Annotated in this window: 41 protein-coding genes; 23 read left to right on the top strand and 18 right to left on the bottom strand. The window is 57.5% G+C overall.

Translation table 11 applies throughout. The features are described from left to right. Nucleotides 1-453 precede the first annotated feature (453 nt). Nucleotides 454-1,026: an elongation factor P-like protein YeiP gene (yeiP, locus tag CW267_RS19705; protein WP_002912951.1), complete on the bottom strand. Its 573-nt coding sequence runs from the start codon at nt 1,024-1,026 to the stop codon at nt 454-456. 147 nt (nt 1,027-1,173) lie between these two features. On the opposite strand from yeiP, the gene CW267_RS19710 reads away from it, so the two are divergent. Continuing rightward, the gene (locus tag CW267_RS19710) at nt 1,174-1,428 is read left to right on the top strand and encodes a YkgJ family cysteine cluster protein (protein WP_008804013.1); all 255 of its coding nucleotides are present in this window, start codon (nt 1,174-1,176) and stop codon (nt 1,426-1,428) included. A gap of 2 nt (nt 1,429-1,430) precedes the next feature. Here CW267_RS19710 and CW267_RS19715 read toward each other — a convergent pair whose 3' ends face one another. Further along, on the bottom strand, nt 1,431-2,363 hold the full coding sequence (locus CW267_RS19715) for a LysR family transcriptional regulator (protein WP_008804014.1): 933 nt from the start codon (nt 2,361-2,363) through the stop codon (nt 1,431-1,433). 213 nt (nt 2,364-2,576) lie between these two features. On the opposite strand from CW267_RS19715, the gene CW267_RS19720 reads away from it, so the two are divergent. Next, nucleotides 2,577-2,921 (top strand): DUF3302 domain-containing protein, encoded by a 345-nt coding sequence (locus tag CW267_RS19720; protein ID WP_023297997.1) that lies wholly within the window; start codon nt 2,577-2,579, stop codon nt 2,919-2,921. Nucleotide 2,922: 1 nt separating this feature from the next. Continuing rightward, nucleotides 2,923-4,059: an HlyD family secretion protein gene (locus CW267_RS19725; protein WP_023297996.1), complete on the top strand. Its 1,137-nt coding sequence runs from the start codon at nt 2,923-2,925 to the stop codon at nt 4,057-4,059. Nucleotides 4,060-4,093: 34 nt separating this feature from the next. On the opposite strand, the gene setB is transcribed toward CW267_RS19725, so the two are convergent. Continuing rightward, the gene (setB, locus tag CW267_RS19730; protein ID WP_008804017.1) at nt 4,094-5,275 is read right to left on the bottom strand and encodes a sugar efflux transporter SetB; all 1,182 of its coding nucleotides are present in this window, start codon (nt 5,273-5,275) and stop codon (nt 4,094-4,096) included. Nucleotides 5,276-5,609: 334 nt separating this feature from the next. On the opposite strand from setB, the gene fruB reads away from it, so the two are divergent. Genes fruB through fruA form a run of 3 tightly spaced genes read left to right on the top strand, consistent with a single transcriptional unit; the run spans nt 5,610 to nt 9,390 of the window. Further along, nucleotides 5,610-6,740: a fused PTS fructose transporter subunit IIA/HPr protein gene (gene fruB, locus CW267_RS19740; RefSeq protein WP_008804018.1), complete on the top strand. Its 1,131-nt coding sequence runs from the start codon at nt 5,610-5,612 to the stop codon at nt 6,738-6,740. After that, nucleotides 6,741-7,679, top strand: a complete 939-nt coding sequence (fruK, locus tag CW267_RS19745) for a 1-phosphofructokinase (protein ID WP_004103928.1) — start codon at nt 6,741-6,743, stop codon at nt 7,677-7,679. A 16-nt stretch (nt 7,680-7,695) separates the two neighbouring features. After that, nucleotides 7,696-9,390 carry a PTS fructose transporter subunit IIBC gene (fruA, locus tag CW267_RS19750; RefSeq protein WP_012541027.1) on the top strand — a complete coding sequence of 565 codons (1,695 nt, stop codon included), beginning with the start codon at nt 7,696-7,698 and terminating at the stop codon, nt 9,388-9,390. Nucleotides 9,391-9,442: 52 nt separating this feature from the next. Here fruA and nfo read toward each other — a convergent pair whose 3' ends face one another. Together nfo and CW267_RS19760 are read right to left on the bottom strand one after the other, a co-directional pair. Beyond that, on the bottom strand, nt 9,443-10,297 hold the full coding sequence (nfo, locus tag CW267_RS19755; protein WP_012967549.1) for a deoxyribonuclease IV: 855 nt from the start codon (nt 10,295-10,297) through the stop codon (nt 9,443-9,445). 71 nt (nt 10,298-10,368) lie between these two features. Continuing rightward, nucleotides 10,369-11,418 (bottom strand): YeiH family protein, encoded by a 1,050-nt coding sequence (locus tag CW267_RS19760; protein WP_002912935.1) that lies wholly within the window; start codon nt 11,416-11,418, stop codon nt 10,369-10,371. A 267-nt stretch (nt 11,419-11,685) separates the two neighbouring features. Here CW267_RS19760 and yieE point away from each other — a divergent pair, with 267 nt between their 5' ends. From yieE to cirA, 3 genes are all read left to right on the top strand, one after another. Then, complete coding sequence (gene yieE, locus CW267_RS19770) at nt 11,686-12,552, top strand: DNA-binding transcriptional regulator YeiE (protein ID WP_008804021.1); 867 nt, start codon at nt 11,686-11,688, stop codon at nt 12,550-12,552. Nucleotides 12,553-12,729: 177 nt separating this feature from the next. Beyond that, nucleotides 12,730-14,199 (top strand): amino acid permease, encoded by a 1,470-nt coding sequence (locus tag CW267_RS19775; protein ID WP_012541030.1) that lies wholly within the window; start codon nt 12,730-12,732, stop codon nt 14,197-14,199. A gap of 299 nt (nt 14,200-14,498) precedes the next feature. Next, nucleotides 14,499-16,472: a catecholate siderophore receptor CirA gene (gene cirA / locus CW267_RS19780; RefSeq protein ID WP_023297993.1), complete on the top strand. Its 1,974-nt coding sequence runs from the start codon at nt 14,499-14,501 to the stop codon at nt 16,470-16,472. Between the two features lie 70 nt (nt 16,473-16,542). Here cirA and fghA read toward each other — a convergent pair whose 3' ends face one another. Next, nucleotides 16,543-17,376: an S-formylglutathione hydrolase gene (gene fghA, locus CW267_RS19785; RefSeq protein WP_008804024.1), complete on the bottom strand. Its 834-nt coding sequence runs from the start codon at nt 17,374-17,376 to the stop codon at nt 16,543-16,545. Nucleotides 17,377-17,736: 360 nt separating this feature from the next. Between fghA and folE the strand changes: the two genes are divergently transcribed. The 6 genes from folE to mglC all read left to right on the top strand — a co-directional run bounded on the left by folE (nt 17,737) and on the right by mglC (nt 24,716). After that, nucleotides 17,737-18,405, top strand: coding sequence for a GTP cyclohydrolase I FolE (folE, locus tag CW267_RS19790; RefSeq protein WP_008804025.1), 669 nt, complete (start codon nt 17,737-17,739; stop codon nt 18,403-18,405). Between the two features lie 15 nt (nt 18,406-18,420). Beyond that, nucleotides 18,421-19,578, top strand: a complete 1,158-nt coding sequence (gene yeiB / locus CW267_RS19795) for a DUF418 domain-containing protein YeiB (protein ID WP_008804026.1) — start codon at nt 18,421-18,423, stop codon at nt 19,576-19,578. 155 nt (nt 19,579-19,733) lie between these two features. Beyond that, nucleotides 19,734-20,756, top strand: coding sequence for an HTH-type transcriptional regulator GalS (gene galS, locus CW267_RS19800; protein WP_012967553.1), 1,023 nt, complete (start codon nt 19,734-19,736; stop codon nt 20,754-20,756). A gap of 296 nt (nt 20,757-21,052) precedes the next feature. Next, nucleotides 21,053-22,051, top strand: a complete 999-nt coding sequence (gene mglB / locus CW267_RS19805; RefSeq protein WP_008804028.1) for a galactose/glucose ABC transporter substrate-binding protein MglB — start codon at nt 21,053-21,055, stop codon at nt 22,049-22,051. A gap of 118 nt (nt 22,052-22,169) precedes the next feature. Continuing rightward, complete coding sequence (gene mglA / locus CW267_RS19810; RefSeq protein ID WP_008804029.1) at nt 22,170-23,690, top strand: galactose/methyl galactoside ABC transporter ATP-binding protein MglA; 1,521 nt, start codon at nt 22,170-22,172, stop codon at nt 23,688-23,690. Between the two features lie 15 nt (nt 23,691-23,705). After that, nucleotides 23,706-24,716 carry a galactose/methyl galactoside ABC transporter permease MglC gene (gene mglC, locus CW267_RS19815; protein ID WP_002912871.1) on the top strand — a complete coding sequence of 337 codons (1,011 nt, stop codon included), beginning with the start codon at nt 23,706-23,708 and terminating at the stop codon, nt 24,714-24,716. Between the two features lie 41 nt (nt 24,717-24,757). On the opposite strand, the gene CW267_RS19820 is transcribed toward mglC, so the two are convergent. From CW267_RS19820 to CW267_RS19850, 8 genes are all read right to left on the bottom strand, one after another. After that, nucleotides 24,758-25,204: a helix-turn-helix transcriptional regulator gene (locus CW267_RS19820; protein ID WP_012541033.1), complete on the bottom strand. Its 447-nt coding sequence runs from the start codon at nt 25,202-25,204 to the stop codon at nt 24,758-24,760. Continuing rightward, nucleotides 25,201-25,851, bottom strand: coding sequence for a HipA domain-containing protein (locus CW267_RS31395; RefSeq protein WP_226330289.1), 651 nt, complete (start codon nt 25,849-25,851; stop codon nt 25,201-25,203). The genes CW267_RS19820 and CW267_RS31395 overlap by 4 nt, the downstream gene beginning before the upstream one ends. Next, nucleotides 25,784-26,305 (bottom strand): hypothetical protein, encoded by a 522-nt coding sequence (locus tag CW267_RS31400; protein WP_022064813.1) that lies wholly within the window; start codon nt 26,303-26,305, stop codon nt 25,784-25,786. The genes CW267_RS31395 and CW267_RS31400 overlap by 68 nt, the downstream gene beginning before the upstream one ends. 114 nt (nt 26,306-26,419) lie before the next feature. Next, nucleotides 26,420-27,151: an outer membrane permeability protein SanA gene (gene sanA / locus CW267_RS19830; RefSeq protein ID WP_008804033.1), complete on the bottom strand. Its 732-nt coding sequence runs from the start codon at nt 27,149-27,151 to the stop codon at nt 26,420-26,422. 36 nt (nt 27,152-27,187) lie between these two features. After that, nucleotides 27,188-27,406 (bottom strand): hypothetical protein, encoded by a 219-nt coding sequence (locus CW267_RS19835; protein ID WP_100781288.1) that lies wholly within the window; start codon nt 27,404-27,406, stop codon nt 27,188-27,190. Nucleotides 27,407-27,427: 21 nt separating this feature from the next. Further along, a complete protein-coding gene (gene cdd, locus CW267_RS19840) occupies nt 27,428-28,312 on the bottom strand; it encodes a cytidine deaminase (RefSeq protein ID WP_012541034.1) in 885 nt (294 codons plus the stop codon). 128 nt (nt 28,313-28,440) lie between these two features. Next, a complete protein-coding gene (locus tag CW267_RS19845; protein WP_008804035.1) occupies nt 28,441-29,136 on the bottom strand; it encodes a CidB/LrgB family autolysis modulator in 696 nt (231 codons plus the stop codon). After that, complete coding sequence (locus tag CW267_RS19850) at nt 29,126-29,530, bottom strand: CidA/LrgA family protein (protein WP_004201620.1); 405 nt, start codon at nt 29,528-29,530, stop codon at nt 29,126-29,128. The genes CW267_RS19845 and CW267_RS19850 overlap by 11 nt, the downstream gene beginning before the upstream one ends. 358 nt (nt 29,531-29,888) lie before the next feature. On the opposite strand from CW267_RS19850, the gene dusC reads away from it, so the two are divergent. From dusC to CW267_RS19875, 5 genes are all read left to right on the top strand, one after another. Next, entirely contained in the window at nt 29,889-30,821 is a 933-nt protein-coding gene (gene dusC / locus CW267_RS19855; RefSeq protein WP_012541036.1) for a tRNA dihydrouridine(16) synthase DusC, read from the top strand. A 356-nt stretch (nt 30,822-31,177) separates the two neighbouring features. Further along, nucleotides 31,178-32,542, top strand: a complete 1,365-nt coding sequence (locus CW267_RS19860) for a carbohydrate porin (RefSeq protein WP_100781289.1) — start codon at nt 31,178-31,180, stop codon at nt 32,540-32,542. A 155-nt stretch (nt 32,543-32,697) separates the two neighbouring features. Further along, nucleotides 32,698-33,531 carry a transcriptional antiterminator BglG gene (gene bglG / locus CW267_RS19865; protein ID WP_002912842.1) on the top strand — a complete coding sequence of 278 codons (834 nt, stop codon included), beginning with the start codon at nt 32,698-32,700 and terminating at the stop codon, nt 33,529-33,531. A 29-nt stretch (nt 33,532-33,560) separates the two neighbouring features. After that, nucleotides 33,561-35,534: a PTS beta-glucoside transporter subunit IIABC gene (bglF, locus tag CW267_RS19870; RefSeq protein WP_162542789.1), complete on the top strand. Its 1,974-nt coding sequence runs from the start codon at nt 33,561-33,563 to the stop codon at nt 35,532-35,534. Nucleotides 35,535-35,549: 15 nt separating this feature from the next. Then, nucleotides 35,550-36,944 carry a glycoside hydrolase family 1 protein gene (locus CW267_RS19875; protein WP_008804039.1) on the top strand — a complete coding sequence of 465 codons (1,395 nt, stop codon included), beginning with the start codon at nt 35,550-35,552 and terminating at the stop codon, nt 36,942-36,944. 33 nt (nt 36,945-36,977) lie between these two features. Here the strand turns inward: CW267_RS19875 and CW267_RS19880 are convergent, their stop codons facing one another. Beyond that, nucleotides 36,978-37,712 (bottom strand): class I SAM-dependent methyltransferase, encoded by a 735-nt coding sequence (locus CW267_RS19880; protein WP_032736030.1) that lies wholly within the window; start codon nt 37,710-37,712, stop codon nt 36,978-36,980. 128 nt (nt 37,713-37,840) lie between these two features. Here CW267_RS19880 and mdtQ point away from each other — a divergent pair, with 128 nt between their 5' ends. Beyond that, a complete protein-coding gene (mdtQ, locus tag CW267_RS19885) occupies nt 37,841-39,280 on the top strand; it encodes a multidrug resistance outer membrane protein MdtQ (RefSeq protein WP_008804041.1) in 1,440 nt (479 codons plus the stop codon). A gap of 32 nt (nt 39,281-39,312) precedes the next feature. Here mdtQ and CW267_RS19890 read toward each other — a convergent pair whose 3' ends face one another. Continuing rightward, nucleotides 39,313-39,882: a DedA family protein gene (locus CW267_RS19890; RefSeq protein ID WP_008804042.1), complete on the bottom strand. Its 570-nt coding sequence runs from the start codon at nt 39,880-39,882 to the stop codon at nt 39,313-39,315. 153 nt (nt 39,883-40,035) lie between these two features. Here CW267_RS19890 and CW267_RS19895 point away from each other — a divergent pair, with 153 nt between their 5' ends. Together CW267_RS19895 and pbpG are read left to right on the top strand one after the other, a co-directional pair. Further along, nucleotides 40,036-40,623, top strand: coding sequence for a Yip1 family protein (locus tag CW267_RS19895; RefSeq protein WP_008804043.1), 588 nt, complete (start codon nt 40,036-40,038; stop codon nt 40,621-40,623). A 188-nt stretch (nt 40,624-40,811) separates the two neighbouring features. Next, nucleotides 40,812-41,762, top strand: coding sequence for a D-alanyl-D-alanine endopeptidase (gene pbpG / locus CW267_RS19900; protein ID WP_022064810.1), 951 nt, complete (start codon nt 40,812-40,814; stop codon nt 41,760-41,762). Between the two features lie 338 nt (nt 41,763-42,100). Here the strand turns inward: pbpG and CW267_RS19905 are convergent, their stop codons facing one another. Both CW267_RS19905 and dld read right to left on the bottom strand, forming a co-directional pair. After that, nucleotides 42,101-42,655, bottom strand: a complete 555-nt coding sequence (locus CW267_RS19905; protein WP_008804045.1) for a GNAT family N-acetyltransferase — start codon at nt 42,653-42,655, stop codon at nt 42,101-42,103. An 85-nt stretch (nt 42,656-42,740) separates the two neighbouring features. Then, nucleotides 42,741-44,298 (bottom strand): D-lactate dehydrogenase (dld, locus tag CW267_RS19910; protein ID WP_101148652.1); only part of this gene is annotated, 1,558 nt, incomplete at its 5' end.

Genomic DNA, 44,298 nt, shown 5'->3' on the forward strand with positions numbered 1-44,298 from the left:
CAGATTGCGCTCCCGATATTTCTTCTGCGTTATGTTACTCATGGTGCAGGGAGCGCACAGGGGGCGGCCAGTCGCCGCCGCCCCCTGTACCCCCGGGCTCCGGCCAGCAAAATCGCCACTTCGTGGTACCTTCGACTTATCCCTGCAGGCTTCGGGTCGGGCCGAGGCAGCGTCCGTGCAAAACACGGCCCTCAGCCCGCATCCATGCGGGCTGCCCCGGCCTTCCGGGAACGTCTCAGCGATGTTGAGGCCGCCAACACCGGCAGTTTCAGCAAGAATAGTGAATAAATTAACGACAGGTCGTACGTAGGCCGGATAAGGCGTCAGCCACCATCCGGCACAAATACGGGAACCGTGTTGAATGAATATTACCCGGCATCGGGGCATACCGTCGCCAAATAAAAAAGGACAGCCAGCGGCTGTCCTTTTTTACTGTCGGTGCGTCACAGAGGATTAATCCGCGCGGCCCATATAGCGGCACTCTTCGATATGAATGCGGATTTTCTCACCGGTGGTCAGGTATTCCGGCACCTGAATTACCAGGCCGGTGCTCATGGTGGCTGGCTTGGTGCGGGAGCTGGCGGATGCCCCTTTAATACCCGGCGCGGTTTCGATAATTTCCAGGTCAACGGTCTGCGGCAGCTCCAGGGCCAGCAGCTGGCCGTCCCAGGTCAGCACCTGCATATCCGGCATCCCGCCTTCCGGAATAAACTGCAGCTCTTCTTCGATCTGCTCTTTGGTAAAGGTGTAAGGGGTATAGTCTTCTTTATCCATGAACACGTATTCGTTGCCATCGACATAGGAGAAGTCAACGAAACGGCGGGTCAGGGTGACGGTATCGACGATATCGTCACCTTTGAAGCGCTCTTCCACTTTCAGGCCGGTACGCACATCGGAGAAGCGCATTTTATACAGTGTCGCAGCACCACGGGCGCTGGGTGACTGAATATCAATATTTTTCACAATCAGCAGCTTGCCGTTGTAATTCAGCACCATACCTTTTTTAATTTCATTCGCTCTTGGCATTGCAGTAATCCTGTCACTTAACGAGTCAAAAATATCGCGTAAAACTACTCGCGCCCGCGCCTTCAGGCAAGCGGAATTCGCGAGTTTTGCTATCTTCTGGCAAAACGTTTAGGCTGTGGCACAAAATGAGCGTTTGGGAGCTGGGTTGTGGAATGTCGTACCGATTGTGGCGCATGTTGCATCGCTCCCTCTATATCATCGCCAATACCCGGCATGCCGCAGGGCAAGCCCGCCAATACCCGCTGTATTCAGCTTTCCGAGCACAACTTGTGCCTGATTTTCGGCTCCCCTCTGCGCCCGAAGGTGTGCGCCAGCCTGCAGCCCTCGCCCGAGATGTGCTTCACCCACCGCGATGACGCCATCACCTGGCTGCTGGATCTTGAGCTGGCCACCGCGCCCTGAGCTTAAAGCAGCAGATGAGACAGGTTTTTGATATGGGCGCTGAGGCCGTCGAGTAGCGCCTGTACGCGCAGGGGGAGAATGTCCCGCCGCTGGAAGATAAGCCAGGCCTGCAGGTCGATACAGCGCTCCTTTTTCAGACAGGGAACCAGCTGTCCCGCCGCCAGCTCGGTGGCGAGTGAATAGTAGGGCGCATAGACGATCCCCATCCCCAGCTTCGCCAGCTCCACCGCCGGTAGTGTGTTATCGCAAACGAATCCCCCCTTTACCGTGAGATTAAGCGGTTCGCCGTTTTTGCTTTTGAAGGTCCAGATATTGTCGCTGCCGCCCAACATGCGCAGGGTAATGCACTCATGATCCACCAGCGCCTCCGGCTCGGCGATAGGATGTTGCGCCAGATAGTCCGGAGAGGCGAAGACGCCGGTGCGAAAGCGGGTAAAGGGGCGGGCGATGAGATTTTCATTCTGCGGCTTAAAGGGGCTTATCAGCAGATCGCAGTCGCTATTGAAGATGGCGCCGTATTTCTGTTCCCGCTCGCTGGCGTTGCGGGTGACCAGATTGATCTGCAGCTCCGGCAGGGTTTTCCTCAGCGCCGGCAGAATATAGCGCCCGAGAAACTGATGGATACCGATGGGCGCCCCAAGGGTGACCACGCCCTGCAGCGTGTTCTTATAACGGTCGGCAAGGTTGATAAGCTGCTCATGTTGTTCGAGAACCGCGCGACTGGCGTGAATAAACTGCTCGCCGAACTCGGTGCGCACCAGCTCTCTGGCGGTGCGCAGGAATATGGCCAAACCGACTTTCCGCTCCACGCTGGTCAGCGTCCGCGAAACGTTAGACTGGGGCATATTCAGGCGCTGGGCCGCCCGGCTCACGCTGGCGGTTTCGGCGATAGCGCAGATGATCCTCAGCTCATCCATTTTAAAGTCTTTCAACATCTTATCGCTGCCTGATATCTGTTGTATATCAAAAATGATATACCAGTTTGGCGGAATTGCCATGTGATTTATTGATCCGCTAAACGTATGATGGCTTTTGCGTTGAACAGTCCGTTATTTAAGGAAAATTGTGCGTTTTATCGCTTCTTTTGTGGTCCTCGACGTCATTAAAAATAACGATCTTCCCGCTGGCTTACTGAGTGTATATGCACCATGCTGCTTAATTATTTTGCTTTGTTTGTATTAATACTGGTTTTTCTCATATTATTTTATGGAGTGATTATTATCCACGATATTCCCTATCATATCGCGCAAAAACGGCAGCACCCCCATCAGGACGCGATTCATGTGGCGGGCTGGATAAGCCTGTTTACCCTGCATGCTATCTGGCCTTTTCTGTGGATCTGGGCCACCTTGTACCGCCCTGACCGCGGGTGGGGGATGGCTTCGCAGACCGAGGATAGTCTGCAACGCGAGGAACTGGAGCAACGTATCGCATTACTCGAAGCGGCGTTAAAAAACAGCCAGCAAGCGTCAGCGGGGAATAACGAGAAATAATATGGATCTGTTAATTATCCTTTGCTATGTCGCCATCGCCTGGGGCGTTTTTAAGATATTTCGCATTCCAGTAAATAAATGGACAATACCCACTGCCATATTAGGCGGAATAGTGGTCGTAGGCGCGTTAATATTAACGATGAACTATAACCATCCCTATACGCTGCGGGCGCAAAAAATTGTCGTTTCTATTCCGATGGTGCCTCAGGTCTCAGGCGAGGTGGTTGAGGTTACGACTAAAACCAACGTGTTAATGAAGAAGGGCGAACTGCTGTTCCGCATCGATGACACCCGCTACCGCGCGCGGTTGAACAAACTGCAGGCCGATCTGGCGGCCGAGGAGGCGACGCTGCGGGCGAAGCAGGCGACCATTGACGATGCCAGCGCCAGAGTGCAGCAGGCGCAGGCCGAGTACGATCGCGTTACCCGTGACTACCAGCGTTATGCCCAGGGAGCGGCCATGCCGGTCAATCCTTTCTCGGAACAGGATGTGACTCACGCCAGGCAGCAGGTGCAGATCCAGACGGCGGTATTGCAGGCGGCGAAAGCGCAATTACAAAACGCCAGAGAGCAGGTGTCTGGCCGCTATAACGGGCTTGATGCCAACATTGCCAGTCTGAAATCGCAGATCCTCGAGGCGGAGTATAATCTGGCGCAAACTGTGGTTCGTGCGCCGAGCGATGGCTACGTTACCCAGCTATTGGCGCGGCCGGGGATGACCGCGGTACGTCTGCCCTTCAAGCCGGTGCTGGTGTTTATTCCCCAGCAAAAGCGCCAGGTGGTGGCGGTATTCCGCCAGAACTCGGTTCTGCGTCTGACGGCCGGGGATAGCGCGGAGGTGGTGTTTAACGGTCTGCCGGGCAGCGTCTATAGCGGTAAGGTATCGCGGGTGCTGCCGGCGATCCCGGATGGCAGCTACCAGGCCAGCGGTGCGCTGCAGGGGCTGAGCGCCGGAGCCGGAAAAGAGGGCATCTATGTGCTGATCGACCTCGATCCCCACCCGGAAGTGGAACATTTACCGGACGGGGTCAGTGCGCAGGCGGCGGTTTATACCGATTATTTTGCCCATGTGTCGATTATGCGCAAAGTCCTGCTACGAATGACCAGCTGGCTGCATTACCTCTATCTGGATCATTAATCAGGATGGCCCGGTCGAGGCCGGGCCGTCTTGCCTACACGTCTCTGATCCGCCACAGGCAGACCTGAGCGGTGATACCCATGACCAGCGCTATCCAGAACACCGCGTGATAGCTCCAGATCTCCGCTACTACCCCCGCCAGTGAACCGGCGATGATCCAGCCGACGCGGGTGGTATTGGTGTAGAGGGTAGTGGCCGCGCCCGCTTGCCCCGGCATCAGATCCTGGAAATAGAGCATGCCGATCCCGGCGAGGATCCCGATATAGACGGCGTTCAGCACCTGCATCGCCAGCAGCAGCGCCGGCGTATGCACCGTCAACATGCCCACGTAAAACAACACACCGGCCACTGCCGAAAGGCGCATCAGAAAGCGTTTACCAAAGCGCCGGGCATAATAACCGGCAATCAGCATGGTAGGAATTTCCAGTCCGGCCGCGGTGCCCATCATCAGCCCGGCCAGCTTCTCCGGCAGATGCAGCTCATTAATGATAAACAGCGGCATATTAATGATGTACAGGCTGTTGGTGCCCCACATCAGCGTGCAGATGCTAAACAGCAGCAGCGCATCGCGGCGGTGCGTGCGCGGGGCTTCCAGCCGGCCCGTCGCCACCGCCGCCGCTTTATGCATGCTGGGTAAGAACAGCCAGACCATGATCCCGCAGACGATAAACGCCGCCGCAGCGCTGAGATACATTGCGGTAAAACCAAACCCCATCGCCAGGGCGTAGGCCAGCGGGGGACCAATCACCCATGCCAGGGAGACCTGGGCGCGCAAAATGGAGCTGAACATCACCGCTTCGCGACCGGTCTTGTCGGCGTGCTCGCGCGCGAGGGCGAACATCTGCGGGTTGGCGGTCGAGCCAAAGCTACTGAGGAAGACGCCGATAAACAGCAAAATGAAGTAGTTCCGGTTCCAGGCAAACAGCAGGCAGGCCAGCACCCCCAGCAGGCAGCAGACGACAATCAGCTGTTTGCGATCGCCCCGGCGGTCGGAGCGGCCAGCGAGGAACTGGCTGACCAGAATGCCAATGACGGCGCTACCAGTAAAAAAGAAGCCGACCATCGCCGGGCGGACGTGCACTTCGTTGGTCAAAAAGAGGCTCAGGGTTGGGGTTTGCAACGCCCCGGCAATGCCTGTCAGAAAGGCGACGATCAAGAATGCGGAAGAGGTTACATCGAACCCGCGTCGGGGAAGGGCGGCGCTACGGTTTTGCATGTTCGGTTTTCTGTAGTTTCAGGAGACGGCGCGGAGTTTACGCCTGCTGGCTGAAAATGAACAGTAGTATGGCACGAATAATTAAAAAGGCGTTTCAAAATACAATGTTCAGCAAAAAGCTGACGTTTGCGGTGGTCGATAGCAAAGGCTTCAGCAAAAGTGTGCAGTACCTCTAAGTTCTGCAATCAAGTCGCTGACGTACCTTGCGCGTTGAGCAAGAAAGGTACAAAATTCTTGAAACGTTTCAGCGTCATTCGACAATCCGTTCCCCGTCAGATGGCGCCTTTTTTCTCAAGTTAGCTGAAACGATTCAATTCAGCAGGAGAGGAGAACCATGTTCCAGTTATCTGTGCAGGATATTCATCCCGGCCAGCAGGCCGGTAATAAAGAAGAGGCCATCCGGCAGGTCGCCGCCGCGCTGGTCAGCGCCGGCAACGTGGCTGATGGCTACGTGAACGGTATGCTGGCTCGCGAGCAGCAGACCTCGACCTTCCTCGGCAACGGGATTGCGATCCCGCACGGCACGACGGACACCCGTGACCAGGTGCTGAAGACCGGCGTCCAGGTATTTCAGTTCCCGCAGGGCGTCACCTGGGGCGAAGGGCAGACCGCCTATGTGGCGATCGGGATTGCCGCCAGCTCAGATGAACACCTTGGCCTGCTGCGTCAGCTGACCCATGTGCTAAGCGATGACGCGGTAGCCGCGCAGCTGCAGTCCGCCACCACCGCGGAAGAGCTGCGTGCGCTGCTGATGGGGGAAAAACAGAGCGAAGCGCTGAAGCTGGACAACGAGACCCTCAGCCTCGACGTGGCGGCCAGCGATCTGCTGACCCTGCAGGCGCTGAACGCGGCGCGATTGAAAGAAGTGGGTGCCGCTGACACGGCATTCGTAAGCCACGCTATCAACGATACGCCGCTGAACCTCGGTCAGGGCGTCTGGCTGAACGACAGTGCGGAAGGCAATCTGCGCAGCGCCGTGGCGGTCAGCCGCGCGGCTAATGCCTTTACCCGCGACGATCAGCCGGTTTCCCTGCTGGTCACGGTGGCGATGGCCGATGAGCAGCCGACTGCGGTGCTGAACCGCCTGAGCAAGCTGCTGCTGGACAAGAAAGCTGACCGTTTGCTGAAAGCCGACGCCGCCACCGTGCTGGCGCTGCTGACCAGCGACGATGCCATTGCGGAAGACGTGCTGAGCGCCGAATTCGTGGTGCGCAATGAGCACGGCCTGCATGCCCGACCGGGCACCATGCTGGTCAATACGATTAAACAATTCTCCAGCGACATCACCGTCACCAACCTCGACGGTTCCGGCAAGCCGGCCAACGGTCGCAGCCTGATGAAGGTCGTGGCGCTGGGTGTGAAAAAAGGTCACCGTCTGCGTTTCACCGCGCAGGGTGAGGATGCGCAACAAGCGCTGGATGCGATTGGCGAAGCGATCGCCGCAGGCCTTGGGGAGGGCGCATAAATGAGCAGACGTGTAGCAACGATTACGTTAAACCCGGCGTACGATCTGGTGGGGTTCACCCCGGAGATTGAACGCGGTGAAGTGAACCTGGTGCGCACCACCGGCCTGCATGCCGCCGGGAAAGGCATCAACGTGGCGAAAGTGCTGAAAGATCTCGGCATTGATGTCACCGTCGGCGGCTTCCTGGGCAAAGACAACCAGGATGGCTTTCAGCAGCTGTTCAGCGAGCTGGGGATCGCCAACCGTTTCCAGGTGGTGCAGGGTAGGACCCGCATCAACGTTAAGCTGACGGAAAAAGATGGCGAAGTGACGGATTTCAACTTCTCCGGCTTTGAAGTCACCCCGGGCGACTGGGAACGCTTCGTCAACGACTCCCTGAGCTGGCTCGGGCAGTTCGATATGGTCTGCGTCAGCGGCAGCCTGCCGTCCGGCGTCAGCCCGGAGGCCTTCACCGACTGGATGACCCGTCTGCGCAGCCAGTGCCCATGCATTATTTTCGACAGCAGCCGCGAAGCGCTGGTTGCCGGACTGAAAGCGGCGCCATGGCTGGTGAAACCGAACCGTCGCGAGCTGGAAATCTGGGCCGGGCGTAAGCTGCCGGAGATGAAAGATGTTATCGAAGCCGCCCATGCGCTGCGCGAGCAGGGTATCGCCCACGTGGTGATTTCCCTGGGTGAAGAGGGCGCGCTGTGGGTGAACGCCTCCGGTGAGTGGATTGCCAAACCGCCTTCAGTGGAAGTGGTCAGCACCGTCGGCGCCGGCGATTCGATGGTTGGCGGCCTGATTTACGGCCTGCTGATGCGTGAATCCAGCGAGCATACCCTGCGCCTGGCGACTGCCGTCGCTGCCCTGGCCGTCAGCCAGAGCAACGTGGGTATTACCGACCGTACCCAGTTGGCCGCGATGATGGCGCGCGTCGACTTACAACCCTTTAATTGACAGCAGGAGAGGCATAATGAAAACGCTGCTGATTATTGATGCCGGACTCGGACAGGCGCGCGCCTATATGGCGAAAACCCTGCTGGGAGCGGCAGCGCCTAAAGCGCACCTTGAACTGATTGATAACCCGAACGACGCCGAACTGGTGATTGTGCTGGGCGCGGCGCTGCCCACCGACAGCGCGCTGAACGGCAAACAGGTCTACCTCGGCGATATTAATCGCGCCGTGGCGCACCCGGAGCTGTTCCTCAGCGAAGCCAAAGGTCACGCAACGCCGTACGCGGCCCCTGCCGCTGCGGCAGTCCCGGCGGCTACCGGCGGACCGAAACGTATTGTCGCGGTCACGGCCTGCCCGACCGGCGTTGCTCATACCTTTATGGCGGCAGAAGCCATCGAAACCGAAGCCAAAAAACGCGGCTGGTGGGTGAAGGTGGAAACCCGCGGCTCCGTCGGGGCTGGCAATGCCATCACCCCGGAAGAGGTGGCCGAGGCGGATCTGGTGATCGTCGCTGCCGATATCGAGGTGGACCTGGCGAAATTCGCCGGTAAGCCAATGTATCGCACTACCACCGGTCTGGCGCTGAAGAAAACCGCCCAGGAGCTGGATAAAGCGGTGGCCGAAGCCAAACCGTACCAGCCGTCCGGTAAACCTCAGGCTGCTGGCGAAGGGAAAAAAGAGTCGGCGGGCGCCTACCGCCACCTGCTGACCGGCGTCTCCTACATGCTGCCGATGGTGGTGGCCGGGGGCCTGTGTATTGCGCTCTCCTTTGCCTTCGGGATCAAAGCGTTTGAAGTGAAAGACACCCTGGCGGCGGCGCTGATGCAGATCGGCGGCGGCTCGGCCTTCGCGCTGATGGTACCGGTGCTGGCAGGCTTTATCGCCTTCTCCATTGCCGACCGTCCGGGCCTGACCCCGGGTCTTATCGGCGGTATGCTGGCGGTCAGCGGCGGCTCCGGCTTTATCGGCGGGATCATCGCTGGTTTCCTTGCCGGTTACGTGGCGAAAGCCATCAGCACGAAGCTGAAACTGCCGCAGAGTATGGAAGCGTTGAAGCCAATCCTGATCATTCCGCTGGTCTCCAGCCTGATCGTGGGTCTGGCGATGATCTACCTGATCGGTAAACCGGTAGCCGGTATTCTCGCCTGGCTGACCCACTGGCTGCAAACCATGGGCACCGCGAACGCGGTTCTGCTGGGCGCAATCCTCGGCGCGATGATGTGTACCGACATGGGCGGGCCAGTGAATAAAGCGGCTTATGCCTTTGGCGTGGGCCTGCTGAGTACCCAGACCTACGCGCCGATGGCGGCGATCATGGCGGCCGGTATGGTGCCTCCGCTGGCGATGGGTATCGCGACGCTGGTTGCCCGCAATAAGTTCGACAAAGGGCAGCGTGAAGGGGGGAAAGCCGCGCTGGTTCTCGGCCTGTGCTTTATCTCTGAAGGGGCGATTCCTTTTGCCGCCCGTGACCCGATGCGCGTGCTGCCTTGCTGCATCGTCGGCGGCGCGGTAACCGGCGCTATCTCGATGGCGATTGGCGCAAAACTGATGGCGCCGCACGGCGGTCTGTTTGTCCTGCTGATCCCGGGAGCGATTACGCCGGTGCTGGGCTACCTGCTGGCGATTGTTGCCGGGACGCTGGTGGCGGGCCTCTCCTACGCGGTGCTGAAACGCCCGGAAGCGCAGGTAGTGGACGTCGAAAAAGCGGCATAATCTTACCGTAATAAAAAAGGGCCGATTGTTCGGCCCTTTTTTTGTCTCTGTTTTACGCCACTTCGGCGATCTGCTGCGCCCGCAGCCAGGCAATCTCTTCCGCCCAGATATCCGGGTTGATGGTTTCCAGAATCAGTGGAATGCCGTCGAAGCGGCTGTCCTGCATGATCCAGCGGAAGCAGTCGTGGCCAATGTTGCCTTCGCCAAGGCTATGGTGACGGTCAACGCGGCTGCCAAACGTACTCTTGGCATCATTCAGGTGCATGCCGCGCAGATACTGGAAGCCGACGATACGCTCGAAGTCGGCAAAGGTCTTCTCGCAGGCTTCGGCGCTGCGCAGGTCATAGCCGGCAGCGAACGCGTGGCAGGTATCGATGCAGACGCCGACGCGGGATTTATCTTCCACGCCGTCGATAATCGCCGCGAGGTGCTCGAACTTAAAGCCGAGGTTGCTGCCCTGGCCGGCGGTGTTTTCGATCACCGCGGTGACGCCTTCGGTCTTCGCCAGCGCGATATTGATCGATTCGGCGATGCGCGCCAGGCACGCCTCCTCCGGGATCTGCTGCAGATGACTGCCGGGGTGGAAGTTGAGCAGCGTCAGCCCCAGCTGCTGGCAGCGGGTCATCTCATCAATGAAGGCATCACGGGATTTTTCCAGCGCCTCTTCCACCGGATGGCCGAGGTTAATCAGGTAGCTGTCGTGCGGCAGGATCTGCCCGGGGCCAAAGTGATACTTTTCGCAGGCGGCTTTGAATTCGGCGATGGTTTCGTCGCTGAGCGGCGCGGCGCGCCACTGGCGCTGGTTTTTGGTGAAGAGGGCGAAGGCGGTTGCTTCGATTTCGGCGGCGCGAATGGCGGCATTGGCCAGTCCACCTGAGGCGCTCACGTGCGCTCCTACGTATTTCATAAAAAAACTCCAGTTAAAGCCGCTGGGGGGTGGGTAATGATAGCGGCTTAACTGGAGAAAGATGTAGTGCTTTATGCCATCAGGCTGTGGATAGCGACGTTAATGACCCCGCCGCCGACAATCAACCAGACGAACAGCATCAGCGCCATCAGCAGCGGTTTCGCCCCGGCTTTTTTCAGCGCGCTGACGTGAGTGGTGACCCCGAGGGCGGCCATTGCCATCGCCAGCAGAACGGTATCCAGCGTCACCAGCATATCCACCACGGCTTTCGGCAGCAGATGGAAGGAGTTAAACACCGCCACCAGGATGAACATAATCGCGAACCACGGAATGGTGATTTTGCTTTTCTCGCCGTTGCCTGCCGGGGTCAGCTGTTTAACACGCGCCGCCAGGAACAGCAGGAACGGAGCCAGCATCATGACGCGCAGCATTTTGGCGATAACCGCCGCGTTCTCGGCGTCCGGGCTGACCGCATGGCCGGCGGCAACCACCTGCGCCACTTCATGCATGGTGGAACCCATATAGATCCCGTAGGTCTCCGGAGTAAACCAGTGCGCCAGCAGCGGGTACATCGCCGGGTAGAGGAAGATGGCGATGGTACCGAAGATAACCACCGTGGCGACGGCGACCGTCACTTTACTGGCTTCGGCTTTGACCACCGGCTCGGTGGCGAGCACAGCCGCCGCGCCGCAGATGCTGCTGCCGGCGCCGATCAGCCAGCTGGTGTGTTTGTCGAGACCAAACACTTTCTGGCCAAGGAAGCAGGCGATGAAAAAGGTACTGGAGAGCGTCAGAACGTCAATCAAAATACCGCTCACGCCGACGTCGGCAATCTGGGCGAACGTCAGGCGGAAGCCGTAGAGGATGATCCCCAGGCGCAGCAGGTGCTGCTTGGCGAAGATCACCCCGCCGTCGCAGGGCTGCCAGATTTTCGGGTAGACCGTGTTGCCGACGACCATTCCGAACAGGATAGCGAGGGTCAGGGCGCTAAAGCCTGCGCCGGCGATGGCCGGGAAACTCCCGGCCCACAGGGCGGCGCCGGTCAGCGCGGCGGTCAGCGCCAGGCCTGGGACAAAATGCCACAGGGAACGATGTTTGGTGGGTAAAGTGAGTGCTGTCATAACCTTCTCCTTTGTCTGCCTAAAGGTTACGCCGCGCGCGGTTAAATATAAAATTGATTATATGTTTATAATCAATCGTAATAAGTGGTTAAGGACCGCATCGTCGCTGACAAGGGGGGGCAGGGGAGCGATGCGGCGAAAGCGGGGTGGTTTCCCGGCAAGACGATGATTTTGTGACATAAGCGGATTTTCCTTCCTTCAGCCGCCTCGATTTGTGTCACCATAGTAAGGAAGGTTATTCAGGTTGGATTACTAAACGGGTGGGTTATGCATATTACGCTGCGGCAGTTGGAAGTGTTCGCCGAAGTCCATAAGAGTGGGTCAACCACTCAGGCGTCACAGATGCTGGCGCTTTCGCAATCTGCGGTCAGCGCCGCGCTGACCGATCTGGAAGGGCAGCTCGGCGTGCAGCTGTTTGACCGCGTCGGTAAACGACTGGTGGTGAATGAGCACGGACGGCTGCTGTACCCGCGTGCGCTGGCGCTGCTGGAGCGGGCGCTGGAGATCGAACAGCTGTTTCGCGGCGATAACGGGGCGATCCGGGTCTACGCCAGCAGCACCATCGGCAACTATATTATGCCGGAGATCATCGCCCGTTATCGCCATGACTTCCCGGAACTGCCGGTGGAATTGAGCGTCGGCAACAGCCTGGATGTGATCAACGCCGTCGCCGACCTGCGGGTGGATTTCGGTCTGATTGAGGGGCCGTGCCATGCCGCCGACATCATTGCCGAGCCGTGGCTGGAAGATGAGCTGGTGGTGTTTGCTGCGCCTGATTCGCCGCTGCTGGCGGGGGAGGTGACCCTGCAGCAACTGGCTGAGGCGCCGTGGATCCTGCGCGAGCATGGGTCCGGTACCCGGGAGATTGTCGATTATGTACTGCTGTCGCATCTGCCGGCGTTTCATATGGGCATGGAGCTGGGCAATTCGGAGGCGATCAAGCACGCCGTCCGGCATGGCCTGGGCATCAGCTGTTTATCGCGCCGGGTGATTGCCGAACAGCTGGCCTCGGGCACGCTGGCGGAGCTGAAAGTGCCATTGCCCCGGCTGACGCGCACGCTGTGGCGGATCCATCATCGGCAGAAGCATATTTCCAAAGCATTACAACGTTTTCTGCAATATTGCCAGGTGTAGCACCCGGTTTTTACGCCTCATAACGGGGGGAATTCGCTGGCAATTCCGCAGGTTAGTGCTTTACTAATAATTTGCGGGCGATCATGAAGCTCTCTTATAACTTTGCATTTGTACCGGATGGAACCCCGATCGTCTGCTACAATCGCGCCTCATTTTTTGGATGGATAGCATTATCACATGGTTTCGGAAACTAAAACCACAGAAGCGCCCACGCTACGTCGTGAACTGAAGGCGCGCCACTTGACCATGATCGCCATTGGCGGTTCCATCGGTACGGGTCTTTTTGTTGCCTCTGGCGCAACCATTTCGCAAGCAGGTCCCGGCGGGGCGCTGCTGTCTTATATTCTGATCGGTTTGATGGTCTATTTCCTGATGACCAGCCTGGGCGAGCTGGCGGCGTTTATGCCGGTGTCCGGTTCCTTCGCCACCTACGGCCAGAATTATGTTGAAGAAGGCTTCGGCTTCGCGCTGGGCTGGAACTACTGGTACAACTGGGCGGTGACGATCGCCGTTGACCTCGTGGCTTCGCAACTGGTGATGAGCTACTGGTTCCCTGATACCCCGGGCTGGATCTGGAGCGCCTTGTTCCTTGGCATTATGTTCCTGCTGAACTGGATCTCGGTGCGCGGCTTTGGCGAGGCGGAATACTGGTTCTCGCTGATCAAAGTCGCCACCGTCATTATCTTTATTATTGTCGGCGTGATGATGATTGTCGGCATCTTCAAAGGGTCGCAGCCCACTGGCTGGAGCAACTGGGGGATCGCTGATGCGCCATTCGCCGGTGGTTTCTCGGCGATGATCGGCGTGGCGATGATTGTCGGCTTCTCCTTCCAGGGCACTGAGCTTATCGGCATCGCGGCCGGTGAGTCTGAGGATCCGGAGAAGAACATCCCGCGCGCGGTGCGCCAGGTCTTCTGGCGTATCCTGCTGTTCTACGTTTTCGCCATTCTGATTATCAGCTTGATCATTCCGTACACCGACCCGAGCCTGCTGCGCAACGACGTGAAGGATATCTCCGTCAGCCCGTTCACGCTGGTCTTCCAGCATGCTGGTCTGCTGTCGGCGGCGGCGATCATGAACGCGGTTATCCTGACTGCCGTTCTGTCGGCCGGTAACTCCGGGATGTACGCTTCCACGCGTATGCTGTACACCCTGGCCTGCGACGGCAAAGCGCCGCGTATTTTCTCGAAGCTGTCGCGTGGCGGCGTGCCGCGCAACGCGCTGTACGCGACCACTGTTATCGCGGCGCTGTGCTTCCTGACGTCCATGTTCGGCAACCAGACGGTGTACCTGTGGCTGCTGAACACCTCCGGGATGACCGGCTTTATCGCCTGGCTGGGGATTGCGATCAGCCACTATCGTTTCCGTCGTGGCTACGTCATGCAGGGTAACGATATTAATAATCTGCCGTATCGTTCCGGGTTCTTCCCGCTGGGGCCGATCTTCGCTTTCGTGCTGTGCCTGATCATCACCCTCGGACAGAACTACGAAGCGTTCCTCAAGGACACCATTGACTGGGGCGGCGTGGCGGCGACCTACATCGGTATTCCGCTGTTCCTCGTCATCTGGTTTGGTTACAAGCTGGCGAAAGGCACCCGCTTTGTTCGCTACAGCGAAATGACCTTCCCGGAGCGCTTTAAGCGTTAATCTTCGCAATTGTGCGATAAAAGCCCTCTGAAAAGAGGGCTTTTTTTATGTCCGCACGGTTACAGCTTGACACAATTCTTCATAATTATATTGATAATCGTAATCATTATCTTTATCATTTTCGCCCATTACGGATGAAGCCACTCCCCGTCTCTGCCATTGGGTCAGACTGACATCGGGCGACCAGCCACATCGACGAGAAAACAGCGCGAGCATGCCGCCGACAGAGCGACAGGCCGCCAGCGCGTGTGAGCAGCACCTTTTTGTTTGTTTGGTTGTACACCTCATGGAGATTTGGAATGTTCAGGTTAAACCCTTTTATCCGGGCGGGATTGTCTGCGTCCGTCGTATCATTGGCGTTTCCGGCTCTCGCCGATGTAAATGAAGAAACGCTGGTGGTGACCGCCTCGGCCACTGAACAGAGCGTCAAAGACGCGCCGGCGAGCATCAGCGTCATCACCCAGCAGGATTTACAACGTAAGCCCGTCCAGAACCTGAAAGACGTACTGCGCGATGTCCCTGGGGTCCAGCTCACTAACGAAGGGGATAACCGCAAGGGCGTCAGCATTCGCGGTCTGAGCAGCAGCTATACCCTGATCCTCGTCGACGGGAAACGCGTCAACTCCCGCAACGCCGTCTTCCGCCACAATGACTTCGACCTGAACTGGATCCCGGTGGATGCCATCGAACGTATCGAGGTGGTGCGCGGCCCGATGTCCTCCCTTTACGGCTCCGATGCGCTCGGCGGCGTGGTCAACATCATTACCAAAAAAATCGGCCAGAAATGGACCGGGACGCTGAGCGCCGATACCACCATTCAGGAACACCGCGACCGCGGTGATACCTGGAACGGCCAGTTCTTCACCAGCGGTCCGCTGATCGACGGCGTGCTCGGGATGAAGGCCTACGGCAGCCTGGCAAAACGCGCCAAGGACGATCCGCAGTCTTCCAGCAGCGCCACCGGCGAGACGCCGCGCATCGAGGGCTTCACCAGCCGCGATGGCAATGTTGAATTCGCCTGGACGCCGAACGACAACCACGATTTCACCGCGGGCTATGGCTTTGACCGTCAGGATCGCGACTCCGATTCCCTTGACCGCAACCGCCTTGAGCGTGAGAACTACTCCCTGAGCCATAATGGCCGCTGGGATATGGGCAACAGCGAGCTCAAGTTCTACGGCGAAAAGGTGGATAACAAAAATCCGGGGCAGAACGGGACCATCACCTCGGAAAGCAATGCCATCGATGGCAAGTATGTCCTGCCGCTGGACATGATTAACCAGCTGGTGACCTTCGGCGGCGAATGGCGCCACGATAAACTCAAAGATCCGGTCAACCTGAGCAGTGGCGGCCAGTCGACCTCCGCCAGTCAGTACGCCCTGTTTATCGAAGACGAATGGCGCATCATCGAGCCGCTGGCGCTGACCACCGGCATTCGTATGGACGACCATCAGACCTATGGCGATCACTGGAGCCCACGCGCCTATCTGGTGTATAACGCCACCGATACCGTCACCGTCAAAGGCGGCTGGGCGACGGCGTTTAAAGCCCCGTCGCTGCTGCAGCTTAACCCCGACTGGACCACCAACTCCTGCCGCGGGTCGTGCAGCATCATCGGTAACCCGGACCTGAAACCGGAAACCAGTGAAAGTTTCGAGCTCGGTCTCTACTACCGTGGGGAAGAGGGCTGGCTGCAGGATGTCGAAGGCAGCATCACCACCTTCCAGAATAATGTCGACGATATGATCGATGTTCTGCGCACCTCCAGCGCCAGCGAAGCGCCGGGCTACCCGAACTTTGTCGGCTGGAAAACCGTCAACGGCAAGCGCGTGCCGATCTTCCGCTATTTCAACGTCAACAAAGCCCGCATCAAAGGGGTGGAGACGGAGGTGAAGATCCCGTTTGGCGATGAGTGGAAGCTGACGATGAACTACACCTATAACGATGGCCGCGATCTGAGCAATGGCGGCGACAAACCGCTGCAGACGCTGCCGTTCCATACCGCCAACGGCACGCTTGACTGGAAACCGCTGGACGACTGGTCCTTCTACGTGACGGCCAACTATACCGGCCAGCAACGCGCGGTAAGCGCCACCGGCAAAACGCCGGGCGGCTACACCCTGTTTGACGTTGGCGCGGCATGGCAGGTGACCAAAAACGTGAAACTGCGCTCCGGGGTGCAGAACGTGGGAGATAAAGATCTGAGCCGGGACGACTACAGCTACACCGAAGAGGGCCGTCGCTACTTTATGGCGGTGGATTATCGCTTCTGATCGTCGGCACTAAAACGTGGCCTGCGGGCCTGAGCATGCGCCGTGAAGCTGCTTCGCGGCGCAGTGGCGTTTAGGCAAAGAGATGCTGCGCATGGAAGCGCAGATGGTCTTCAATAAACGAGGCAATGAAGTAATAGCTGTGGTCGTAGCCAGGCTGGATACGCAGCGTTAACGGCCAGGCCTTCTGGCGGGCGGTTTCCGCCAGTACGGCCGGTTGTAATTGCCCGGCGAGGAACGGATCGTTATCGCCCTGGTCGATCAGCGTCGGCACGGCGTCAGCCGGCTGGCTGGCCTGCATCAGCGCGCAGCTGTCCCACGACTGCCATGTCGATTCATCCGCACCCAGATAGGCGGTAAACGCTTTCTTGCCCCACGGCACCTGGCCGGGATTGACGATCGGCGCGAAGGCGGAGACGCTGGCATAGCGGCCCGGATTTTTGAGCGCCATTACCAGCGCGCCGTGACCGCCCATCGAATGGCCGCTGATGGCGCAGCGTTCGCCGACGCTAAACTCGCTACGGATCAGCGCGGGCAGTTCATCGCGCAGATAATCATACATCCGATAGTGCGCCGCCCACGGCGCCTCGGTGGCATTCAGGTAGAAGCCGGCTCCTTGCCCCAGATCGTATCCATCATCGTTGGCGACCTCATCACCGCGCGGGCTGGTATCCGGCATCACCAGCGCGATGCCCAGCTCAGCGGCAATGCGCTGGGCGCCCGCCTTGGTGGTAAAGTTTTCGTCGTTACAGGTTAGCCCGGACAGCCAGTACAGTACCGGCGGCGGCGTTTCGCGCTCAGGCGGTAAAAAAATGCTGAACGTCATGGCGCAGTTCAGGACAGGGGAGTGATGACGCCAGCGTTGTTGCCGACCGTCGAAACAGCGATGCTCTTCAAGCAGTTCCATGCAAGGCTCCTCGAAAGGGGGGTGCGCGTAAACGTTCATAATACAGATATTTCATTAGCCGGTGAGTAACTTTCACTTTCTCCTTTTGAGAACTTACTGCATCATTAATGCTACTTATAGCCAACATGCCGGTGTAGCGATGGCGCTTATGGATGCGTACAGCGGTTAGATCATTCCGGATTCGGCGATAAGGATTTGGCGCCGCGCCTGAGGCGCGGCTTCAGGCCCTAATAAAAGGCAGCGCCAATTTCAATAATTATCGTTACGGCTACTGGATTCTGTGCGCCACCTCACGCACAATGAATACAAACTTTGCCCCCAGAAAAAGCAAAGAGCGCCACACCTGCAGGAGAAACCCAAATGTCATCACTGAGTAAAGAAGCCGTCCTCGTTCATGAAGCGCTGGTCGCTCGTGGGCTGGAGACGCCGATGCGTGCGCCAGTACAAGAAATTGATAACGAAACACGCAAGCGTTTGATTACCGGTCATATGACCGAGATTATGCAACTGCTGAATCTGGATCTGAGTGATGACAGTCTGATGGAGACCCCGCATCGCATCGCCAAAATGTATGTCGATGAGATCTTCTCCGGGCTGGATTACTCCCGCTTCCCGAAAATCACCGTCATTGAAAACAAAATGAAGGTTGATGAAATGGTGACCGTGCGCGATATCACCCTGACCAGCACCTGCGAACACCATTTCGTCACCATCGATGGTAAAGCGACAGTAGCCTATATCCCGAAAGATGCGGTGATCGGCCTGTCGAAAATCAACCGCATCGTGCAGTTTTTCGCTCAGCGTCCGCAGGTCCAGGAGCGTCTGACCCAGCAGATCCTGATCGCGCTGCAGACGCTGCTCGGCACCAGCAACGTGGCGGTATCCATTGACGCGGTGCATTACTGCGTGAAGGCGCGCGGCATTCGCGATGCGACCAGCGCCACCACCACCACCTCTCTCGGCGGCCTGTTTAAATCCAGCCAGAATACCCGCCAGGAATTCCTGCGCGCAGTACGTCACCACAACTAAAACGGAGCAGGGTACATGGAGAGAAATGTCACGCTGGACTTTGTCCGCGGCGTCGCCATCCTCGGTATCCTGCTTCTCAATATCAGCGCCTTCGGCTTGCCGAAGGCCGCTTACCTCAATCCCGCCTGGTCAGGAAGCGCGACCCTCAGCGATGCCTGGACGTGGGCACTCCTCGACCTGCTGGCGCAGGTGAAGTTTCTCACCCTGTTCGCGTTGCTGTTTGGCGCCGGTCTGCAGCTATTGCTCCCGCGAGGGAAGCGCTGGATCCAGTCGCGGCTGACGCTGCTGGCGCTGCTCGGTTTCATTCACGGTCTTTTTTTCTGGGATGGCGACATTCTGCTGGCCTACGCCCTGGTGGGGCTGGTGAGCTGGCGCATGGTGCGTGAGGCGCACCATGTCAAATCGCTGTTCAATACCGGGGTGGTGCTCTACCTCATCGGCATTGCGGTGCTGGTCCTGCTGGGAGTCATCTCCGGGACGGCGGCGAATCGCTCCTGGGTGCCGGATGCGGCGAACCTGCAGTATGAGCAGTACTGGAAGCTGCACGGCGGCATGGAGGCGGTCAGCAACCGGGCGGATATGCTATCGGACAATCTGCTGGCGCTGGGCGCCCAGTATGGCTGGCAGCTGGCGGGGATGATGCTGATGGGCGCGGCGCTAATGCGCAGCGGCTGGCTCAAAGGGCAGTTCAGTCTGCGTCACTACCGGCGCACGGGTGCCCTGCTGGTGGTTGCCGGCATGGCGGTAAATCTGCCGGCAATATTCGCCCAGTGGTATCTGGCCTGGGACTATCGCTGGTGTGCGTTTTTGCTGCAGGCGCCGCGCGAACTGAGCGCCCCCTTACAGGCGATCGGCTATGCCTCGCTGGCCTGGGGCTACTGGCCGCAGCTGTGCCGTTTCCGCCTGGTGGGCGCTATCGCCTGCGTCGGACGCATGGCGCTGACCAACTACCTGTTGCAGACCCTGATCTGCACCACCCTGTTTTATCATCTCGGGCTGTTTATGCGCTTCGATCGTCTGCAGCTGCTGGCCTTTGTTCCCCCCATCTGGGCCGTTAACCTCCTTGTCTCATCGCTGTGGCTGCGCCGCTTCCGCCAGGGGCCGGTGGAATGGCTGTGGCGTCAGTTAACCCTGCGTGCGTCAGGCACATCATTGAAAGACACATCCAGATAACGATCTCGATCACAATCATTAACAAAACGGATGTAAACGTTTCCAGCCGTGTGACCTCACTCACGTAGCGGACCGCGGGTCGCTGCCAGAATAGCCTCCTTGCTGAGCACAGGAGGTGAATGTGACGTGCTGTAATTCTCTTAAGGTCGCTGAGTATGATCACCATTCGTGATGTCGCCCGCCAGGCGGGTGTATCCGTGGCCACCGTGTCGCGGGTGCTGAACAACAGCGCGCTGGTGAGTCCGGATACGCGCGACGCCGTGATGAAAGCGGTGACCCAACTGGGCTACCGACCCAACGCCAACGCCCAGGCGCTGGCCACCCAGGTGAGCGATACCATCGGCGTGGTGGTGATGGACGTCTCCGACGCCTTCTTCGGCGCGCTGGTGAAAGCGGTGGATACCGTCGCCCAGCAGCATCAGAAGTATGTGCTAATCGGCAACAGCTATCACGAGGCGGAAAAAGAGCGCCACGCCATCGAGGTGCTGATCCGCCAGCGCTGCTCGGCGCTGATTGTCCATTCGAAAGCGCTCAGCGATGATGAACTGAGCGACTTTATGCAACATATCCCGGGAATGGTGCTGATCAACCGCATTGTGCCAGGCTTTGCCCATCGCTGCGTCGGGCTCGACAACGTCAGCGGCGCGCTGATGGCCACCCGCATGCTGCTCAATCACGGTCACCAGCGCATCGGCTATCTCTCCTCAAACCACGGCATTGAAGATGACGATATGCGCCGGGAAGGGTGGAGCAAAGCGCTGCAGGAGCAGGGCATCATCGCCCCGGACAGCTGGGTCGGTTCTGGCTCCCCGGATATGCAGGGCGGCGAGGCGGCGATGGTCGAACTGCTGGGGCGTAATCTCGGTCTCACCGCGGTATTCGCCTATAACGACAGCATGGCGGCCGGCGCGCTGACGACCCTGAAGGACAACGGCATTGTCGTGCCGCAGCATCTGTCGCTGATTGGCTTTGATGATATTCCTATTTCCCGTTACACCGATCCTCAACTCACTACCGTGCGCTATCCGGTAATGTCGATGGCAAAGCTGGCCACCGAGCTGGCGCTGCTGGGGGCGGCCGGCAAGCTGGATCGCGAGGCAACGCACTGCTTTATGCCGACGCTGGTGCGCCGTCATTCCGTTGCCCAGCGGCAAACTGTGGGGCCGATCACTAACTGAAGCGGTGATGGGATGTAACCGCTTTCAATTTGTGAGTAAATTCACAGTATATTAACATTCGCCTGATTATGATGGCAGCGTTTACCAGTCTGAACCACGAGGTGATGGGTTATCCTCACTTTTTTAAGTAGGAACAAGGCGTTAAACGAGTTTTAGAGTCGTATTTTTCTGGAGCGTTACCCGACACGGAAGACCGAATTTTCGTCGTGAAATGCGTTGTGCGGTAACACTAATGCAACAAACCCCGCCCGCACTTTTTCACAATAATGACCCTGCATAATAAAACCGGAGATTCCATGAATAAGAAGGTGTTTACCCTGTCTGCTGTAATGGCTGGTCTGTTATTTGGCGCCGCCGCACACGCAGCAGATACCCGTATCGGCGTGACGATTTATAAATATGACGACAACTTTATGTCGGTGGTGCGTAAGGCGATTGAAAAAGATGGCAAATCCGCGCCTGACGTCCAGCTGCTGATGAATGACTCGCAGAACGACCAGTCGAAGCAAAACGATCAGATTGACGTGCTGTTGGCGAAAGGCGTGAAGGCGCTGGCGATTAACCTGGTTGACCCGGCGGCAGCGGGAACGGTGATTGAAAAAGCGCGCGGGCAGAATATTCCGGTGGTGTTCTTCAACAAAGAGCCTTCCCGCAAAGCGCTGGATAGTTATGACAAAGCTTATTACGTCGGTACCGATTCGAAAGAGTCCGGGATTATTCAGGGCGATCTGATCGCCAAGCACTGGAAAGCCAACCCGAACTGGGATCTGAATAAAGACGGTCAGATCCAGTTCGTCCTGCTGAAAGGCGAGCCGGGCCATCCGGATGCGGAAGCGCGTACCACCTACGTTATCAAAGAGCTGAATGATAAAGGTCTGAAGACCCAGCAGCTGCAGCTGGATACCGCCATGTGGGATACCGCGCAGGCGAAAGACAAAATGGACGCCTGGCTCTCCGGCCCGAATGCGAACAAGATTGAAGTAGTGATCGCGAACAACGATGCCATGGCGATGGGTGCGGTTGAAGCGCTGAAAGCGCACAACAAGAGCAGCATTCCGGTGTTTGGCGTCGATGCCCTGCCAGAAGCGCTGGCGCTGGTGAAATCCGGTGCGATGGCCGGTACCGTGCTGAACGATGCCAACAACCAGGCAAAAGCGACCTTCGATCTGGCGAAAAACCTCGCGGAAGGTAAAGAAGCCGCGGCGGGCACCAACTGGAAAATTGACAACAAGATTGTTCGCGTACCGTACGTGGGCGTCGATAAAGACAACCTGAGCCAGTTTACCGGCAAGTAATCGTGATGTGAGTTGCGGGCGTGGTTTAACCACGCCCGATTATTCCTGATACAGAACCAGACTCCTGCTGGCGTTATTGCGCCGGACGGGGCGTGCATGAACGCAGCCAGGTATAACTATGGTCAGCAATAATAGCGAACGGTCAGGCGAATATTTGTTGGAAATGACCAACATCAACAAATCGTTTCCTGGCGTCAAGGCTCTTGATAATGTCAACCTGAAGGTTCGTCCGCACTCCATTCATGCGTTAATGGGTGAGAACGGCGCCGGCAAATCGACATTATTAAAATGCCTTTTTGGGATCTATCAAAAAGATTCCGGTAGCATTCTTTTTCAGGGAAAAGAGATCGATTTCCATTCGGCGAAAGAAGCCCTGGAAAACGGTATATCGATGGTGCATCAGGAATTAAACCTGGTTTTACAGCGTTCAGTCATGGATAACATGTGGCTCGGACGCTATCCCACCAAAGGCATGTTTGTCGATCAGGACAAAATGTACCGGGATACCAAGGCCATTTTTGATGAGCTGGATATTGATATCGACCCGCGCGCTCGCGTCGGTACCTTATCGGTATCCCAGATGCAGATGATTGAGATCGCTAAGGCGTTTTCCTATGACGCCAAAATCGTCATCATGGACGAGCCGACGTCATCGCTGACGGAAAAAGAGGTCAACCATCTGTTTAAGATCATCCGCAAGCTGAAAGATCGCGGCTGCGGTATCGTCTATATCTCGCATAAAATGGAAGAAATTTTCCAGCTGTGCGATGAAATAACCATCCTGCGCGACGGCCAGTGGATCGCCACCCAGCCGCTGGAAGGGCTGGATATGGACAAGATTATCGCCATGATGGTCGGGCGCTCGCTCAACCAGCGTTTTCCGGATCGCGAAAATACCCCGGGAGAAGTGATCCTCCAGGTGCGCAATCTCACCTCGCTGCGTCAACCCTCCATTCGCGATGTCTCCTTTGATCTGCATAAGGGCGAAATTCTCGGTATCGCCGGCCTGGTAGGCGCTAAACGCACCGACATCGTGGAGACCCTGTTCGGGATCCGTGAGAAGGCCAGCGGCACCATCACCCTGCACGGTAAGAAGATCAACAACCACAGCGCCAACGAGGCGATTAACCACGGTTTTGCACTGGTGACCGAGGAGCGGCGCTCCACCGGGATTTATGCCTATCTGGATATCGGTTTTAACTCGCTGATCTCCAATATTAAGAAATATAAAAACAGCATCGGCTTGCTGGATAACTCGCGAATGAAGAGCGACACCCAGTGGGTTATTGACTCGATGCGCGTTAAAACCCCCGGCCAGCATACGCAGATCGGTTCGCTTTCCGGTGGTAACCAGCAAAAGGTCATTATAGGCCGCTGGCTGCTGACCCAGCCGGAGATCCTGATGCTGGATGAGCCAACGCGCGGTATCGACGTCGGCGCCAAATTCGAGATCTACCAGCTGATTGCCGAGCTGGCTAAAAAAGACAAAGGGATCATTATTATTTCTTCCGAAATGCCGGAACTGCTGGGGATTACCGACCGCATTCTGGTGATGAGCAATGGCCTTGTCGCGGGCATTGTAGAGACTAAAACCACCACGCAAAACGAAATACTGCGTCTTGCGTCATTGCACCTTTAAGATCAGGGGCTTCACATGAGTGCGTTAAATAAAAAGAGTTTTCTCACTTACCTGAAAGAGGGTGGGATATATGTCGTCCTTCTGGTCCTGTTGGCCATTATTATTTTCCAGGATCCGACATTTTTAAGTCTGCTCAACCTGAGTAATATCCTGACTCAGTCTTCGGTGCGTATTATTATTGCCCTGGGCGTGGCCGGACTTATCGTCACGCAGGGGACCGACCTCTCCGCCGGCCGTCAGGTGGGACTGGCGGCGGTCATTGCCGCCACCATGCTGCAGGCGGTGGATAATGCCAACAAGGTGTTCCCGGATATGGCGACCATGCCGATCCCGTTGGTGATCCTGCTGGTGTGCGCCATCGGGGCGGTCATCGGCCTGATTAACGGGATCGTCATCGCCTACCTGAACGTGACGCCGTTTATTACCACCCTCGGCACCATGATCATCGTGTACGGCATTAACTCGCTGTACTACGACTTCGTGGGCGCGTCGCCGATCTCCGGTTTTGACAGCCACTTCTCCCATTTTGCCCAGGGGTTTGTGGCGCTGGGCTCGTTCCGCCTGTCCTACATTACCTTCTACGCGCTGATTGCCGTCTTCTTTGTCTGGATCCTGTGGAACAAGACGCGCTTTGGTAAAAACATCTTCGCTATCGGCGGTAACCCGGAAGCGGCGAAAGTCTCCGGGGTTAACGTGGCGTTGAACCTGCTGATGATCTATGCCCTCTCCGGCGTGTTTTACGCCTTCGGCGGCCTGCTGGAAGCCGGGCGTATCGGCTCGGCGACCAATAACCTCGGCTTTATGTACGAACTGGACGCCATCGCCGCCTGCGTGGTGGGCGGCGTTTCGTTCAGCGGCGGGGTAGGGACCGTATTCGGCGTGGTGACCGGGGTGATTATCTTCACCGTCATCAACTACGGCCTGACCTATATCGGCGTCAACCCTTACTGGCAGTACATTATTAAGGGGGCGATTATTATCTTCGCCGTGGCGCTGGACTCCCTGAAATACGCCCGTAAGAAATAAGATTGAACGCATCAAAAACCCGCGCCTGGCGCGGGTTTTTACTATTTAAATAGAGAAGAAATAAGTGTTTTAGAAATAGGGACGAGTCCTGTTTCAAGGCCAAACGGCTTATAGATTTTATTAATGATCTCGGCAGAATAATTGCCTTTATCATTTTCCACATCAGATAAGGTCTTACGAGAGACATCCACTAGCCGGGCATATTCATCCTGGCGTAAACCCAGAACTTCTACTCTCAGTTTTTTCAGGGCCTCTCCCTGGCTGATGGCGCCTAGCATGATGTCATGGATAATGGCGTGAATGACCGCCTGACGATCGACCGTTTTGACTTTTTTTAAACCAGCCGAGACGCGTTGTCTGCTTATCTCTGAACGAGCTTTTTTTTCTGTAGCCGTTACCCCGGTGGCGGGTAGGGATGGTGGGTTATCCGCCCGCAGCCTGGCTAAGGTATTTTGGATTTCTGTTTCTTTTTTATTCAGGGTCTTCATAACAGCCCCCAGCGATCGAGTTTGTCAGGTATAAATTTAAAACCAATTGATGGCATTTCCAGAATCTGAACAGGAACGCCGCGTACTTTAAGACGGGATGGTAAATCAACGAGTTGAGATGCGGTTTCACTTAAAGCATTAAGCAATGTGTCAGGGGTGATCCATTCAGCCAAAGCTTGTGCGATGGCGCCAAAGTTATATTCGCCTCCTGATTCGCAGGCTAATGACCACTTCATCGTGCGCGGTATACCTTCCGGGTCGGCTTTCATTGGTGCAAAATCGTAGATTGGCGCAAGGATAATTTCATTATCTGCTTTCATAAATGCAGTATTACGTCCATGGTTATCACTATTGCCAAAAATAATGTTTAATAAGTCTCGACGTACCCAATCGATGATAAATCCTTGAACATCAAAGCGATAATTCTGTACTCTTACCATATTACTGGATGTGATCTTTTCGATTAGGATCCGCAGCGTGGTTTCATGATCAAGTATCGTCGCTGGCGCTTTTTGTAACAGAGAATAGACTGACTCCATTCCCAATCTCATTATCCGGCCATCACCGTCTCTTCTGATATCAAATCGCGGCAACCAGAGAGAGGGATAATGTAGCCCCTCCTGCTGCGGCTCCTCGTTCCTGGTCATAGTCGAGAAAATCACTGGCACGATTCATGACATCAGTGACAGAGAACGTTTTACTGCTTGCCAGACTATCCCAGTCCGGCACCGAGTCTTTAATGCGTAAATTTCCCACTGGCGACATCGTGCCGAATTTGAGCAAGATGAAATTCTGCTGGCCCTGAGGAAGTTCACTGATATCTAAAAAGTTAACCCAGTAACGTCGGCTGGCGCCGCCTGGAATGATATCGTCTATAAATCTTAACCATCCAGGATTTCCGTGATCCTCAAAATAAAGCGAAACGGGATGGTTGAGCGACACGGCGTGATAGTCATCGCGTTCCAGAAAGTCGATGGCGTAATCGGTAAGATAGTCGATTTGTGTTGTAAACCAGTCCCCTTGCTCACTACCGGGGAATTTTATCAACGCAATGTCTTGCCACTCCGCATTGAGAAAGGCTTGTACCGTTAATGTTTCCATCGCGCCCTCCAAAAAGGATGATGAGTGAAATATTACTCATTAAAGAGCATTCATGCAATTAACGTTACTTATAATACGCATTGTTTTGGCATCGCATGATTAATGCATCTTATATCACTCATTGGCGGGTTTTGTGTTTTTCTGCAGTTCCAGCAGCTGCTCCGGAGTGACTGCCGGGTAGGACTGGGCGTCATCCGGTACGTCATGCTGCTGCGCCGGAATGGGGATGAGAGGGCCGAGAAAGCGCGGTTCCCGTTTGAAGATATAGAGGTCCGCCAGCGCGCCAAAGCGGGCGCCGAACTCGCGCAGCCGCACGCTCCACATATCCTTCGGCGACGGCACCGCGTAGCACTGGGCCTGGATCCCCATATGCAGGGCGATAAACAGCGCCCGTTCGCAGTGGAAGCGCTGGGTGATGATAATGAAGTCGTTGGTGTCGAACACTTTGCGGGTACGGACGATTGAGTCGAGCGTACGGAAGCCGGCATAGTCCAGCACGATATCGGCGGGATCGACGCCGCCTTTAATCAGGTCCCGACGCATGGTCATCGGTTCATTGTAGCTTTGCAGAGCATTATCGCCGCTCAGCAGCAGATAGTTGACCTTGCCGCTGTTGTAGGCGTTCAGCGCACCCTGGATGCGGTAGCGGTAATACTGATTGATGACGCCGGTGCGGTAATATTTGGCGGTGCCCAGCACCACGCCGACCTGACGGTAGGGCAGGTCCTGCAGCTCATCATAGATATAGGGCGCGGTTTTCCAGCTCATCCAGCGGTCAAGGCCCAGCACGGTCAACAGCAGCAGGCCGAGCAGGACTAACAGGCTGTAGAACACACGCTTTAACATGAACTTGGCTCAATAATAGACAACGGAGTCTTCAGGCTACTTTACCCGCCGGGTAAGCGCAAGAAACCCGCGTTTGATTGCGGGGATTTTCAGCAATATAGACAGATCGCCGAACGCAGGTCGGGTAAGGCGTGAGCCGACACCCGGCATAGAGATCTTCAGCTCGCCATGGCGCGAACCGTAGGTCGGGTAAGCGTAGTGCCACCCGACAACATCACGGTATAACAGGTCGGCCGGATAAGGCAAAACCGTCATCCGGCAATCTGCTCAGGCTGATCAACCTAACAGGACGCGCTCGATATTCTGGCAGCCCAGCGCCTTCAGGGTGGCGACGGTGGCATCCCACTGGATCAGCGCCGCGTCGGCTTTCTCCGCGAGGATTGCCCGCTGGATAGCGGGATAATCATAGCCGTTGAGGCTCAGGAGATTCAGCGCCCCCTGCAGCGGCGGCAGCGTCGGATTGAACGCTGCGTTTTCCGCATAGCTGCCGCTGAAAATGGTGCCGTCTTTCAGCTCCAGCGCCACGCCGGAGGGCGAGTGGCTGTAGGGCGCATGGCAGCGGTTGGCGGCCTGAATGGCTGCCTGGGTCAGGGCATCGCCGCTCACCGGGAAGCCATGGTCCTGTGCATCCATCAGCAGGGTTTTGATCTCCAGATCTTTCGGACCAAAGGCGTCCGGCAGATAGTGCTCCAGGGCATGCGCTTCGCGGCCCGGCAGATGAATGCGCAGCGCCAGTCCGCTGTTCAGTTCGTTCATAAACTGACGGCAATGGCCGCACGGCGTGTAGTTCACCGTAATAGCGCGCAGGGAGGTCTCGCCGCGCAGCCAGGCGTGGCTGATGGCGCTCTGTTCGGCGTGAACGGTCTGCTGCATGGTCGCGCCGAGAAATTCCATATTGCCGCCAAAGTACCAGCGGCCGCTGACGCCGCGGGCGATCGCCCCGACGTTAAAATGAGAAAGGTCGGCGCGCGCGCAGGCGGCAGCAAGCGGCAGTAGCGCAAAGGCCAGCGCGTCTTCGTCCAGACCTGTCGCCTGCTGCAGCGTCGCCACCTGATCGGCTTCGAGCAGCGCCGGGAAGTGCGGGTCGGCGAGCATCGGGGCGATGGCCGCCTGCAGGTCTGCTGCCAGAGTCGTCAAAGCAGCTTGAAAACGTGAGTGCATAGCGTTGCCTCATAACAATGTAATGGGAAGCCAGTGTACGGGCGTCCAGCAGTCTCATATGTGATGAATATCTCATTGTTTATGCAACTTTGATTTGTTGCATTAAAAAATGTGATTTAAATCACAATTTATCCCACCACCGCGAGGATCAGCGGAAATAAGAACGGCGCCATCAACGAGGTGATGATCCCGCACAGCACCAGCGCCAGCGAGCTAAACGCCCCTTCCTGATAGTCCAGTTCCGCACAGCGGGCGGTGCCGAGGGCGTGCGAGGCGGTACCCATTGACAGGCCGCGTGACGCTTTGGTGCGAATGCGCATCAGGTTAAGCAGCGTATGGCCGAATACCGCGCCAAGGATGCCGACAAAAATCACGCACACGGCGCTGATGGCCGGAATGCCGCCGATGCTGCCGCTGACCGCCATGGCAATCGGCGTAGTGACTGACTTAGGCAAAATAGAGGCGGCGATTTGCGGCGTGGCGCCCATCAGCAGGGCAACGGTAGTACCGGTGATCATCGCCACGCAGCTGCCGATAAAGCAGATGGTGATGATTGATTTCCAGCGCGCGCGGATCTGGTGCAGTTGCTCATACAGTGGAAAGGCCAGCGCGACCACCGCCGGCTGCAGCAGATCGTTCAGAACTTTGCTGCCGGCAAAATAACGCTCATAGGAGATCCCGGTCAGCAGCAGAAACGGGATTATCACCACCATCGCCACCAGCAGCGGGTTGAGCAGCGGGAACTTAAAGCGGGCGGCCAGCCTGCGGGCGAGAAAAAAGACGATCAGGGTTAGCGGCAGCGACCACCAGATTTCATGCATCATTTTTCTTTTCCTTTTGCCCAATCACTTTACGTTCGCCATGCACCAGGTGAGAGCTCCAGCTCACCACCACAAACACCACCAGGGTGCTGATTGCGCAGGAGATGACGACTGGCCCCAGCTGGGCGCGCAGCAGATCCCAGTACTGCATCACGCCGACGCCGATGGGCACGAACAATAGCGCCATATAGCGGATCAGGATATTGCAGCCAGGATTGACCCACTGCGGCGGCATAATTTGCAGCGCCAGCAGCACGAAGAGGATCAGCATGCCGATGATGCTGCCGGGGATAGTGATGGGCAGCAGTCCGGCGATAAAAATTCCGGCGTATAAGCAGGCGTAAATCAGGACGAAGGCCCGCAGGTACTGCCAGATAATAGTCAGCGATTTACTCATGGTAATAACCCTTGATGAAGTGCATTCATCATACAATTAATCCCTAAAATGTGCTACCGATCACATCATGAATTCTACGCATAGCGCTGATAGCGTACGGGAACAATAGCCTCTCCCGGCAGGACCCGACAGCTCGCAGCTTAGGGTATATGGAGTCCCACGCTACCTTTTTGAACGAGGCGCGGCAAATAAAGGCGGCATGAGACGCCGCAGACTCCTGTAAAGCATAGAGATTATCTCCTCGCTTTGCCGCATTCGCCGAACGGGGAATGGCGTACGGCAGGCCGGACGCATTGAGCGCTTTCCACCAATGCCTGGAGGCGCTACCATAGCGCCTCTTTTTTTTCCGGATAACGATATGCGTGTTCTACTGGCGCCGATGGAAGGCGTGCTCGATTCGCTGGTGCGCGAGCTGCTGACCGAGGTTAACGATTACGATCTGTGCATCACCGAATTTCTGCGCGTGGTGGATCAACTGCTGCCGGTAAAATCGTTCTACAGGCTGTGCCCGGAACTGCATCATCAGAGCCGCACGCCGTCCGGCACCCGCGTGCGCGTCCAGCTGCTGGGACAATATCCCGAGTGGCTGGCGGAAAACGCCGCCCGCGCGGTGGAGCTGGGGTCGTGGGGGGTGGATTTAAACTGCGGCTGTCCGTCTAAGCTGGTGAACGGCAGCGGCGGCGGGGCGACGCTGCTGAAAGATCCGGAGCTGATCTATCGCGGTGCGAAAGCCATGCGCGAAGCGGTTCCCGATCATCTGCCGGTGACCGTCAAGGTGCGACTCGGCTGGGACAGCGGCGAACGGCGCTTCGAAATCGCCGATGCGGTGCAGCAGGCCGGGGCCAGCGAGCTGGTGGTTCACGGCCGCACCAAAGAAGATGGCTACAAAGCCGAACGCATTAACTGGCAGGCGATCGGTGAGATCCGCCAGCGTCTGACCATTCCGGTGGTGGCCAACGGCGAGATCTGGGACTGGCAAAGCGCCCAGGATTGTATGGCCGTCACCGGCTGCGATTCGGTGATGATTGGCCGCGGGGCGCTCAACGTACCGAACCTCAGCCGGGTGATCAAATACAACGAACCGCGCATGCCGTGGCCGCAGGTGGTTCAGCTGTTGCAAAAATATACCCGCCTGGAAAAGCAGGGCGACACCGGTCTGTATCATGTGGCGAGAATTAAGCAATGGTTAGGCTATTTACGCAAGGAATATAGTGAGGCGCTGACCCTGTTTAATGAAATTCGCGCCCTGCAAACGTCTGCTGAAATAGCGGCGGCCATCGCCCGCTATTAAACACCATACTGTTATTTGCTTCACATATTATTACTTGCCTGCCTATTGCTGGTAGGCATGAGTTGAATAAAGTGATAATGTGCGGTCAATCAATTCAGGATTGCTACTGAACCCAGGCAAAACCTAAGCACTTTCGTCATTCGTGGCGGAAAGTGCTTAGGTTTTTTTTTGGCTAAAATTCAATGGTGAAAAAATGGTTATGTAAAACAATAGGTTGTAATTAACGTTTTCTCTGGCATCGTCGCGGTTTTATTACCGGCGGACGCCCTTTGCCATTCATTTTTTAAAAAAGAAAACAGGTGAATAAATAGCCTGGGGATCCCCTTTGTTTTTATTCAGTCACGGTGGATATCACAATGCATAACAAAAAAATAAATCAGCTTTTGATCGGCGCGGCGCTGGCGGCAATGGTGCCTGCCGTGAGCGCCGCGGAAACTCCGGCGTGGAACGGCAGCGTGCTGGGGTTCGAAGCCGGGCAGCAGGGGCTGCTGGGCGATATGCTGGGCATTCGTCCGATCCTCGAAGAGAACGGCTTTCATTATAATCTCGGGTATCTTAACGAGATGGCCTACAACGCCGGCGGCGGTTACGACCATGATAAACACCTGGCCTATATTGACCAGGTGGCGCTGACCTTTACCCAGGATCTGGAGCGCTGGACCGGCATACCGGATGCGCGTCTCGAAGGCAACATCGTCAACCGTAACCACGATGATAACCTCACCACGAAACGGCTGCAGGATCCGCGGGTGAGTTTCAACGATCTGTCGCAGGAGAGTTGGGGCGGCGGGTCGATCACCCGCCTCGGCTGGCTGACCTTTGCCCGCAGCTTTGACGACCGTCGCCTGACCTGGCGCATCGGCATGATGAACAAGGTGCAAACTTTCGACCAGATCATTCCCTGCGATTTTCAGCTACTGACCCAGTGCGGTGGGAAATCGGCCAACTCGCTGACCTGGAATAACTGGAACATCCACACCTGGGGCACCACCCTGGAGTACAAGCTGACGCCGACGGTCACCCTGAAAGGCGGGGTGATGGAGCAAAACCCGCAGGCTACCGCGCGCAGTCACGCCTGGAGCGGGTCGACGAAGGGCAGCAAAGGCATTTTACTGCCGATGGAGATCGAAACCCGTCCGCTGATGAATGGCCTGCCGGGAGCCTATAACCTGGGTGTGGTCTGGACCAACGCGCCGCAAACCGACCTCTACAGCGGCAAATCCGGCGGCGCCGGGGCGACCGATCCGCAAGGCTACGCCGAGCACGACAGCACCTGGTTTATGTACGCCGGCCTGAACCAGCAGATCACCCGCCACGCCGACGACCCGCTGCGGGGGATGAGCGTCTCGCTGAGCGGCAGCCTCAGCGACCAGCGCAGTAACTATATCCACTCCGCCGTCGCCGCCTCCATGCGCTACCGCGGGCTATTTGACGCCCGCCCGGAGGACTGGATTGGCTTTGGTCTGACGTGGATCGACATGAGCAACCACTACGCAAGTAACCAGCGCTATATGAATCAACTCAGCGGCGCCACCGACTATAACGATCCGGCTTACCAGCCGGTGGCCGGTCATTCGCTGAACGGCGAGCTCTATTATCGCTTCCGCCCGGTTTCCTGGCTGGAGCTGCAGCCGGGCCTGCAGTACTGGCACCGTCCGGGCGGCGTCGCGCAGACCCAGGACGCATGGGTGGTGGAGTGGAAAACGGTGGTGACTTTCTGATAGTCGCGATCTTAATCACGTTTTTTCACTTGTCAGGTTGAGCGCGCAGCAGAAGTTGTTACAGTGCGGGTGTTGGATTGCAACTGCTGCGGCAGGCAAAACCTGATCACCTGGCGTTTCGTCGGGGGTCAGGTTTTTTTGTTTCTGGGGTCTATATGCAAATCGCCAAAGTACTCAATAACAATGTGGTGGTGGTTCTTGACGAGCACCGGCGCGAACAGGTGGTGATGGGGCGAGGGCTGGCCTTTCAGAAACGCCCGGGCGACGTGCTGGACGACAGTAAAATTGAAAAAGTCTTCGCCTTACAGAGCGATGAACTGGTAGGCCGTTTAGGTGAGTTACTCAGTCAGATACCGCTAGAAGTGATGACCACCTGCGATCGCATTATCGACCTGGCACGCGGGCGGCTGGGCAAGCTACAGGAAAGTTTGTACATCACATTAACGGATCACTGTCATTTTGCTATCGAGCGGCAGAAAAAGGGCATCGCACTGCGTAACGTGCTGCTGTGGGAGATTAAGCGGCTGTATCCGAAGGAGTTCGCGCTGGGTCAGGAGGCAAGGGCCATTATTGCCAAAAGGCTTGGTGTGGAGCTGGCGGAGGATGAAGCCGGATTTATCGCCCTGCATCTGGTGACGGCGCAGCTCAACAGCGAAATGCCGGAGGTCATGCACGTGACCCGGGTGATGCAGGAGATCCTGCAGCTGGTGAAGTATCAGCTGCAGCTTAACTATGACGAAGAGTCATTGAGCTATCAGCGCTTTGTCACTCATCTCAAGTTCTTCGCCCAGCGGATGCTGACGCGCACGGTGGTGGAAGATGACGACGTCTCGCTGCACAGCGCGGTGAAAGATAACTACGCTAAAGCGTGGAAGTGTGCGGAAACGGTGGCGACGCATCTGCAAAAGCAGTATCAGCGGTCGCTGACCACCGAAGAGATTATGTTTCTTGCCATTCATATCGAACGGGTAAGAAAAGAGGGGCGTTAATTCCCCCAACAAAACTGGATTGTTACTGCATGATGCAGGCAAAACCTGAGCGCGACGCCCACCGGCGTGGTTCTCGGGTTTTTTTATTTTTACTACTCAGTCGCCGGTTGTCTGCGGGCAGCGGCAGTAAGGAAAAGAGCATGGAATATAAAGCACTCGCGCAGGATATTCTCAACCGCGTCGGCGGCAAAGAGAACATTGTGAGTCTGGTTCACTGTGCGACACGTCTGCGTTTTAAACTGAAAGATAACGGCAAAGCCGATGCCGAAGGGCTGAAGGCCAATCCGGGCGTCATTATGGTGGTGGAGAGCGGTGGCCAGTTTCAGGTGGTGATTGGCAACCACGTTCACGACGTCTGGCTGGCGGTGCGCCAGGAGGCGGGGTTAAGCGATGACAGCGAACCGGTTGCCGGGGAAAAAGCGGCTAAAGGATCGGTGTTAAGCCAGCTTATCGACATCATTTCCGGCATTTTTACACCGTTTATCGGCGTGATGGCGGCGACCGGTCTGCTGAAAGGCCTGCTGGCGCTGGCGGTGACCTGCGGCTGGCTTACGCCGGAGCAGGGGACTTATAAAATCTGGTTTGCCGCCAGCGACGCGCTGTTCTTTTTCTTCCCGCTGTTTCTTGGCTATACCGCTGGGAAGAAGTTTGGCGGCAACCCGTTTATCTCGATGGTGATTGGCGGGGCGTTAACCCACCCGCTGATGATTCAGGCCTTTGAGGCCAGCCAGGCGCCGGGCGCGGCGGTGGAGCACTTTCTCGGCATTCCGGTGACCTTTATCAACTACAGCTCGTCAGTGATCCCGATTATTCTCGCCTCGTGGGTCTGCTGCTGGCTGGAGCGCAAGAGCAACGCGCTGTTGCCGTCATCAATGAAAAACTTCTTCACCCCGGCGATCTGCCTGGCGGTGGTGGTCCCGCTCACCTTCCTGGTGATTGGCCCGGTCGCCACCTGGCTGAGCCATCTGTTGGCCAACGGCTACCAGTTCATTTATGCGTTTGCCCCATGGCTGGCGGGCGCGGTACTGGGCGCCATGTGGCAGGTGTGCGTTATTTTCGGCCTGCACTGGGGGCTGGTGCCGTTGATGATCAACAACATGACGGTACTTGGTCACGACTCCATGCTGCCGATTATTCTTCCGGCGGTGATTGCCCAGGTGGGGGCGGTTCTGGGGATTTTGCTGGCCACCCGCGATGCGCGTCAGCGGATGCTGGCCGGTTCCGCCTTCTCTGCCGGGCTGTTTGGCATCACCGAGCCGGCTATCTACGGTCTGACCCTGCCGCTGCGTCGTCCGTTTATCTTCGGCTGTATCGCCGGCGCCATCGGCGGGGCGATCACTGCCTTCAGTAATAGCCATGCTTACTCGTTCGGTGTGCCGAATATCTTTTTCCCGGCGCAGATGATCCCGCCTGGCGGGATTGACGCCACCGTCTGGGGCGGGCTTATCGGCACCGGCGTGGCTTTCGTGCTTGCCTGCGTGCTGACCTTCTTCGCCGGCATGCCGCGCGCCAGCGCTGCACCGGGCGCCGTGACGGTAGCCCCGGCCTCGGCAAACGATATTCTGGCGCCGATGAGCGGCAGCGTTATCGCCCTTGAGCAGGTGCCGGATAGCACCTTCGCCAGCGGCCTGCTCGGTAAAGGGGTCGCCATTATCCCGGCGGTGGGCCAAGTGATTGCCCCGTTCCCGGGCGAAGTGGCTTCCCTGTTTCAGACTAAACATGCCATCGGCCTGCAGAGCGACAGCGGCATTGAGCTGTTGATCCACGTCGGCATCGACACGGTCAAACTCGACGGCGTGCCGTTTACCGCACATGTCAAAGAGGGCGACAGGGTGCAGGCCGGCGATCTGCTGATCGAGTTCGATCGTCAGGCGATTCTGGATGCCGGTTACGACCTGGCGACCCCGATTATTATCAGCAACAGCGACGACTACCGGGAAATTGATACGGTGGCGTCCAGCGCCGTCGAAGCCGGCCAGCCGCTGTTGTCAGTCAGCCATTAATCACAGGAGAGAGAGATGAAAACATTCCCGGCGGATTTTTTATGGGGCGGCGCGACCGCGGCGAATCAGGTGGAAGGGGCTTATCTGGAAGAGGGCAAAGGCTTATCCACCTCCGATGTGCAGCCGCACGGCGTGTTCGGCGAGGTGGTCGAGCGCGTACCCGGCGACAGCGGTATTAAGGATGTGGCGATCGATTTTTACCATCGCTACCCGGAAGATATCGCTCTGTTCGCCGAGATGGGCTTTAACTGCCTGCGGGTGTCCATCGCCTGGACCCGCATCTATCCCAATGGCGATGACGCCGAGCCCAACGAAGCCGGTCTCGCGTTCTACGACAAGCTGTTCGACGAGATGGCGAAGCACAACATCACCCCGCTGGTGACGCTGTCGCATTATGAAATGCCGTGGGCGCTGGTAAAAAACTACGGCGGCTGGGGCAGCCGGGAGGTGATTGGTTTCTTTGAGCGCTACGCCCGCACGGTGTTCAGCCGCTATAAAAATAAGGTCAAATTGTGGCTGACCTTTAACGAAATCAATATGTCGCTGCATGCTCCGATGACCGGCGTCGGCCTGCCGGCCGGCAGCAGCAAAGGCGAGGTGTATCAGGCGATTCACCACCAGCTGGTGGCCAGCGCTCTGGCGGTTAAAGCCTGTCACGAGCTGGTGCCCGAGGGCAAAATCGGCAATATGCTGCTCGGCGGGCTGATGTATCCCCTGAGCTGCAAACCGGAAGATGTGTTTGAGACGCTGCAGGAGAACCGCAGCTGGCAGTTCTTTGGCGACGTGCAGGCGCGCGGCGCGTACCCGGGCTATATGCTGCGCTTTTTCCGCGACAACGGTATCACACTCACCATTACCGATGCCGATCGTGAAGCGCTGAAAACCACCGTCGACTTTATCTCCTTTAGCTACTACATGACCGGCTGCGTCACCGCCGACGAGGCGCTGAACCAGCAGGCGCGCGGCAATATTCTCAGCATGGTGCCGAACCCGCACCTGGCGAGCTCGGAGTGGGGCTGGCAGATAGACCCGCTGGGCCTGCGTACGCTGCTGAACGTGCTGTGGGATCGCTATCAGAAGCCGCTGTTTATCGTGGAAAATGGTCTGGGCGCCAAGGATAAGGTGGAAGCCGATGGCAGCATTAACGATGACTACCGCATCAGTTACCTGAACGACCATCTGGTGCAGGCGCGGGAAGCCATTGACGATGGCGTTGAGCTGATGGGCTTTACCAGCTGGGGGCCGATTGACCTGGTGAGCGCCTCGAAGGCGGAGCTGTCGAAGCGCTATGGCTTTATCTATGTCGACCGTCATGATGACGGCACCGGCACCCTGGCGCGCAGTAAGAAGAAGAGTTTTGACTGGTATAAAGAGGTGATTGCCAGCCGCGGCGCCAGCCTGAAAGCGTAAAGCATGCCCGCCCGGCCATCGCCGGGCGGGGGATTAGCCCGGTTTACGCGCGCGCAGTAAAAAGATCATCGGACGTTCTTTCTCTTCATCCAGGGCGGGCTGTTGGACAATCTGTTCGGCGCTCGGACCCCACTCATCCAGCTGCTCCAGCACAAAACCCGCGGCGATAAGCGCGTTTATCCAGCTTGAGAGCTTGCGATGTTGCTTGATGACGCCCTCGGCAAACCAGTTGCTGACGCGCTCACCCTCCTGCTGATAGTGACTGACCGGCCAGCTTTTCTGTCCCTGGTCATCCACCCGCCAGCCCTGCTGCAAGGGGGCGGTATAGATGGGATGTTCGGCGGAAAAGACCAGGGTGCCGCCGGGAACCAGCGCCTGCTGCAGGGTGGCGAAGAGCGGGGCAATGTCCGGTAAATAATGCAGCGCCAGCGAGCTGTAGACCAGATCGCAGCTGTTGGCGGTCAGCGTCAGGGTTTGCAGATCGGCGCAGCGGTAGACAATCTCATCCCCGCGGGTCATCTCCCGCGCCTGCGCCAGCATGCGCTGGGAGATATCAAAACCGGTTATCTGGCTGGCTCCCTGCTGCTGTGCCCAGCGGCAAAACCAGCCGTAGCCGCAGCCGAGATCCACCACCCGCAAACCGGTTATCGGCGGCAACATTGCCTGCAGGGAAGGCCACTCCGGTGCGCCATCCAGCCCCTTCACCGAGCGATCGAGGGTCGCATAGCCGGCAAAAAACTGCGGGTCGTCATAAATATTCTGGCTCATATTCATCCCTTGAATTGATAAGGTTGTTTATTTTTAGCTAACTAATAATTTAGTCACACGCTTTACTAAACGCGTTTAATTCAATTAACTTATGATAACCAACCTGATTAAGTTATCTGACCTGTCTAATGAAATTGATATTAAATAAAAGCGTGCTGGCGGCATTGCCCCTGGCCATCGCGCTGGCTGGCTGCGCGCCATCTCATGAGGTTGCTAATCCGCCGCAGCAGCAAATTCCAGCCTCCCATGTTTCCATGGATCTCCCTGCCGCCGTGAAAAATGGCTGGCCGCAGACCGACTGGTGGAAAGACTACCACGATGCCCAACTGGATAATCTGATTCAGCGTGCACTCGCCAATGCGCCGGATATGCAAATTGCCGAACAGCGCATCAGGCTTGCCGAAGCGCAGGCGCGAATGTCGCAGGCGAATCTTGGCCCGGAGATGGATTTCTCCGCCGATGTTGAACGCCAGCGCATGTCGGCCGAAGGCCTGATGGGGCCGTTCGCCACCGACACCGACGGCAATACCGGCCCGTGGTACACCAACGGCACCTTCGGCCTGACCGCTGGCTGGGATCTGGACCTGTGGGGTAAAAACCGCGCGCTGGTGAAAGCGCGCATCGGCGAGCTGAAAGCCCAGGTGGCGGAGCAGGCCCAGACCCGCGAATTGCTTTCTGGCAGCGTGGCGCGCCTGTACTGGCAGTGGCAGACGGAGGCGGCGATTAAAGCAGTGCTGCAGCAGGTGAAGGGTGAGCAAAATAATATCGTGACGGTCGACAAGGCCCTGTTGCAGCGCGGGATCACCAACTCCGCCGAAGGGGCGGAGAACGATATTAACGTCAGCAAAACCGACCAGCAGCTGGCGGACGTGGCGGGCACGATGAAAGAGATTGAAGCGCGCCTGATGGCCCTGACCAACAGCCAGAGCCAGTCGCTGAATCTCAAACCGGTCAGCCTGCCGACGGTCAGCGCGCAGCTGCCTGATACCCTCGGCTATGAGCTGCTGGCGCGCCGCCCGGATCTGCAGGTTGCTCACTGGTACATTGAGGCATCGCTGAGCGAAGTGGACGCGGCGAAAGCGGCGTTTTATCCCGACATCAATCTGATGGCGTTCCTGCAGCAGGATGCCCTGCACTTAAGCGATCTTTTCCGTCACTCGGCGCAGCAGATGGGCGTCACCGCCGGACTGACGCTGCCGATCTTTGACAGCGGCCGCCTCAATGCCAATCTGGATATTGCCAGCGCGCAGAACAGCCTGTCGATAGCGCAGTACAACAAAGCGGTAGTGGATGCCGTCAACCAGGTGGCGAAAACCGCCAGCCAGGTCGAGACGCTGATGGCCAAAAGCCAGCAGCAGCAGCAGGTTGAAAAAGACGCCCAGCGGGTGGTGAACCTGGCGCAGGCCCGAATGGCGGCGGGGATCTTACCCGGCTCCAGAGTCAGTATGGCGAAGCTCCCGGCGCTGCAGGAGCGCATTACCGCATTGCGCCTGCACGGCCAGTGGATTGACGCCAGCATTCAGCTGACTTCTGCTCTCGGCGGCGGCTATCACCAGAGCGTGAAATAACCGGCGCAACGGCGCGCCTGCGGGGGCGCCGTTTAGTCTTTCTTCTTCCTTTCTCGCCGCCTGAGCCACCAGTGGGCGGCGACCACCAGTCCTACCGCGAGGATCAGCCAGATCCAGTGCTTCAGATGGGCGTCCAGATGGTGCAGCCACGGGCCAACCACCTCGCCGCCGAGATAGCCAATGGTGGTAAACAGCAGGGCCCACACCAGCGCTCCGACAATATTCAACGGCAGGAAAATGCGCGGCGGCAGGCGGCTGGCGCCGATCAGCAGGGGGCCGATTACCCGGAAGCCATACATAAAGCGGGTGCCGATGACAAACAGCCACGGCCGGTGCTGGATCATGCGCTGCGCTTTACGTATTCGCGCCTTCTGGCTGGCGAAACGGCGCAGAATGCGTCCCCCGAAGCGGCGGCCGACCAGATAGAGCAGCTGATCGCCAATCATCCCGCCGAGGGCGACGGCGATCACCACCAGGGGAAACTTCAGTAACCCCTGATGCGCTGCGACGCCGCCCAGCAGGGTAATGGTCTCACCTTCCGCCATGCTGCCGACGATCAGCGCCGCGTAGCCATACTGGGAAATCAGGTGATTGATATCCATAAACAGCTTATCTCCTTATCTCATCACCTGTTAATCATACACCCTGCTGACCAAAACGCGGCGACGCAGATTTTTTGCGCTGTACACAAAATAATCTACAGGGTGAATTATACTTGGATCAGTGCAGTACGAAGCCGTGACAAGGGGGACGCTATGAACCATGTCTGGGGGCTCTTCGCTCATCCCAACCGGGAAATGAGCGTGATTAAGAGCGAGAATGAAACCATTTCTCATCACTATACGCACCATGTGCTGCTGATGGCGGCGGTTCCGGTGGTGTGCGCCTTTATCGGCACCACGCAGCTGGGCTGGAACTTCGGCGACGGCACCGTTATTAAACTGTCGATGTTGACCGGTCTGGCGCTGGCGGTACTGTTTTACGCCGTGATGCTGGCCGGGGTGGCGATCATGGGGCGGGTTATCTGGTGGATGGCCAGGCAGTATCCGCAGCAGCCTTCGCTGAAACGCTGCATGGTGTTTGCAGGCTATGTGGCCACGCCGCTGTTCCTGAGCGGGATTGTGGCGCTCTATCCGCTGGTCTGGCTGTGCGCGCTGATCGGTACCATCGCGCTGTTTTACACCGGCTATCTGCTCTATCTGGGCATCCCGACCTTCCTGAGCATTAACCGGGAAGAGGGTTTAAGCTTCGCCAGTTCGACGCTGGCCATCGGAGTGCTGGTACTGGAAGTGCTGCTGGCGATCACCGTGGTACTGTGGGGGTATGGTTACCGACTCTTCTGATCGCACGTCACTGGATAATATGCATTGCCGGCAAATATGTATTTTGTGTCGGCAATGCAGCATTTCTTCACGATTCTTATTAGGCACAGGGCCTTACGGCGCGGTATGATGGCGTTTGCCAGCGATGTTGCCCACTTAACCTCGCGGCGTACGTTCCATAACGTGCAAAAATACTTTTCAGAATGCCCATGATGCCGAAATTTCGAGTCTCTTTGCTCAGCCTGACCTTGCTGCTGGCTGTGCCTTTTGCGCCCCAGGCGTTAGCAAAAACCTCCGCGGCGGTTGCCGCCTCGCAGCCGGATATCGCCTCCGGCAGCGCCATGATCGTCGATCTGGCCACCAAAAAAATCATCTATGCCAGCCAGCCGGATCTGGTGCGCCCGATGGCGTCAATCACCAAAGTGATGACCGCCATGGTGGTGCTCGATGCCCATCTGCCGATGGATGAGATGCTGACGGTGGATATCAGCCATACGCCGGAAATGAAGGGGATCTACTCCCGCGTGCGCCTCAACAGCCAAATCAGCCGCCGCACGATGCTGCTGCTGGCGCTGATGTCTTCCGAGAACCGCGCGGCCGCCAGCCTGGCGCATCACTATCCAGGCGGCTACGATGCCTTCATTCGCGCGATGAACGCCAAAGCCCAGGCGCTGGGCATGACTCATACCCGCTACGTGGAGCCGACGGGCCTGTCGGTGCATAACGTCTCCACCGCCCGCGATCTGACCAAACTGCTGATCGCCAGCGAGCAGTATCCGCTGATTGGCCAGCTGAGCACCACCAAAGAAGAGACCGCCACTTTCGCCCATCCGGCCTACAGCCTGCCGTTCCGCAACACCAACCATCTGGTGTATCGCGATAACTGGAATATCCAGCTGACTAAAACCGGCTTCACCAACGCTGCCGGCCACTGCCTGATTATGCGTACGGTGATTAACCAACGCCCGGTGGCGCTGGTGGTGATGGATGCCTTCGGTAAATACACCCACTTCGCCGACGCCAGCCGCTTGCGGACCTGGATCGAGACCGGGAAAGTGATGCCGGTACCCGCCTCGGCGCTGAGCTATAAAAAGCAGCGCGAATCGCAGATGGCAGAGGCGATGCTGAAAGGCGGCGCGCAGACCGCGCAGAACGATTAATCTACATGTCCCCCGGATGGCGGCTCGCGCCTTATCCGGCCTACGTGATTTGGCGCCGGGTTCGCCCCCTTCGCAGGCCCGGCAAGCGCAGCACCGCCGGGCAATATACCCGACACCGTGCCGCGTTTGTGCCGGATGGCGGCTCGCGCCTTATCCGGGCTACGTGATTTGGCGCCGGGTTCGCCCCCTTCGTAGGCCCGGCAAGCGCAGCGCCGCCGGGCAATCAGGCCGAGTGCCGGTGTTTGTGCAGTATGGCGGCTGACGCCTCTACGGAACCGCGCTGAACGGTAGCTCGGCTAAGGCGTTTACGCCGCGAGCCGGGGATTTGACGCCGGATATCACTCCGGCAGCGTCCAGTCGCCGTCACCCAGCGCGCGCTGCATAATCAACGTATCTCGCCAGTCGCCCATTTTGTAGCCCACGCTGCGCAGTTGACCCGCCACGGTAAAACCAAACTTTTTATGGATCGCCAGCGAACCGGCATTGTTATGGCCATCACCGATGATCGCCAGCATCTGCCGCCACGGGCCTTTCTCGCATTCGGCGATCAGCCGCGACAGCAGCGCGCTGCCGATGCCGCGCCCGCCCATCCCGGATTCCACGTAGATCGATTCCTCAAGCGTGTAACGATAGGCCGGACGAGGCCGATAGAAGGTGGCGTAGCAGTAGCCGACGATGGCGCCGCGCCACAGCGCCACCAGCCAGGGCAGCCCGTTATCGCGGACGGTTTTGATCCGTTTACGCATTTCGTCAACGGTAGGGGGGATCTCTTCAAAGGAAGCGCGGCCATTGAGCACGTGCCAGACATACAGCGCGGCGATGGCGTGCGCATCGTCGGGCAGCGCTTCACGAATTTCTAAATCACTGTCGAGTAACGGGGCCTCTGCGGGCATGGCGGCGCTCCTGAATCTGCCGGAGAGACATTCTCCGGCGTGCAGCGTAATACAGAAGCGCCAGGCTGAATAGTCCTGCCGCTGATTATTGCGGATCCGCCGGGGAGACCGGCGTTGGTGCCGCTTCACCCCAGTATTTCTGCTTACTGGTTTTACCAATCCCCGGGTTCATGCTGTTGGTCGGATCGTTCTGGCGATAGAACTGCTGCAGGCTCTCCGGGGCCTCATACAGATGACCCACGTTATGCTCCGCCGGGTACTGGGCGCCGCGCGCTTTCAGCAACGCCAGCATCTGCTCTTTCAGAGCGTGGGCGTCGACCCCTTTCTTGACGATGTAATCCTGATGGAACACATGGCACATAAAGTGGCCATAGTAGAGCTTATGCACCAGCTGGCTGTCGATCTCCGGCGGCAGATGTTCGAACCACTCGGTATCGTTGCGGCGCAAGGCGATATCCAGCGCCAGAATATCTTCCACTTCGTCAGCATGCACCGCCTGATAGCGGATGGCCGCGCCGGCGGCGGCAAAGCGGTGCAGAAACGCCTTGCTGCCTTCCTCCGGCGTACAGGCGAAGAAATCCCCCTCGGCCTGCTGGAAGTATTCCGTCAGCCAGCGCTGCGCTTCTTCGATGCCATCCCCGGCCATCTTCAGCAGCAGATGATGTTCATATTTATCACGCCAGGTTTTCATCCGCTCCGGTAAGTGCGCCGGGAAGACGTGGCCGAGCTTCTGCATAAAGCGGTCGGTAAAGTGCGGCTTAAATAGCGAGACTTTCTCCAGCATCGCGTCGGTGCGCCCCTTCATGGTGAAGAAGAACGGCATTTTGTCGGTGCCGAGCTTGTCGATCATCAGGAAGGTGTCTTTGCCATACTTCTCGGCGATATCGTAAATATCGCGGTGCATATATTCCCCGGCCACCGGCAGATGCTGGAACTCGGCGAGGATATGGCGGCGGATCTCGGTCAATACCTGCGGCTGGTTGGTGCCAATGTAAAACACCTGCTGGCGTTTTTCCGCCGGGAAGGTATCCAGACGCGCGGCGAAAACCGCCAGCTTGCCGGCGCAGCCGGAGGATTCGAACAGGCGGTCCGGGTCGGCGTTGTAGCGCGCCGGGGTGTCGGCATCGACATCGCGCACGCGGGTCACATAGTCGTGATCGTGGGCGTGGCGGCCGTCGTGCAGCACATCGCTATCGCTGATGCGCTCGTCGTCGAGGCGGCTGAGGATCTGCTCCGGCGTGCTGCCGAGATCAATGCCCAGATGGTTGACCAGCTTCAGCTTGCCGTCGGCGTCAATCTGCGCGAACAGCGACATTTCGGTATAGGCGGGCCCGCGCTGCACCAGCGAACCGCCGGAGTTGTTGCAGATCCCGCCGATCACCGATGCGCCGATGCATGACGAGCCGATCACTGAGTGCGGCTCGCGACCCAGCGGTTTGAGCGCTTTTTCCAGCGAATAGAGGGTAGTGCCGGGCCAGGCCAGCACCTGCTCGCCTTTGTCCAGCAGATGCAGTTTATCCAGGCGCAGAGTGCTGATAATCACGATCTCGCGATCGTAATCATTGCCGTTGGGGGTCGAACCTTCGGTCAGGCCGGTGTTGGCCGCCTGCATCAGAATAATTTTATCGGCGTCTACGCAGGCG

Source organism: Klebsiella sp. X1-16S-Nf21 (assembly GCF_002837615.1).
GTDB lineage: Bacteria > Pseudomonadota > Gammaproteobacteria > Enterobacterales > Enterobacteriaceae > Klebsiella > Klebsiella variicola.

Excerpts from the sequence above, each read along its gene's own strand:
- yeiP (WP_002912951.1), bottom strand. The coding sequence starts at position 1,026 with ATGCCAAGAGCGAATGAAATTAAAAAAGGTATGGTGCTGAATTACAAC.
- CW267_RS19715 (WP_008804014.1), bottom strand. The coding sequence starts at position 2,363 with ATGTTGAAAGACTTTAAAATGGATGAGCTGAGGATCATCTGCGCTATC.
- CW267_RS19720 (WP_023297997.1), top strand. The coding sequence starts at position 2,577 with ATGCTGCTTAATTATTTTGCTTTGTTTGTATTAATACTGGTTTTTCTC.
- CW267_RS19725 (WP_023297996.1), top strand. The coding sequence starts at position 2,923 with ATGGATCTGTTAATTATCCTTTGCTATGTCGCCATCGCCTGGGGCGTT.
- setB (WP_008804017.1), bottom strand. The coding sequence starts at position 5,275 with ATGCAAAACCGTAGCGCCGCCCTTCCCCGACGCGGGTTCGATGTAACC.
- fruB (WP_008804018.1), top strand. The coding sequence starts at position 5,610 with ATGTTCCAGTTATCTGTGCAGGATATTCATCCCGGCCAGCAGGCCGGT.
- fruK (WP_004103928.1), top strand. The coding sequence starts at position 6,741 with ATGAGCAGACGTGTAGCAACGATTACGTTAAACCCGGCGTACGATCTG.
- fruA (WP_012541027.1), top strand. The coding sequence starts at position 7,696 with ATGAAAACGCTGCTGATTATTGATGCCGGACTCGGACAGGCGCGCGCC.
- nfo (WP_012967549.1), bottom strand. The coding sequence starts at position 10,297 with ATGAAATACGTAGGAGCGCACGTGAGCGCCTCAGGTGGACTGGCCAAT.
- CW267_RS19760 (WP_002912935.1), bottom strand. The coding sequence starts at position 11,418 with ATGACAGCACTCACTTTACCCACCAAACATCGTTCCCTGTGGCATTTT.
- yieE (WP_008804021.1), top strand. The coding sequence starts at position 11,686 with ATGCATATTACGCTGCGGCAGTTGGAAGTGTTCGCCGAAGTCCATAAG.
- CW267_RS19775 (WP_012541030.1), top strand. The coding sequence starts at position 12,730 with ATGGTTTCGGAAACTAAAACCACAGAAGCGCCCACGCTACGTCGTGAA.
- cirA (WP_023297993.1), top strand. The coding sequence starts at position 14,499 with ATGTTCAGGTTAAACCCTTTTATCCGGGCGGGATTGTCTGCGTCCGTC.
- fghA (WP_008804024.1), bottom strand. The coding sequence starts at position 17,376 with ATGGAACTGCTTGAAGAGCATCGCTGTTTCGACGGTCGGCAACAACGC.
- folE (WP_008804025.1), top strand. The coding sequence starts at position 17,737 with ATGTCATCACTGAGTAAAGAAGCCGTCCTCGTTCATGAAGCGCTGGTC.
- yeiB (WP_008804026.1), top strand. The coding sequence starts at position 18,421 with ATGGAGAGAAATGTCACGCTGGACTTTGTCCGCGGCGTCGCCATCCTC.
- galS (WP_012967553.1), top strand. The coding sequence starts at position 19,734 with ATGATCACCATTCGTGATGTCGCCCGCCAGGCGGGTGTATCCGTGGCC.
- mglB (WP_008804028.1), top strand. The coding sequence starts at position 21,053 with ATGAATAAGAAGGTGTTTACCCTGTCTGCTGTAATGGCTGGTCTGTTA.
- mglA (WP_008804029.1), top strand. The coding sequence starts at position 22,170 with ATGGTCAGCAATAATAGCGAACGGTCAGGCGAATATTTGTTGGAAATG.
- mglC (WP_002912871.1), top strand. The coding sequence starts at position 23,706 with ATGAGTGCGTTAAATAAAAAGAGTTTTCTCACTTACCTGAAAGAGGGT.
- CW267_RS19820 (WP_012541033.1), bottom strand. The coding sequence starts at position 25,204 with ATGAAGACCCTGAATAAAAAAGAAACAGAAATCCAAAATACCTTAGCC.
- CW267_RS31395 (WP_226330289.1), bottom strand. The coding sequence starts at position 25,851 with ATGACCAGGAACGAGGAGCCGCAGCAGGAGGGGCTACATTATCCCTCT.
- CW267_RS31400 (WP_022064813.1), bottom strand. The coding sequence starts at position 26,305 with ATGGAAACATTAACGGTACAAGCCTTTCTCAATGCGGAGTGGCAAGAC.
- sanA (WP_008804033.1), bottom strand. The coding sequence starts at position 27,151 with ATGTTAAAGCGTGTGTTCTACAGCCTGTTAGTCCTGCTCGGCCTGCTG.
- CW267_RS19835 (WP_100781288.1), bottom strand. The coding sequence starts at position 27,406 with ATGACGGTTTTGCCTTATCCGGCCGACCTGTTATACCGTGATGTTGTC.
- cdd (WP_012541034.1), bottom strand. The coding sequence starts at position 28,312 with ATGCACTCACGTTTTCAAGCTGCTTTGACGACTCTGGCAGCAGACCTG.
- CW267_RS19845 (WP_008804035.1), bottom strand. The coding sequence starts at position 29,136 with ATGATGCATGAAATCTGGTGGTCGCTGCCGCTAACCCTGATCGTCTTT.
- CW267_RS19850 (WP_004201620.1), bottom strand. The coding sequence starts at position 29,530 with ATGAGTAAATCGCTGACTATTATCTGGCAGTACCTGCGGGCCTTCGTC.
- dusC (WP_012541036.1), top strand. The coding sequence starts at position 29,889 with ATGCGTGTTCTACTGGCGCCGATGGAAGGCGTGCTCGATTCGCTGGTG.
- CW267_RS19860 (WP_100781289.1), top strand. The coding sequence starts at position 31,178 with ATGCATAACAAAAAAATAAATCAGCTTTTGATCGGCGCGGCGCTGGCG.
- bglG (WP_002912842.1), top strand. The coding sequence starts at position 32,698 with ATGCAAATCGCCAAAGTACTCAATAACAATGTGGTGGTGGTTCTTGAC.
- bglF (WP_162542789.1), top strand. The coding sequence starts at position 33,561 with ATGATGCAGGCAAAACCTGAGCGCGACGCCCACCGGCGTGGTTCTCGG.
- CW267_RS19875 (WP_008804039.1), top strand. The coding sequence starts at position 35,550 with ATGAAAACATTCCCGGCGGATTTTTTATGGGGCGGCGCGACCGCGGCG.
- CW267_RS19880 (WP_032736030.1), bottom strand. The coding sequence starts at position 37,712 with ATGAGCCAGAATATTTATGACGACCCGCAGTTTTTTGCCGGCTATGCG.
- mdtQ (WP_008804041.1), top strand. The coding sequence starts at position 37,841 with ATGAAATTGATATTAAATAAAAGCGTGCTGGCGGCATTGCCCCTGGCC.
- CW267_RS19890 (WP_008804042.1), bottom strand. The coding sequence starts at position 39,882 with ATGGATATCAATCACCTGATTTCCCAGTATGGCTACGCGGCGCTGATC.
- CW267_RS19895 (WP_008804043.1), top strand. The coding sequence starts at position 40,036 with ATGAACCATGTCTGGGGGCTCTTCGCTCATCCCAACCGGGAAATGAGC.
- pbpG (WP_022064810.1), top strand. The coding sequence starts at position 40,812 with ATGATGCCGAAATTTCGAGTCTCTTTGCTCAGCCTGACCTTGCTGCTG.
- CW267_RS19905 (WP_008804045.1), bottom strand. The coding sequence starts at position 42,655 with ATGCCCGCAGAGGCCCCGTTACTCGACAGTGATTTAGAAATTCGTGAA.